We start from the raw sequence: 57671 nt of genomic DNA on the forward strand, positions 1-57671 counted from the left end.
CATGGAGCTGAGTGCATCCATTTTTTGGGCGCGAGAAATTCTGGGGATAGACTCAACCGCTAGGGCGTTAACATTTTTCTCTGCCAGCTTTTGCAGGAGTTCAGTATTTTGTGCGGGTTTTAAAAAGGTAATTAGCGTTGCGCCACTGGGAATCAATGCTAACTCTTCATCCGATGGCGGCTGTACTTTTAGTACGACATCCGCCCCCGTGAGACAGGTCGTTATATTCTCGCGAATTTCAGCTCCGGCTTGCTGATAGAGTTCATCGCTGAAGCTAGCCTTAGTACCGGCTCCCTTCTCCAAAACAATAGAAAAGCCCAAATCAAGTAAACGCTTGACGCTATCTGGAGTCGCCGCAACACGCGCCTCTCCTTCCGCAGTTTCTCTCGGTATGGCTATTATCACCGCCGTGCCCCTCATCGTTAATATTATGAATTTACAACTACATCTACCTCAAAAAGGATTCGATTGCCCAATATATAAACAGCCCGAGTGTAAACGCCGAAAACGTGGATTGAAAGGGAAGTTACTTAATAGCCACAATTGGTGAAATTTATAAGGCTATAAATAAGATTTATTAGCCTTAGGAGAAGCTGTTCAAATGGAGGGGTACTAACTTTCAAGTATTAGCGTCTCTAGGCCGCACTGACTTTTCTACTTTAGCTGGCCACCTAACCCTGGGGAAGATAGGTCAATCTACGGGATATCGCTACGGATACTATATCCTTGCGCCCGGACAAACCGTGAACGTAACTGTAATCCGGTTAACCGCCTAAACACTACCCCTACTCTAAAAGGCTTTATCTGCGTATTTTGGACCCCTGAGGTCATGGGAACGCCGACATAACGATTGATATCTATTTCAAGCCACTACGCTTTTATCCGGATATACACTCTATTCAATTTTTCAACCAACATTCATACAACGCCAACCCCTTATCAATCAGCATTTCTTTAAACCACTCTTTCAGAAGATCTGCATCTTAAAAAATCTAAAAGTGGTAGGACTAGCTTGCTGTAAATATTGATTTAGCGTGCATCTATTATTGCCACCAGCCGCTCAATACACAGCAGCCAAAAGCCTTACAAGAACCAGTCTCTTGTACTAAAAAAGCAATAGACGCAAAATAGCGCACTCAGAAATAACAGGAAGTTCTTTATCACACCTCATGGAAATAGAAAAATTTATTTTATTTTGCTTTTCCTGCACTTTTGGCACAAGTATTGATTGGCACTAGATGAACAGTATTTAAAACTGGAAACGAGTGCCTTCTTAAGCCGTGACAAATACACCCCCCGCAATCATGTTGGTTGACGACAACCACGAACGCGCCCATCTGGTTTGCGAACGTTTGCGCGCTGCCGGATACACCGTTGTCGCACAAATTAACAGCGCCGAGGGACTTCTTTTTCAAGTGGAAAAGTATCGCCCCGATGTCGTTCTGATCGATATCGAATCTCCCGACAGGGATATCCTGGAAAGCCTCGCCATCGTCAACCGGGAGGCTCCAACACCAGTGGCCATGTTCTCCAGTCGCAGTAATGCTGACTTTATAGGTCGCGCACTGGATTCCGGGGTCAGCGCCTACATGGCAGAGGGCATTACTCCAGACCGGGTAACCCCAGCCATAGAAATTGCCATGGCACAATTTCGAAACTTTCAACAACTGCGCCAATCCCTTGAAAGAACCAAGCAACAACTTACCGAACGCAAAATGATTGAGCGAGCCAAAGGCTTGCTGATGGCCAAGAGAAATCTCACGGAAGAACAAGCCCATAAAACCCTGCGCAACCTTGCCATGAGTAGCAATGCCACTATGCGTACAGTGGCTGAACAGCTTATTCACTATTTCCAAAGCGAGCATTGAATTACTGATGTCACCCTTACTGTGTCCGGAAAAAAAATTGATCAAGCTTTTGTATTTGCGCCTAACAGACAGTGCCCCACTTATCGTTGCCAAGGAAAAAGGGTACTTTCACCAAGTTGGTCTCGAAGTGCAGCTGCAGAGGGAAACTTCATGGGCAACCCTGCGCGACAAATTGATTGGCGGCAAAGCAGACGCAGCGGCCATGCTGGCTCCAATGCCGCTGACCTTGCAACAAGCCCTACCGAACTGCCAGGAACAACTTATCAGCGGCCTGATACTTAGCTGCAATGGCAATGCCATTACTCTGTCAACGGATCTCCACCAACGTTTGCTGCATTATGGTGCAGGCGAGAGACAAAGCGATATTGCCAAGTCACTCAAAGTCTATTTAAGAGAAAACCCGAAATCGGCGCCGGTGAGGCTGGCTACGGTCTACCCCTTCTCCAGTCATGCCCTGCAGCTGCGTCACTGGTTGCGCTCTGCAGACATCAATCCCGATCAGGAAATACAACTTGTCATACTGCCCCCCGAGCAGATGCTGGAGAACCTCTACAGCGGAATGATTGATGGTTACTGCGTTGGCGAACCGTGGAATACACTCGCTGCACATAAGGGTAGCGGCGTTGTGATTACAGCCTGCAATACCCTTTTACCGGCGATGCCGGAAAAAGTTCTGGCAGTCACTGAGCGTTGGCATACAGCCAATCCAGTCAGCCACTTGGCCTTACGCAGTGCATTATTACAGGCCTGTACCTGGTTGGCGGCACGGGAGAACCGCCATGAAGCTGCAGGATTATTGGCACAACAGCAATATCTGGATTTGCCAGAATTCCTTTTACAGCGCTCACTAAATGATCAGATGCTATACCGTCAAAATGCCGAAATCATTGCCAATCCTGGCTGGCACCTGTTTGCCCATAGTGATAATGACAACGGGCGCCCCTGTGAGGAAAAAGCTAAACAGCTGATTGAAATGTGCAGTAGCTTTAGCGAAACGACTCCAGCCAACGGCCGAAATTTTAGATCCGATCTCTACCGCCAGACAGTAGACTTTCTCAGCGTAAATAAATAATGGCACATTAATTGAATGGAAATATTGCGATGATGCAATGGCCTGCTACCAGGCACATTAGTACAGTCAATCGATCTTTCACCGACGATACCGGGCAACGAAGTCCATTGATTGCGGCCGCACAGCCGCGGCAGTGGGCTTTTTTTGTGCCTGCCGGGATTACAAATAAAGGAAATGCGCATGTCCAGTGAATCACTCAATCTGTTTTCATTTCGAGGAAGGATAAAAATCCTTCACCTAACCTGGGTAGCTTTCTTCATTACATTTTTCGCCTGGTTCAACCACGCACCATTGTTAATGGCCATATCGAAGAGCCTCTCCCTCACCTCTGATCAGGTGAAAACCCTGCTTATTTTGAATGTGGCCCTAACCATTCCCGCGCGCATTGTGATCGGGATGCTCACGGACAAATATGGACCCAGGCTTACCTACTCCCTGCTGCTCGCCATCGGCAGCATACCCTGTTTTATTTTTGCCCTGGCAGACAACTTTATGCAGGCCGCCGTCGGCCGCTTCCTACTCGGCTTTATTGGTGCGGGCTTTGTTGTAGGTATTCGCATGGTTTCAGAATGGTTCCCCGCACGCCAACTGGGGACCGCCGAAGGTATTTATGGCGGCTGGGGAAATTTTGGCTCCGCCGCTGCCGCTATGTCTTTGCCCACCATTGCACTGTTTTTTGGCGGTGACGACGGCTGGCGCTACGCAATTGGCATCACCGGAGTGATCGCACTGGTATACAGTGTGATTTACTACCTGTCTGTAACCGATACCCCCAAGGGCTCCACTTATTTCAAGCCCAAAAAGATTGGCGCGATGGAGGTGACCAGCACTGGAGATTTTATTTTATTGCTGATTATGAAGGTGCCCATGTATGCGGCTCTGGCACTGTTGACCTGGAAACTGTCAAGTGGTGTTGCCATGATTTCCAGTCTCAGCGCCACATTGATTTACTGTGGGCTCGGCTTACTTTACCTGCTGGATGCTCGCAAAACTTATAGTATTAATCGCGATATCTTTAGCAATCCGCCAGCACCTGTGCATCGCTATAAGTTCAAACAGGTAGCCGTACTCAATCTTCTGTATTTTGCTACCTTCGGCTCTGAACTCGCCGTAGTCTCCATGCTCCCACTGTTTTTCTCAGAAACCTTTACCTTGGATCCTGTAAAAGCCGGACTGCTCGCCTCGGCCTATGCGTTTATGAACTTGATGTCCCGCCCAGCGGGTGGCCTGATCAGTGATCGCTGGGGACGCAAACCCACCCTGTTGGTCTTAACGGCAGGCCTGGCTCTGGGTTATTTCACTATGAGCCTGATCGATGCCGAATGGCCTCTCTACTTGGCGGTAGCCGCCGCTATGGCCTGCTCCTTCTTTGTGCAGGCCGGTGAAGGGGCTGTATTTGCTGTGGTTCCTCTGATCAAGCGCCGCCTCACCGGACAAATCGCGGGTATGACTGGTGCTTATGGCAATGTCGGTGCGGTTTTTTATCTCACCATCTTGAGCCTGGTCTCCTATCAGATATTTTTTCTGGTCATCTGCGTCACTGCACTGCTTGGCTTTGGCGCACTGTTGCTGCTGGAAGAACCCGAAGGTCAAATGGCCGAAGTCCATCCCGATGGCAGCGTATCTATGATTGATGTCGCCTGATAAAGAGCTGGACACCGTAATTCCGGTGAGTGCATACAAACTCTCAGGGATTAACGCAAACCCGCAGAGTGATAAAATCGATGCTCTGCAGGTTTTCATCGCCACTTGTGCCGGCCACCGCCGGCACAATGACGATGCCTGTGCAGTGCGCTTGCCCGAGGGAAGCACGTTACAGCGCCATGGTAGCCTCACCGCACTAGCCGATGGTGTCGCCAGTGCCGAAGCTGGGGGCGAAGCCGCTCGCGCAGCAATCAACGGTTTTTTCTGCGACTATTACAGCACCCCGGAGACCTGGTCCACCCGGCACGCGGTCGCGCGGGTACTGCACTCGCTCAACAATTGGCTATATCGACAGAGTGGCGGCAGTGTCGAAATTCAGCGGGGTTGGCTGACCACCTTTTCAGCCATTATTTTTAAGGGTGCCAGTGCCCACTTGGTTCATATTGGGGATTCACGGATTTACCGCTTGCGCGCGGGCAAGTTGGAGTGTCTCAGTCGTGATCACAGCCACCGTCTGGCCCCAGGGCGTACCTTTCTCAGTCGCGCGTTGGGTATGGATGCCCACATTGATGTGGACTACCGCTGTGAGGCATTGGAGCCTGGCGATATTTATTTGCTCACGAGTGACGGTATCCACGACTTTTTGCCGGACACTTCCATTCAAGAGCGGCTGCTCGAATTTGGCGAAAGCACGCCGCAACAACTAATTGACACAGCCCTGCGAGCCGGCTCCAGCGACAATCTGAGTGCGGTGGTTACCAGGGTCAATGCCATCGGATCGCCCCGGTGCGACGAATTGGCAATGCACAACCGCGAACTCCCTTTCGCACCCGATTTGCGCCCTGGCCAGAAGCTCGATGGTTTTCTTATTTTGCAGGAGCTTTACGCCAGTAATCGCAGCCACCTGTATCTGGCTCGGGACCAAAAAACCGGCGAGCTGCGCGCAATCAAAACGCCCTCGGTGAATTACTGCGATGATCCTCACTATATCGAGCGGTTTATCGCCGAAGAGTGGACCGGCAGGCGGGTTAACCACCCGGGTATTATCAAGCTATACCCTCCCAAGGTCGGGCGAAGTAGCCTGTATCATGTTCTCGAATACGTTGAAGGGCAGACTCTACGGCAGTGGATGCAACTCAATCCTCAAGCACAGATTCCCCAGGTGCGAACTTTACTGGCCCAGCTCATTAGCGCCCTGCGTAGTCTGCAGCGTTTAGAGATTATCCACGGCGATCTCAAGCCGGAAAACATTATGATGCGCAGGGATGGCCGCTTAGTGGTTGTTGACCTCGGCGGTGTCGATTGCCCCGGCCTGAGGGAGCAGTTGTTGTTCTCTGACCCTAGTGTTCCAGGTAGTAAAAACTATGCGGCTCCGGAGTTCTTTTTTGGCGACAGCCCCAGCCACCGGTCGGATATTTTTTCGGTGGGCGTTATCGCCTATGAGTTACTGACCGGAAGCTACCCCTATCCGGAACGACTCGGCAGCCTACACTACCACTTAAAAAGTTACCAACACCTGCGCTTTATGAAAGCAGGTTCTCACAGAGAGGATATTCCCTTCTGGATTGACGGCGCCTTGCAAAAAGCTTGCGCCCCCAACCCTAAACAGCGCTACAGTAGCCTGTCGGAATTTATCCGGGATTTAGAAGTCCCCAATTCAGACTTCAAATCGCCAAAGGGCCGCCCTTTACTGGAAAAAAACCCTCTTTTATTCTGGCAGCTGCTGGCCTTAGTCCTGCTGTTTTCCCACTTGCTGTATTTTTTCTAGAGACCTCAATGGCAGCAACCTCTCTGGTTACCCCATTCACTCATCTTTTCTCAACTGATAATCCACAGAATTTTATTAAGCACTGAGAAAGCGCATAATTTTTATTTTCCGCACCAAAATATCCCAGAAATTGTGGACAATAGAAGTAGATAGGCGCCATTCCGAGGTAATTTTTTTGGCATGAAGATTGAATGCTCTTAATTACCAACAAAATTCTCCCCCAAGGCAACGGCGCCTGTACTCTTCGGCAGAAGAGGAGGCGCCCCTGCCATATCCTGTGGCCCTCCTCCTGCCGGAAAAAATGATTTTAGACGGCAGGAATATCAATGACGGACACTACAAAAAAGCAAAAGCTGGTTGTGATTGGTAACGGCATGGTCGGTCACCACTTTCTTGAACAGCTGGTAGAGAATAAAGGAACCAGCCGTTTTGAGGTAACCGTCTACTGTGCAGAATCCAGACCCGCTTATGACCGAGTGCACTTGTCCGAGTACTTTTCTGGACGCACAGCAGACGATTTGGCGATGGGCCATATTGAGCAGTATCGAAGCTGGGGTTTTGAACTGCGGCTCAATGACCGAGTTGTGTCTATCGACCGAGATGCGCAAACCGTTACGACCGAAAGCGGTGCCGTAGGGCTCTACGATCAGCTAATACTCGCCACCGGCTCCTACCCTTTTGTCCCCCCTATTCCCGGCCATCAGCACGAACTCTGCTTTGTCTATCGCACCCTCGAAGACTTGGATGCGATTCGCGCGGCAGCCTCCACGGCGAAAAGTGGTGTCGTTATTGGTGGAGGCTTGCTTGGTCTCGAAGCCGCGAATGCCCTGAGAGCCCTTGGCCTCGAGGCCCATGTGGTGGAGTTTGCTCCCGGATTAATGTCGGCGCAACTGGATGAAGGTGGCTCGAATCTTCTGCGCAAAAAAATTGAAACTCTGGGTGTTACTGTGCATACCAGCACGGCCACTGAATTGATCGCTGAGGCTGATGGGCGCTTGCGTATGCAATTTAAAGGCGGGGCCGAACTTTGCACCGATATGATTGTTTTTTCTGCGGGCATTCGTCCCCAAGACCAACTGGCCAAGTCCTCCGGTCTGCAGGTTGGCGAGCGCGGAGGCATCATAATCGACAACAGCTGCCGCACAACGGATCCCAATATTTTTGCCATCGGTGAGTGCGCCCTTTATGAAGGGCGGATCTTTGGTCTGGTGGCTCCGGGCTATAGCATGGCTCGCACTGCAGTCGCACAGCTCACGGGTGCCGAGGTATTTTTTACTGGTGCTGACATGAGCACTAAATTAAAACTGCTCGGTGTCCAGGTTGGCTCAATCGGCGATGCACACGGGCGCAGTGAAGGCTCTGCCGCAATCACTTTTGTCGACGAGCAGGGCGGTATTTACAAGCGTATGATCACCGATGCGAACGGCAAAAAACTGCTGGGCGCGGTACTGGTGGGCGATACAGGGGACTACGACACCCTACTGCAATACCACCTCAATGATCTCGATCTACCCGAACACCCGGAACAACTCATTCTTCCCTCAAACGACGATGCGGCATCACCGCTCGGCGCCTCAGCTTTACCAGCCGCAGCCACCGTATGTTCCTGTTACAACGTCAGTAAGGGTCGAATTATCGAAGTTGTCCAGAACGGTTGCCATACCCTGGCAGAGGTCAAAGATGTGACCAAGGCCTCCACCGGCTGTGGGGGCTGCGCCGCACTGCTAAAAAATATTGTCGATGATGAACTGGCGGCACTGGGGATGGAGGTGAACAACCACCTATGTGCGCATTTCCCCTTTAATCGACAGGAGTTATTTCACATTATTCAGGTCGAGGAAATCAAAACCTTCAGCGACCTCCTCCAGAAACACGGCAGCGGTCAGGGCTGTGAGGTGTGTAAACCCACCGCAGCTTCCATCTTCGCCTCCTTGTGGAATGAACATATTCTGGAGCAGTCCCACGTTGGTCTACAGGATACCAATGACACTTTTATGGCAAATATGCAGAAAAATGGCAGCTACTCGGTCGTGCCGCGTATTCCCGGTGGCGAGATCACCCCTGAAAAACTGATCGTAATCGGTGACGTAGCCAAACGCTACGACCTCTACACCAAAATTACTGGCGGTCAACGGATCGATTTATTTGGTGCTCGCCTGGAACAATTACCGGAAATCTGGCGCGAACTCATTGATGCCGGCTTTGAAACCGGCCATGCCTATGGAAAATCTCTGCGTACCGTCAAATCCTGTGTCGGCAGCACTTGGTGTCGTTTCGGAGTACAAGACAGCGTCGCCATGGCACTACACGTCGAGAACCGCTACAAGGGTTTACGCTCTCCACACAAAATAAAAATGGCCGTTTCCGGATGTACCCGCGAGTGCGCCGAAGCGCAGAGCAAAGACGTGGGCATTATCGCCACAGAAAAGGGTTGGAATTTGTTTGTCGGCGGCAATGGCGGCATGCGGCCACGCCATGCCGATTTATTTGCTACCGACCTGGATGATGAAACCCTGATTCGTTATATCGATCGTTTCCTGATGTTCTATGTGCGCACCGCAGATAAATTACAACGCACCTCAGTCTGGTTGGAAAGTTTGGAGGGCGGACTTGATTATCTGCGCGACGTTATTGTTGATGATAAGCTGAGCATTTGTACGGAATTGGAAACACAGATGGAACGTGTGGTCGATAGCTATCAATGTGAATGGAAGTCAGCCATCAACGATCCGGAAAAACTAAAACGTTTCCGCCAATTTGTTAACAGTAGCGAAAGCGATGACAAAATTATTTTTGTTAAGGAGCGCGGCCAGCCTCGTCCGGCCACGGTTGAGGAAATAGTAGAAACAGCAGAATCCGCATAGAAGTGTGCAGTGATCTACCTGCACCTCTAATTTATGAAAATTTAATTTCAATTACTTTTTTATCATAATCCTGAAAGGAAACTGTTATGTATCAAGCCGCATTCCATCAAAATCCTGTTAATCCCGTTGCCATAACCCACCCCCAATGGCTACCAATCTGTCGACGTACAGATTTGGTCAGCAACTCCGGGGTGTGTGCCCTTTGGGGCGATACCTCCTCAAGCGAGTCCGGTTATTCCGGTAAACCTGTGGACAAAAAGGGTATCGCCCTATTTTTTTTACCGGGCCAGAACCGACAGCTGTATGCCGTTGACAACTGGGACCCGATCGCACAAGCTGGAGTGATTTCGCGGGGAATTATCGCGGAGTTGGACGGTGAATTAACAATTGCCTCACCACTTTATAAACATCATTTTCGCCTTATCGATGGTGTTTGTATGGAAGATAACAATATCCAGCTCGATACTTACCCATTAGCTTTTAACGGGAATACCGTTTATATCGGTTGCAGTAAGATAGAATAATGGCAGTAAAGGAATACCTGAACGCGCAGCGCTCCTGCACCACCTGCCCCTATTGTGGCGTGGGTTGCGGAGTCACTATTAACAGGGAAGAGCGCGTAAACACCTCGGCAATTTCAGTTAGCGGTGATAGCCAGCATCCATCTAATTTTGGCCACCTCTGTGTCAAAGGATCTTCACTGGGAGAGACCCTCGGTGATAACGGGCGCTTGCTCCGCCCACAACTACACGGCGAGGCCAGTGACTGGGATACTGCCATGTCTTTTGTGGCTGGTGAGTTTGCCCGCAATATACGCGAACACGGCCCTGACTCTGTTGCATTCTACCTATCCGGGCAACTGCTCACAGAAGATTATTATGTTGCCAATAAATTAATGAAGGGATTTATTGGCAGCGCCAATATTGATACCAACTCGCGCCTTTGTATGTCCTCGGCAGTGGCCGGATACAAGCGCGCCTTTGGCGCGGATGCTGTACCCTGTTGCTACGGCGACCTGGAGCAAGCAGACCTCATTGTCTTAATTGGCTCCAATGCCGCCTGGACACACCCAATTCTGTTCCAGCGCATGCAGGCAGGCAAAGCAAAGCTAGTAGTGGTCGACCCCCGAGCCAGTGCTACCAGCGAGATGGCCGACTTGCACTTAGCAATTAACCCCGGCAGTGACGCCGCACTGTTTAATGGATTGTTGAATTTTCTCGCCGAACACAACCGTCTCAATCATCACTACATCCAGCAACATAGCCAAGGCTTTGAGCAGACTCTGGCCGCGGCACAACACTGGTCCCTACAACAAACCGCCTTGAGTTGCGGAGTGCCCGCAGAACAGTTATTGGCTTTTTTCCGTTTATTTTCCGAGACGGAAAAAACCATCAGCTTTTACTCCCAGGGAATTAACCAATCCAGTAGTGGCACAGACAAAAATAATGCAATTATCAACTGTCATCTGGCTACGGGACGTATAGGCAAGACTGGGGCTGGTCCTTTTTCTATTACCGGTCAACCCAACGCCATGGGCGGTCGCGAGGTCGGTGGCCTGGCCAATATGCTCGCCGCACATATGGAATTTAAAAGTGACGCTATTAACCGGGTGCGCCGTTTCTGGAATGCCCCCAATATGGCCCTCACCCCTGGATTAAAAGCGGTGGATATGTTCCGCGCAGTGGAGAGCGGTCAGATTAAGGCCATTTGGATTATGGCCACCAATCCCGCGGTAAGTATGCCCGAGGCGGAACGTGTAACCGAGGCACTGCGCAAGTGTCCCCTGGTCATTGTCTCTGACTGTGTTGCCGATACCGATACCGCACGCTGTGCCGATGTGCTACTGCCAGCCACTGGCTGGGGGGAGAAAAACGGTACTGTCACCAATGCCGAGCGACGTATCTCCCGCCAACGATCTTTTCTCGATCCCGCGGGCGAAGCCCGTCACGACTGGCAAGCACTATGTGATCTGGCCAGCCGCCTGGGGTTTGCCCAACACTTCGACTTTACCCACCCTGCGGATATCTTTCGCGAGCATGCCCAATTGTCCGGGTTTGAAAACAGCGGGGCGCGCGCCTTTGATATCTCACTATTTAGCGACATCCAACGCAGCGAATACGATGCCCTGCAGCCGGTACAGTGGCCGGTCAATCGCGAAAATCCCCAAGGCAGCGCGCGATTATTTGCCGATGGCAAATTTTTTACCGAAAGTGGCCGCGCTAATTTCGTAGCGATCACCCCTCGGATGCCCCAACAGCAAATAGACAGCAACCACCCTCTGTGGTTAAACAGCGGGCGTATGCGCGATCAGTGGCACACCATGACCCGCACCGGCCGTGCGCGCAAGTTGCTGGATCACAGTGAAATGGCCGAAATCCAAATCAATCCCGGAGATGCGCGCAAGTATGGGATAGACGAGGGCGCACTGGTAGAGCTGTACAATGCCCAGGGCACAATGTGCGGACGAGCAATACTCAACAGCGGTCAAAAGCCCGGTGAGTTATTCGCCCCGATCCACTGGAGCCAGACCCTGGCTCAAGCGTCAAAAGTCAGCGCCCTCACTCGTGCGGATGTGGATCCCATATCCGGGCAACCGGAGTTCAAGCAGGTGCCGGTACAACTGCGACCCCTAGCTTGTTCGAATTACGCCACCCTAATTTGTCCGGAGCCGGTAGGGGAAAATCTATGGCGCTGGTTGCAAACCCATGGAGACAAAACCCTGTTGCACTGGTACCGAGTGCCCTGTCAAAACGGCTATCGCTTTGAGTTGGCACTGAGTGCCCCGCTGAATGGGCGCCAACTGGGCAAGCAATTATTACAGAATCACCCTAACGTACAATGGCAGCACATAGAAACGCTGAATAATCAACGATGGCTGGCCCACAGCGAGCAAATAGAGCTGCTTATTTTTGCCAGTAATGATTGGCAGATTCTCCCCGACCGACGCACTCTGGAGCGCTATCTGCAATTGGGACGGCCAAAAAACCCTGCGCAGCTTCTCCAGGCTATTTCCCCCGGGGAGCGCACCGTATGCACCTGTATGCAGGTAACTCGTCCACAAATTGAAGAAGCCATTGCTCAGGGTAATAACTCTGTGGAGGCACTGGGAGATTCCCTCGGTTGTGGTACTCGTTGCGGTTCCTGTAAACCGGAAATCTCTGCGCTATTGCGCACCACACTGAAAAAAAATGCACAGGGTCAGGGGGTGGCTGCGGCACTGGAAACAGAGATCGTCCAGTCCGAACAAGACCTACGTGAGGCAAGAGAAAAGATTTATAGTGTCCAGGCCTGATTCCAGCCTTTCTGTCGAATTTACTGGACGTGGAGCCCGGTTTTCCCGATCGGCGCTCCGCGGAAAAGATATAAATCCGATCCCTAAGACGTCCTTCTCCCTCCGGGTGTCCGCTGACATCGGCACCATTCTCTAAACGGCTTCCCAAAGGGCCTTTGCCGTCAGGCCGATATAAGCGGGACAAATCCCAATCACCATCGCCCGTAAAATACTGGCGCAAATACGCGAATTTGTGGGTAATTCAGTGCATTTGTCGGCCTATCCTTAGCCCACATGAGCCCGCTCAATTGTTTGCCGAATGAATAACCGATCGCAACTTTCCACCGATCCGGGGATAAGCCGTGTTTAATATTCAATATATCGACCACGTGGTGCTGCGCGTGCAATCCCTCTCCGCCATGCGCAATTTCTATGAGGACATTCTCGGTTGCACAATGGAGCGGGAAAACCCGGAGTTCGGCCTCTATCAATTGCGTGCCGGCCAGTGTCTGATTGACCTGGTTCCTGTAGACCAAGCCGCGGGCCGTGAAGGGGGTGCCGCACCGGGGCGGGAAGGGCGCAACCTGCATCACTTCTGCCTGCGCATAGACCCTTTCGAACCCGAAAAAATTACCGCCTTTCTGCGAGGGAAAAATATCCAGGTCTCGGCACTACAACAACGCTATGGCGCTGAGGGCATGGGGCCGTCCATTTATATTTCCGATCCCGAACAAAATCTGGTGGAACTCAAAGGGCCGCCAAGTAACCCAGCCTCAGTTCATCAATCATTCGCCCGAGAGACCTAAAATGAAATCCGAAGTGATCGATTACACGGTAGATGGTCAGTCCTATTCAGGCTATATCGTTTGGGATGACGCCATCAAAGAAAAACGCCCCGGAGTCATCCTGGTCCACGAGTGGTGGGGCCACAATGCCTTTGTGCGAGAGCAGGCAGAACAGGTCGCCCGACAGGGCTACTGCGCGTTTGCCGTGGATATTTTTGGCAGCGGAAAACAGACGGACGATCCCGCCGAGGCGCAACAGTATCGCGATGAGGCGCTAAAAAACCCTGTAGCTCTGGAAGCTTGCTTTCGCACCGCACTTACCCTGCTACAGCAACACGATCACGTGGAACCAACCCAGATCGCCGCGCAGGGCTACTGTTTCGGCGGCGGCGTGGCTTTAAGCATGGCGCGCCTCGGTTTGGCGTTGCGCGGTGTTGTCAGTTTCCATGGCGCCCTGGCCAGTAAAATCAGCGCAGAAAAGGGTAAAATAACAGCGGAGCTACTGGTTTATACCGGCGGGGCTGACAGTATGATCCCGCCACCGCAGGTTGCGGCCTTCGTACAAGAAATGCAGGAAGCGGAAGCCAAATTCACCCTGGTCAGTTTCCCCGGTGTACTGCACGGTTTTACCAATCCTGTCGCCACCGAGCGCGGAGAGAAGTTTGGACTGCCCCTGGCCTATAACCGGGAAGCCGCACAAGATGCATGGCAGGGCACACTGGATTTTTACCAAAGGATATTCCAATGAGTATTCTCGGGAAAAGACATTATCCAAGTAAGAACTTGTTGCCGAGCAAAATACTACCCCGCTATATGTCGCTCTCCAGGTAGTGCGCCCCACCGCCCTGCTCCGCTGCCCGGTCGCCGGGATTACGCAGCGGGCAGCTTTGCATAGAGAGGCAACCGCACCCAATGCAACCCTCCAGGCGATCGCGTAACTGGGTCAGCTGGCGAATGCGCTGATCCAGGTCCTCGCGCCAACCAGCGGAGAGTTTGGCCCAGTCTTTAGCGGTGGGGGTACGTCCATCCGGTAGGGTTGCAAGGGCCTGGCGAATTTCAGCGAGGGGAATACCAGTACTCTGCGCCACCTTGATAATCGCCACCCGTCGCAACACATCGCGCGAATAGCGCCGCTGGTTACCGCTGGTACGCCAGCTGCTGATCAGGCCTTTACTCTCATAAAAATGCAGCGCACTCACCGCTACATCACTGCGCTCGGCTACCTCGCCCACCGTCATTTCACCGCGGCCTTTCCTATCAAAACTGGCAACGGTTTTCTTTTTGTTGGTACCGCTCATGAAATCCCTCCCGCAGTATTGACCTCAACTTTACTTGAGGTTCTACACTGCCCGGCATTCCAATGCAAGTCCGGGGAGAGCTCCGATGGTCAGTAACAGCAAGCAGATTTACCCAGTGCCCACAGAAAAACCCGTAACAAACACAACCACATTATTGGTCACAGCCCAAAGCCTGAGTATCAAATTCGCTGTGCACGAAGGGCTGTGGGCCTCGGCGGCTAGTGCCCCTGCCAAAGCGAGCATAGAGAAAAAAGGAGGGCACCGATGAGCTCCATCGGCGCGGTATCGCCCGGTGTAGCGGAGCCCATGATCCCCACGCAGAGACGCTTGACTCTCCTGTGTCTGGCGGCACTCACGATCATGTCTGGAGCCACAGTAGCCCCCTCCCTACCCGCACTTGAGGCACACTTTGCCCAGCATGAAAACATCGCTCTGCTGAGCCGCCTGATACTGAGCCTGCCCGCTTTGATGATCGCCCTCTGCGCGCCACTAGCCGGATTGATTTCCGACCGCTATGGACGGCGCCGACTGCTGATAATGGCTGTCAGTATTTACACCCTGGCCGGCGCTTCGACGCTGCTACAGGACAGCCTGGAAGGGCTGCTGGCCAGCCGCATACTGCTAGGTATCGCCGTAGCGGGCACCATGACTTCGGTCTCCGCCCTGGTGGGCGACTACTTCAGTCCCGCGCAAAGGCAGGTCTATATGAGTCAACAGGGCGCCTTTATCAGCCTCGGCGGCGTTGTCTGTCTTATGGCCGGAGGACTGCTGGCAGATATACACTGGCGCGCGCCCTTCGCTATTTACGCGGTGGCCATACTGCTGATCCCGGCGGTTTTGCGCTACCTGCCGGAACCCAGCCGTAACACCGCCCATCAAATGCGCAGTGGAGCCAAAAAGGAAACTCCCTATTGGCCGGCATTTGCGTTGCTACTCGGCGCGGCCATGTTCAATAGCCTGGCTTTTTTCCTAATTCCCACCCAGCTCCCTTTCCTATTGCAAGAGCTTGGTATCGACACCCCCAGCCTCGCGGGAATCGCCATTGCCACCAGTAACTTAGTGGGTGCCCTCGCCTCGCTGACACTCTATCCCCGCGCTCGTGATCACTTAGGCAAAACCGGGGTATTCGCCCTGGGGTTTGCCGTCATGGCTTTCGGCATGGGACTTATAGCCGGGGCAGAATCTTTGTATGCAGTAATGATTGCCACGGCGATTTACGGCGCGGGTATGGGAACACTGATTCCACATATATTCGCCACCGGCCTGGAATCGGCCGCGCCAACCCTGCGTGGACGCATATCTGGAGCGCTCGCCGCCAGTGTTTTTATCGGGCAATTTCTCTCCCCGCTGGTCAGCCAACCCTGGATCGACCGCTTCGGTCTCGCCAGTGGATTTTCCGCAGCCAGTTGTGCGTTAATCGTTTTCGCTGGCCTGGCGCTCACTCTACATTGGCTGAAACCCAAACCCTCCATGGAAATGAATTTGCAGTAGGATGTACACACGCCCGAAAACATTGTGACCAGGTCGCACTAAAGACTTTGGCAAGGAGAAAAAGTGGAACCCATAATTTCCATCAAGGGCCTCGGCAAAACTTACGCCGGGGGTTTTACCGCCCTGCAGAATATAGATTTAGAAATTCAGCGCGGTGAGATTTTCGCCCTGCTCGGCCCCAACGGCGCCGGCAAGACAACGCTGATCAGTATCGTGTGTGGCATCGTTAACCCAAGCCAGGGTAACGTTACCGTCAGTGGCTTTGATATTCAGCGGGATTACCGCAGTGCCCGACGTGCAATTGGTTTGGTGCCCCAGGAAATTTCTACAGACTCCTTTGAAAGTGTGTGGGGAGCAGTCAAGTTCAGCCGCGGCCTGTTTGGCAAGCCGCCCAACCCCGCCTACCTAGAAAAAATTCTGCGCCAACTTTCCCTGTGGGAGAAAAAAGACAACAAGATCATCACCCTATCGGGCGGTATGAAGCGTCGTCTGATGATCGCCAAAGCCCTCTCCCATGAACCCAGTGTACTCTTCCTGGATGAACCCACCGCAGGGGTCGATGTGGAGCTGCGCCAGGATATGTGGGAGATGGTGCGCGGCCTGCGGGATTCCGGGGTCACCGTAATCCTTACTACCCACTATATTGAGGAGGCCGAGGAAATGGCCGACCGCGTCGGGGTTATCAATCGTGGAGAGCTGGTACTGGTCGAGGATAAAAAAAACCTGATGCAGAAAATGGGGGAAAAGGAACTCAGCCTACAACTGCCGGAACCGCTGCAAAAAATTCCCGATAGCCTCGCCGATCTGCCACTGCGCCTGAACGGAGATGGCAGCCAGCTGATTTACCGCTTCGATATCAAGAGTGAAAACACCGGTATCGCCGAATTTCTGCGCCGCTTAAATTCGGCCAATATAGAGTTTCGCGATTTGCATACCAGGGAGAGCTCCCTCGAAGAAATTTTTGTTAACTTGGTGCACGGCGCACGCCGTGAGCATGAGAAACAGCTCAGTGGGGAGACTCAGGAATGAATCTGCATGGTATTGGAGCAATCTACAAGTTTGAAATGGCCCGCACCTGGCGCACGCTGATGCAAAGTATCGCCTCACCGGTGCTCTCTACTTCGTTGTACTTTATTGTGTTTGGCGCCGCCATCGGCTCGCGAATGGGAGAGGTCGAAGGGGTCAGCTACGGGGCTTTTATTATCCCCGGCCTAATTATGTTGGCTCTACTGGGAGAAAGCATTTCCAACGCTTCTTTCGGTATATTTTTCCCAAAATTTTCTGGAACCATTTACGAAGTGCTGTCGGCACCGGTATCGGCGTTTGAAATTGTTGCCGGCTATGTGGGCGCCGCCGCGACCAAGTCAATTCTGCTGGGTTTACTGATCCTGGTCACCGCACGGTTTTTTGTGGACTATGAAATCATGCACCCATTCTGGATGATCACATTCCTGGTGCTGACCGCCGTTACCTTTAGTCTGTTCGGATTTATCATCGGCATCTGGGCAGATGACTTCCAAAAACTGCAAGTCATCCCGCTGATGATCGTCACCCCACTGACGTTTCTCGGCGGCGCTTTCTACTCCATCAGCATGCTGCCGGAGTTCTGGCAAAAAGTGACCCTGTTTAACCCGGTGGTTTACCTGATCAGCGGGTTTCGCTGGGCTTTTTACGGTGTGTCCGATGTCAACCTGGGGCTCAGTGTCGGCATGACGTTACTCTTCCTTGTACTGTGCCTAACCACCATATGGTGGATTTTCCGCACCGGTTACCGGATTAAAACCTGAGTATTGAGCTGCGCGTATAACGGCGAATCACGAGGGGGGAAGTGTCTGTGGCGCGGTGCGCTTTCGCGCTGCCGGACAACCCCACCGTGTGAGCCTCTGCTCCTGCAGCTGGTGCAGGAAACGCACCGGCAGCTTGATCGGCGTGCCGGTATATTTCGACAGGCAAATGGTGAAGTTGCCCTGCAGTGCGCTAAAAACCCACCGACTGGAATCCGACGCCGGCCGCTGGATCGAATGCGGGTTCTGCACGCATTGCGGCGGTGCCCTCACCTGGACCTTACCGTTTATGCCCGTTGATGCCGGACAACCCGGTGCAATAGCCCCCTCAGCGGTACCCTCGCATAAATAAGGCCACCGCCCGGTGCACCCGCTCATGCCGCTCAGCTTCCGCCTGTACCTCGCAGCAACCGATCAGAACACGCATATGGCGGCAGCCCAGTAGTAGGCCCATAAAATGCTCGGCGGCTTCCGCCGGATCGTCCACCCGCAACTTGCCCATTTCGGTAGCGCGCTGTAGCAACTGCTCAATTTCCCGCAGGATACGTTGAGGACCCGCATCGAAAAATAACTGGGCCAGTTTCGAATTCTGCGACTCCTGTGAAGCCAGGGCACACAAGAGCCGCAACAGTCGAATGCTATCTTCGTTATCGACCATACCCAGAAAGGCCTGGCCAATGCGCTCCAGTACCTCCGCGACCGCGTCGCCCTCTTTCAGGTCAAAAATAGGCAGGGGCATCATCATTTCGCAACGGGACGTGATCGCCGCGCTAAATAGCGTCTCTTTGTCGGAGAAATGGCTGTACACCGTGAGCTTCGACACACCCGCCGCAGAGGCCACCGCATCCACACTGGTGGCGGCAAAACCCCGCGTCAGGAAAAGCTCTTTGGCGGCATCGAGAATGGCCTGGCGCTTGGCCGGGTCCTTGGGACGGCCGCGTTGGGCGGCTGCCTGAGATTGTTCAGACATAGCACTCCATATACTGGACTCTCCAGTTCAATAAACTTACTATACTCACCAGTATAACATTACCGGCCACTCGGCCATGACCTGTCCACTGCTGGACTTACCTTGTCACCTCGCCGTCGAGGAAGGGAGCCCTTATGTACCGATCGCTACTCTTCGCCGCATTATCGTTCAGCCTGCTGTTGTCCGCTTGTGCGCCATCAGAGCCCACTGAACAATCGGGAAAACCTCGCCCTGCGGTCATGGTCCAACCGCAAGTGGCCAGCGCCCAACTGGATGCCTATCCCGGTGAGGTGCGCGCCCGCTTCGAACCGGCTCTGGCCTTTCGCATCAGTGGCAAGATCCAGCGGCGTCTGGTCAATGTAGGCGATCGCGTCGAACAGGGGCAGCCACTGGCTGAGCTGGATACCGAGGACCTGCTTCTGCAACTGGATTCCGCCCGCGCCCGCCTCACCTCGGCGGAAGCCGACCAGCGCCTGGCGAGCAGTGAACTGAGGCGCCACCGCAAACTACTGGAACGCCAACTGGTGAGTCACTCCCAATTCGATGCGGTGGAAACCCGCTTTGAGGCCAGCGAGGCGCGTTTGCAGCAAGCGCAGGCACAACTCGACGTGGCCCGCAACCAGGCCGCCTACGCCGAGTTGAAAGCCCCGGAGAGCGGGGTCATCGCCCGCCGTATGGCCGAGGCCGGCCAGGTCGTGGCCGCGGGCCAGGGTATTTTCGAACTGGCCACCGACGGTGAGCGCGAAGTACGTATCGACCTGCCCGAGCAGGCCATCAGCCACTTCCGCGTGGGCCAGCCCCTCACTGTGGAACTCTGGTCACAACCGGGCAAGTCCTTCCCCGCCCAGGTGCGCGAACTCTCTCCCGCTGCAGATCCGGTATCGCGCACCTTTGAAGCACGCGTGGCCTTTACCCAGCAAACCACCGGTATTGAAATAGGCCAGAGCGCCAGGGTTTTCGCGCCTAAAGCGACAACCACCGACATCCTGCAAGTGCCTATGTCGGCAGTGAGCGCCGATGAGGGCAAGGCCTTCGTATGGGTGCTGGAGCGCGAACACCAGACCCTGCACAAGACCGAAGTCACCGTGGGTCCCTATGGTCAGGAATTTGTACCGGTGTTCTCCGGCCTGAGCGCGGGCGATTGGATCGTCGCCGCCGGCACCCACCTGTTATTGGAGGGGCAGCAGGTGCGCCCTGTCGACCGCTTGAACCGCCCGATTGATCCAAACCGGGCCCTTGCCCAGCAGGATTGAGTGGCGATTAGCCCTCAAAAAGAACCTGACCGAGCGCCCCACAAAGGGGTGCTCCAACGAATTTGCCAAGGTGTGAACCGTACAATGCGGTCGCAGATCGAAATAGAGATATTGCCATGGGCTTTAACCTTTCTGAGTGGGCACTAAAAAACCGCCCACTGGTGCTCTACACCATGATCGTGCTGGCGCTGCTCGGCGCCGCCTCCTACACGCAACTGGGGCAGAGCGAAGACCCGCCCTTCACCTTCAAAGTGATGGTGATTAATACCTTGTGGCCAGGTGCCAGTGCCGAGGAAGTATCCCGCCAAATTACCGAGCGTGTGGAAAAAAAACTGCTGGAAACCGGTGACTACCAGCGTATCTCCTCTTTCTCCCGTCCCGGCCAATCCCAAGTGCTATTTGTCGCCCGCGACGATATGCACTCACGGGATATTCCCGACCTCTGGTACCAGGTGCGTAAAAAGGTCAACGATATTCGCCACACCCTGCCCCAGGATATCCAGGGTCCATTTTTTAACGACGAATTCGGCACGACCTTCGGCAATATCTATGCACTGACCGGCAGTGGTTTCGATTACGCCCTGATGAAGGATTATGCCGAGCGCCTGCAGCTATCACTACAGCGCGTAAAGAATGTGGGCAAGGTGGAACTCCTGGGCTTGCAGGACGAAAAAATCTGGGTGGAGATTTCCAACACCAAGCTCGCCTCTTTGGGTATTCCCCTCAGCGCGGTACAGAGCGCCCTGCAATCCCAAAATCAGGTGGCCGATGCCGGCTTTATCGATACGGTGAGCGACCGCGTACGTATCCGTGTCAGCGGCCAGTTTCACTCGGTCGATGAAATTCGTCGCTTTCCCATTAGCGCCGGCGGCCGCACCCAGAGGCTTGGGGATATTGCCGAGGTGTACCGCGGCTTTAGCGACCCCGCTCAACCGCGCATGCGCTTTATGGGGGAAGATGCCATCGGCCTGGCCGTCTCCATGAAAGAAGGCGGCGATATCCTCAAGCTGGGAAAGCAACTCGACACGGCCTTTATCGAACTGCAGGAAGACCTGCCTATCGGCATGCAGCTGCACAAAGTGTCCGATCAACCCGCGGCGGTAAAACGCGGTGTGGGAGAGTTCCTGCAGGTATTGGTGGAGGCACTGGGCATTGTACTGCTGGTGAGCTTCTTCTCCCTCGGCAGTCGCCCCGGCCTGATTGTGGCGCTGTCGATTCCGCTGGTGCTGGCCATGACTTTTGCACTGATGAATTACTTCGATATCGGCCTGCACAAAATTTCCCTGGGTGCCCTGGTGCTCGCCCTCGGCCTGATGGTGGACGACGCCATTATCGCCGTGGAAATGATGGCGATAAAAATGGAGCAGGGATTTAGTCGCCTGAAGGCGGCCGGTTTCGCCTGGACCAGTACCGCCTTCCCCATGCTCACCGGTACGCTAATTACCGCCGCCGGTTTTCTACCCATCGCCACCGCCCAGTCTGGCACCGGTGAATATACGCGTTCCATTTTCCAGGTCGTCACCCTTTCTCTTATGGTCTCCTGGATTGCCGCGGTGGTCTTTGTGCCCTATCTGGGGCACTACCTATTACCCAACCTCGCGCGCCGCAACCACAGCGGCGAAGTCCAGGACCCCTATCAAAAACCCTTTTATCAGCATTTCCGCCGCCTGATCACCTGGTGTCTGCACCACCGCAAAACGGTGATTGTGGCAACGCTGGCGATTTTTATTGGCGCCCTGGCCCTGTTCCGCCTGGTGCCACAACAGTTCTTCCCCTCTTCCGGCCGCCTGGAACTGCTGGTGGACTTAAAGCTGGCCGAAGGCGCCTCACTGAAATCCACCGAGTACCAGGCCAAACGCCTGGAGGCGCTACTGGATAAGAACGAACAGGTGGAAAACTATGTGGTTTATGTGGGCACTGGCTCACCGCGCTTCTACCTGCCACTGGACCAGCAACTGCCGGCCGCCAGTTTTGCCCAGTTTGTGGTAATGACCCGCAGTGTAGAAGAGCGCGAACAGGTACGTCGCTGGTTGATCGAAACCATGCAGGGGGAATTCCCCACTCTGCGCAGCCGTGTGTCCCGCCTGGAAAATGGTCCACCAGTTGGCTACCCCGTACAGTTTCGCCTCTCCGGCGAACACATTGGTGAAGTGCGTCACTTAGCCCGCCAGGTGGCCGCGCACGTGCGGGAGAACGCCAAGGTTACCAATGTGCACCTGGATTGGGAGGAGCCCAGCAAGACCGTCAACTTAAATATCGACCAGGACCGCGCCCGCACCATGGGCGTGAACAGTGCCTCGCTATCCCGCGCCTTGCAGAGCTCCCTCACCGGTATCACCGTGAGCCAATACCGCGAGGACAACGAACTGATTGATGTGCGTGTGCGCGGCGACGAGCAAGAGCGCTACGCCCTGGGTCAGCTTGGCAACTTGGCCGTACAGACCGACAGCGGTCGCAGTGTGCCGCTCAATCAAATTGCCACCCTCGAATACGGCTTCGAGGAGGGCATCATCTGGCACCGCGATCGATTACCCACAGTAACCGTGCGCGCCGATATCTACGGTAAGGAACTGCCCGCTAGCGTAGTGAACGAAGTCTGGCCGCGCCTGCAGGGTATTCGCGACCAACTGCCACCGGGTTACCTGCTGGAAGTGGGCGGCAGCGTGGAAGAATCCGAGCGCGGGCAGCAATCGGTGAATGCGGGCATGCCATTGTTTGTTTTGGTGGTGTTCACCCTGTTAATGCTGCAGCTGCGCAGTATGTCGCTGTCCACCATGGTGTTCCTCACGGCGCCTCTGGGGCTGATCGGAGTCACACTGTTTCTGTTGCTGTTTGGCAAACCCTTCGGCTTCGTCGCCATGCTCGGCACCATCGCCCTGGCCGGCATGATTATGCGCAACTCGGTGATCCTGATAGATCAGATCCAACAGGATATCAGCCAGGGGCTGAGTGCCTGGGAGGCGATCATTGAGTCCACTGTGCGACGCTTCCGCCCCATCGTGTTGACCGCTCTCACCGCCGTACTGGCAATGATCCCTCTGTCGCGCAGTGATTTCTTCGGCCCCATGGCCGTCGCCATTATGGGTGGGCTGATTGTGGCCACCGGGTTGACCCTGATCTTCCTACCAGCGCTATACGCCGCCTGGTTCCGCGTGCGCGAAGAAGACAAAGAAAACACCGTGGATAGCTCATCAAACTTGGGCAGTGCTGAACCACAGGCATCCGTATAGAAAAGATCGCCCGCCTAAGTTCTGGTAAAACCAAACCGAAAAGGCCCGGATATCTCTATCCGGGCCTTTTTTATTGAGATAGACAAAAAAAGCTATCAATAAACGTCCATCAGGATTTCTTCGGTTTTGCTGCCAGGGAATCGTAAACAATGCCCGTCCAGATATCCGGGGTCATAAAGCCCTGGCCAAACTTGCCATCGAAATCCTTGGTAGGCTTGGCAGCAACCACCTGATCGCGGCTTTTTCCACTATCGACCAACCTCTGGATACGATCGCGCAGGGTCGCCAGCATATCCCGCTGCACTTTTAACTCGGCGGGATTACTCAAGGGGCCATGCCCGGGAATAATTTTGGTGTTTTTTCCAGACAGCGCCAGGGCAGTATCCATCGCTTCAATCATGCCATCGACAGAGCCGCCGGAAGATACGTCGATAAATGGATAGGTACCATTAAAATAGATATCCCCCATATGAATCACATCGGCTTCGGTAAAATGCACAATGGAATCACCATCGGTGTGGGCAGGACCCACATATTGTACCCGTACCTTATCGCCGTTCCAGTGAAAGGTGGTGGCGTCGGTGAAGGTTATTACCGGTAACGCCGCCGCCGGCGAAGGCTCAACCTTACGTTTGAAGGCCGCAATAAACTGTTCGCTACTGACCCTTTTGCGCACATTTTCATGAGCCACAATCAGGGCACCACTTTTGCCCAGGTTTTCATTGCCGCCGGTGTGATCACCGTGCCAATGCGTATTAATAACAAATCGTAATGGCTGATCCGCCAAGCCCGCTATCGTCTTCTGTATTTTCGCGGTGAGTGGAGCATACTGGTCGTCCACCATAAAAGTGCCGTCCTCGCCCACCAGTACGGCGATATTGCCACCGGCCCCCTTGAGCATATAGACATTGCCCGCCACGGGTTCACTGCTAATCTCCACCTTGGCAAAGCGATCCTCCGCCAACGCTGGAACGCTCACAAGCGACACCAGCAGCGCCGCAATACCTGCTATCTGTTTCATTAAAAAGTCCTTGTTGTTATTTTCAAAGGCTATGGACCAACCGCTTTGGGGACGCCACCGGCTGTCGGCCGGAAAGCAAGGCCATCAAGATATCCGGTCGATCGGTGACAATACCATCCACACCCAGATCGATGTAGTGCTGCAAATCGGCCCAACCATTCACCGTCCACACAGAGACGTGTAGGTTCCGCTTGCGCGCCGCACGTAAGGTACCCCTGGTGACGACATCGAGGCCAAAATATTGCATGGGTAGCTGCATCGTCTGATAGTTCGGTGCCAACAAGTTTTCTGCGCGCAATAGCTGCGCAAAAAATAAAAGCGCCGCCTCCCAACTTGTAGACCCCGTGGCCGTACCGGGGCTCAGACATCGAAACTCGCGAATTACACCCACGTGAAAAGAGGAAACAATAACCTGGCTTTTCTTACCTGTGCGCTCGAGTAAATCATTTAATACTTGTGCCGCCCGATATTGCCCACTTTTCAAGTCCAGTATCAGCGGTGTAGAACCCACCACCTTTAGAGCCTCTTCCAGCGTCACAATTCTCAGTGGAGCTTCCCGATAAGGATAAGTCAGTCCATCACGACTCCAGTGATAAGCAACATTCAGTTTGCGCAGTTGCGCTAGGGTCATTTCCTCTATAGAACCACTACCATCGGTTGTGTCGTTCAAGTCGGGATCGTGCTGCAGAATCAGGTGTCCGTCGGCACTGAGCCAGAGATCTACCTCGACAGCATCCACGCCTAGTGCCACCATTTTTTGTAAGTAAATGAGGGTATTGCCCGGAAAAAGTCCATTGCCACAGTCATTGCCATGGGCAATTACCATTGGCCCCTTGAGCGCAGGCAACTTAAGTGCAGAGCTAGGCGCGACACCGGAGCGCGCATAAATGAAAAGCACAAGTACTATGACACAGAAAAGAAGTAGCGTTGACATGTATTGCTGCCATCCAAACCCGATATTCGTAAGAAAGGCTTAACCCTATTTATCCTCACAGAATCCCCATCTAAGAGGCACTCAAACACTCGTTGATGGCTCTGTCGAAAGGCCCTCACCCATCGCATTCATAGCCCCCTGGCCACTTACCGTTGTATCGGGCTCCGCCGTCAAAAAGCCAGTCTTCCGAGAGTGTAGATATACACGCTGTAGCCAAAGAGGAAGAAAAATGATCAGGTCATATAAACGGTTCAGTAAAATGCCACAATGTAGTGCGGTAACAGCCAAAAAGCGCAAGTACACAGAGACCAAGTTAAGGGAAAATAACAGTAAAAAACCAAACACGGTACGTGCGGAAGCCACAAATTGCTCCAAGGGAATCGCTGTGAAGGCCAGAGCCAGCGGGAGAATAAACCCCAACCCCAGCTGGGCCAGACCCAGGGTCCAATAAGCATCCATACCCGCAACGACAGGCCCGCTAATCGCCACCACACCCGTCATCGATTGATCTTGTTGCAATAATAATTCACGCGAGAAGGATAAACCTGCTTCAATCCCGGCAAAGCACAAGAGCAGAAGTAGTGCGGCCCACATCAAGCGCCGACGAGCGATGTCGGCCAAGGCACCGATAGAAGGAAACAGGCGAGTAATACGCAAACTTTCGATGACGACAATACCAGTGACAAGCTGTAAAAAAATCAACACAAGAGCGGTAATGTCCGCCGTGGCATAGGTGCCCAGGAAGTGGCCGTCGCCAACAATCTCTGTAATCGGACGAGCAATTAACTGGTGATTCACCCACACTCCAGCCAGTGCCACAAACAATACCAACGAGGACACCAGAAAACGATTCAAAGAGGAGATGGACAGAAGACGGAGGCTGCGATCACTCTCTTGCAAAATCTCTTCATATCGCGCCATATGCCCATCGAGCACTTTGCCGCGATAAATCAAAGATTCTACATTCCGATTGATACGCCCCAGGGTTTTCAGCATGGTGCGCCATCCAGGCATCATGCGTTTTAAAAGTTGGTGGCGCTCTCGTATGGCTTCCCGGTAGGATTCCAGAGCCCGCGACTCCGCCTTGCGCATGGACTGATTGATGGTCTCCAGCACATCGGCCACAACAGTATCATCCTGAGTAGGGATTTCCGCCACCGAGCGAATGGCCCTAGCCCAATTGGAGGGCTCCGGGGGAATCTCTGCGCTGCGCACATAATCCTCATCCAGCACGGTCATTTGTTCACAAAGACGGCGGTGTAATGTGGGATATTGCGCTAGATCCCGTTTTAGCGTTCCCTCTATACGCTCGAATTCGCGCTCAATCTGCCACTCAGCCATCTCCCGCCCCATAGCAAGTAGTACTTCCCGATTGCGCTCTCTCACCCGCTGCCCTGCCAACCCTATAGAGGTTGCGGCAAACAATAGCGAGCGGTGGCCAAAACGGGCCAGAGAGTAGATGGCTCTATGCGATGGTCCTCTACCAAGAAATAATGCTAGAACCGTCAAGCCTCCCCATAGCCAGAGTGGCAAAGTCTCTATTAGCTGATTCATGACATTTGATTCCCTTATAACACTGAGCGATACGCCATCCTACCAGCTGAAACACTGGCAATCGCCCAAAATGTCACACTTTATATTGCTTTATCGCGACAGCCCCGATGACCGAAGTTAGGCCGTTACGTTCGGCGAGGGGAATATGCCAGGTCATTTCATTTATCCCGCAATGGAAATGGATATTGTTCAACCCCGTCAATTTTCGCCTCCAAACCGAACGGTTTTTCAAACTACATACGAACACACTGAGAACCTGAATATTTCCCGCCAAAAACAAAATACCCAGAACTCTCAGAGAGACATAATCCGACACTAAAACCAATAGCCATAAAAATGGCAAAAAATAGGCTGCATACGCCAAATAACAAAAATAAAGATTCAGAAATTATCAGATTCTCGGCTACTTCAACCAACAAACTGGCAAGACGACATTACCTACAGGCGTTAATTTTTCATGAAAAATAAGGCACTGATTTTTCCAGACAACCCCATCGCCACTACTACACTCCAAACTAAATTCTCATCGAGTGAGTCATTTCCCCTAAAACAAAGAGGTAACTTGCGCAGCAAAGAAAACTGTTAAAGATCATCAGACATCAACCAGGAAACTTATACGACAGGAGTCGACAACGGATCTTGCACTCAACACTGAGGGTGATCCTTTTGTTTCAAGGAGAGGTACGAGGTATATGCCGGTTCTTTTTTTTAGCAACTCCGGCCTTCAGGGCGATCTTTTATTTTCACTGTTTTCGCAGTCCATTTCGATACCATGGGAAAAGGCCTGTATAGGAAAGCAAAGGCACTGCTTACAACATTACGAAGCAATTATCATCGATTGCTGGCAAATAGGCATCAACAATTGCTATAAGGATTTTTTATCGGACTTGAAAAAAATACGACACCCAAAAAACATCCTCATTAATTTCCCTGCCGATCTGCCAAACCACACCTTAGAGAAACTGCGCCAAACTGGCTGCTACTTATTATGCGACAGCAACGTAAGTCAGGAAAAGTTGATCCAGAGACTCAATACAGCTATTCATAGCTGTGACAGCAACCACTCGGATAACACTCAAACCCCGCTACCGCTCACTCGAAGAGAGCAGGAAATTCTAGGACAGTTAACCACTGGTGAACCCAATAGTGTGATCGCAACCAGACTACATTTGAGCGAGCATACCGTTAAAAATCACATGTATAACATATTCCGAAAAATCGGCGTAAAGAATCGCTTGCAAGCCAGCAACTGGGCAAAACTCAATCTCCAGGAAGAGAAAATATGAGGTTAACCCCGCTGATTCTGGTTCTTTGTGCAACAGTAACTTTCGCACAAGATAATACCAGAGTTCCTGAGGCAGATACCGACTCCGGTAGGCTGGAGGATGAAATCAGCGGGTTTAATATTGACAGAACAATAACCCGGACAGGGCATGATTTTGCTCGTTATCTCGGTGAATACAGGAACCTGAATTATCCAGATGCTACCTATAACCTGACAGTTTATGAACGCCCCTCAGCTCGCTGGGGAAACCTGATATGGGTTACCTATAACGACAAAATTGTATTTCGGCGCTTTATCAGCCCAAGCACCAATGACATTCACCGATTAGCAGATGAAGCTGCTCAGTATATTCATCAAGCGGTATTACAAGACCGTGTGAGTAGCGCTTTCACAGATAACTTTGATTTGGGAAAGGACGAATTCTAATGAACAAGAAGTATTGCTTTTATCCCCCTTGTCTGGTGGCTATCTTTTTTGCAAGTGGTACAGCGGTGGCAACCGAATTAATTTACGAACCGGTAAATCCAAATTTTGGCGGCAATCCACTGAATGGTACTTACTTACTGCAAAATGCGCAGTCGCAAGACAGCAACGAAGACCCCGACAAGTATGACAGCATGTACGAGCAACCCAGTGCTTTGGATCGTTTTTCCGACTCCCTGGAAACACGTCTGCTCAATCAGCTACTCACCGACGTGGGCGATGGCAACAGTGGCGAATTAATTACTGATGACTTTGTTGTACAGATCGTTGACAACGACGGCGTACTTACCGTGTTAATCACCGATCGGAACACTGGCGACAAAAGCGAAATCGTTGTAAGTGGACTCAACCCCACAAATTAGATAAGAATCAACTCTGAAGGATAACTGGCAATGCGCAATGCAATAAAAAAAGCCGTAGCCTTGCCCGCACTGGCGTTCACACTCACATTTAGCGGATGCTCTGCAGTCAAAAGCATTGGCGATGCCCTTTTTGGTCCTGGGCGCACCGATGCCATGCTGACCCCGCGTATGAATACCTATCGGGATTTGGTAAACCTACCAGAGCCCAAAGGGAAAATCCTAGCAGCGGTATACAGCTTTCGAGACCAAACCGGCCAATACAAGCCAGCCCCCAACAGTAGTTTCTCCACCGCGGTTACTCAAGGTGGTGCAGCCATGCTAATGGATGTGCTGAATGAATCTGGTTGGTTTATTGCATTGGAACGCGAGGGATTACAGAATCTACTCACTGAGCGTAAGATCATACGTGCCGGGCTCAGTAAACCGGGCGCTCCGGTAAATAATAATATTCCCCTGCCAACATTAATTGCGGCTAATGTACTCCTTGAGGGAGGTATCGTTGCTTACGACCAAAATATCCAAACTGGCGGTGCCGGTGCTCGCTATTTTGGTATCGGGGCTGATGAACAGTATCGGGTGGATCAAGTCACCGTCAACCTACGTGCGATTGATATACGGTCTGGCAGAATATTACACTCAGTATTAACATCAAAGACAGTCTACTCCAAAGCAATAAGCGCCGATGTATTCCGCTATGTAAAATTCCGACGTTTACTGGAAATAGAAGCGGGGACAACATTTAACGAGCCCGCCCAACTTGCTATGCTATCAGCAATGGAATCTGCGGTGATTCACCTAATCAGCGAAGGCATTGTACATAATTCCTGGGCACTATCGAATCCCGATGATATTAACAACCCTATACTGCAATACTATTTAAACGACAGCACAGTAATTATGTAACCGTGGTAATTGGTATATACAGTTTAAAAGGCAGAGGTACCCATGCCAGGCAGTCACAAATATCGTTTCTTACTCGCAACGGCCATCTTTGGCATGTGCACTGATGTTTGCACAGCCTCCGATCTGGACAGCAACAGTGAGCTGGCTCTAAACAGCGAATTGAGTTCAGCAAACCTATTGTCCGTATCCAACCTCACGGTGATCAATCAGGAAGGTGGAATTAATACGGTCAGCGTGCGCCAAAGTGGTCGAACAAATTACACATCCGCCCACCAGGATGGCAACAGAAACAATCTCTCAGTAACCCAGGCAGGTGAAGATAATGTCGTACTTTCACGCCAGGTTGGCGAGCAGAATCTCAGCGGATTAATTCAGGTTGGATATGAAAACTGGATCAATATTGGACAATACGGCGTAGGTAATTCAGCCAGTGTTTCCCAGTTCGGCATGCAAAATAGCGCACACGTGGAAGAAGTTGGCATGTTACATAAAGTTAATATTTATCAGAGTGGCAATGGCCTGAATGCCTCAGTAATAGTAACTGGCACAGCCACTGTAACCTATATCCGCCAATTTGATTAATTAAACGCTTCGATCAAGACTGTAAAAATGGCACATATCTAAAAACCCAGGGCTGTACAACCAGGGCAGCTTTAGAAGCTCTCTTCCTCCAAGCCATCCGCACTAGCCTGAACACCTGAGAAGTCACTCTCCCTGTCAGAATTTATAAAATGGTGATCCAGGAAAAGCTCTGCCCCGTAAAAATAAGGCAGATACGCAACATAAATGAAGGCAAGACCTCTAGAAATTAATTTCACGAGAAAGTACATCAAGAACAAAGGAACTATATTCCTATTTTTTAGTGACTTCTATCCTATGGCGAATCGCTGCATTACCAACAAAACTAATAACATATCTGATCAAATGTTGTTTTACACCTCTTGGACATTTCGTCATGCAGACATTAGGTTGTTTAGGGATCAATCTCTCAAAGCCAGATAGGCTCCTTTCTCAGGGAAAGTTTCTCCGTACAGCACACGGAAGAAACCAACTCTCCTCTAAAGGCAACCGAGCAGTTAAGCCGTCCAAGCGAAAAGATTAGTGTATTGAAGTAATAATCGCTGATTATTTTATTCGATCTGAATTCAACGATACAGCCATTCCTCAAGTTAAGGGTTTCTGTATTGTGAATCCATGACATCTGGAAGATGTCATTAATTTCAGCACAGAGTGTGCTGAATCTAAAACGTCCAGAGTAAAGGAGTATCGCATGAAGGCGTTAACACCAATCGCAGCCGCAATCCTTATTGCCTCAAGTGGCAGTGTATTAGCCGCAAATAATACCACCTTGCAAAGCCAGCTTGGCGCTGGGAACATGGCCACTTCCACCCAGGTAGGGCCCGGCAACGTAAACAACCTCGTGATTCAAACTCAAGTGGGTAATTTCAACGACTCCAATGCATTACAGACTTTCGGTAGTGATACAAATATTGTTCTGCACACTCAAACCGGAAATCAAAATAATGCAACATCTTCTCAATTTGGCGGAAGCCTAAATACCGCCTCAGTTTTTCAAGTTGGCAATGGTAATACAGGTATTACTACCCAATCAGCACCAGCATTCGCATCCGCAGCTTTCATTAATCAGGGTGGCGACGTTAACGTTGGCTTCATAACACAAGCAGCCTCAGCTTTTGATGTAGCAGCCGTAAATCAGTTAGGTACTGCAAACTTTTCTACAATCACTCAAACTTTAAGCGTTGGCAACAGCGCTACTTCTAATCAAGCTGGCAATGCAAATATTTCCAATATAGCTCAAATTTTAGCTCTCGGAAATACTGCTGTCGCCAACCAAGCTGGCACCCTCAACCTTTCAAGTCATATCCAAACAGGTGTATTAAATAATTCAAACTCCTCCCAACTAGGTACTTTGAACTTTACATCTGCATTGCAGGCTGGCCTGGGTAATGACTCACAGACTCTTCAATCTGGTTTTGGCAACCTTTCCGCACATACGCAAGTCGGCTCATTCAATGACGCGCTCACCGCTCAAGCTGGATTAGTTAACGTATCTTCAATTACTCAGACCGGATTAGGGCATGATGCAGCAACCACCCAAGTGGGCCTTGCTAATACACATACCACCCTTCAGTTTGGTTCAAATGAAACGGCTGTAGCAAGTCAAGTTGGCGTAGCTAATGTAGGCTTCATTTTGCAATAGCTCTTACAGTAGCTCCTTAGAGAAACAGATTCTTACGGCGGCCATCATTTGGCCGCCTTTTTTATATCCAGTAAACCTGCCAGGCACGAAGAATCTCTCATGACGTTATAAATGCCTGCTTTCCAAGAAAATTGTCGACCTCCAAAAAATAGAACCAAACACGCCGGTCTATAACTCACAGTTATTTAATCACAAGTCATTTGGCACTCAAGTGTTTACATAAAGGAAATACATACTTTCTTCTTAGATTAACGAAACTTATCTCCCATGGCCTTCCAGTGCTTTACCCACAAAACTCTACTCAGCATCAAGCTGATATTCACGAGGTTAAAATGCTTTACCCCAATATTCGAAGAGGCCTGAGTCTCTGTTGATATTTTGGAGAAACTCCCTCAAAGAACTTTCCCTATAGCAGGAAAAGAAATTCTTACACAAGCTCTAGATGCTACCTTGCAATTTTTTCGAAAAAACTTTTTAGCAAAATCTGATTTCTTCAAGGAGTACCCAATGAACAAATATACCCCGATAGCTGCAGGTGTTTTTCTGGCTATTGCAACAAGTGGCGCTATGGCCAACACCATACTTGTCAATCAAAATGGTGTTGGCAATATGATCGCACCAGTCCAAGATGCCACGGTTGTCAACGGAACCATTATCATCAACCAGGTTGGCGATTTTAATAAATCCACCCCAGAACAGACTGGCACTACTAACAACAGCCTGATAGGCCATAGTCAGATCGGCGACTTAAATATGGCAGAATCCTTGCAGGATGATACCTCTGGTTCATTTGCCACTATTAATCAAGTGGGCGACGGTCACGACGCCACCACTCAACAGTTCTCCGCCCACAGCTCAACAGCCAATGTCCTTCAAAGTGGTTCACCACAATTAGCAACAATTACGCAATTTAATGTTCATACAAATATCGCCACTGTAAATCAAGATGGATCCTCTAATGATGCTAATGTGAACCAGTCTTTTGGGACACTTAACGGGACTCTTGTCAACCAGTCTTCAAGCTACGTTCTCGGCAACTCAATCACGACGATGCAGTCAGGTGGTTCCTTCAACTTGATCGAAGCCTATCAGAAAGGTCGAGAAAACAGTGCATTGGTATCGCAGGTTGCTGGATCAGGAAATATTTCTGTTACATCACAGGATGGAAAGTGGAACAACTTAAACGTCGCTCAGTCAGGTGATGGTAACTACAGTAGAGTCTTTCAGTATTGGGAGAGCAATACAGCTATACACAACCAGAGTGGCGATGATAACTGGGCCAAAACCATACAAAAATCTCGCAACAATATTGCGTGGGTATCTCAGCCAGGCGATATGAATGAGTCCTCCATAATTCAATCTGGTGGCAACGTGAATCAATATTATATCACCCAAAGCGGAAATTCTAACGAATTTACTGCGACGCAAACTGGTAATTCAAACTTTATCTCAGTGGTACAGGCAGGTAACGGTAATATGCAGGTTGTCAATCAGATTGGTGATAATAACATGTATATCTTCCCGTAGAAATATTCATCATCTAAACCGCTAGCAAAGCTGACCTCATACGGGTCAGCTTTGCCGTAAGCAATCCTCTACTCCGTTGATTTTTTTTTATTTATAACATACCTTCCACGAAAACCTGAGAAAAAATACTCCCGTGATGAAACGCACAAATACCTCGACCCACAGAATTCAACGAGATTAAATCAACTACGAAAACAGGAAATCAAAAGAATTAATGCCTTATTAAGGTATTCAATGTCATTACACATTTTTACGGAATAATTCAACTAAAGTTATACCTATAGACTAAAACATCCCTTCCGGGGCATGACATCAAGTTTGAGTGCTTACTGAGTCATGATGGACACAGCAGTAAACAGGAGTTAAACGTGAGGAAGATTACCATTCTGTCACTGGCAATTATGGTTTCTAGCAGCGGACTCACATACGCGGCAGGTAACACATCGACGGCTGGACAAAGTGGCAATAACAATCATGTCATAGTCGACCAAACTGACAGCAACGCTATCGACAATGATGTGGAGGTCTACCAAGATGGTAACCTCAACAATATAGAGACTACCCAAGTCAATGAGACTGACAGCTTGATTCACCAGACTCAGGTAGGGAAATTAAACGATGCTTACAGTCTCCAAATGGGCGGCATTGGTAATCGTGTTCTGATCTATCAAACAGGTATGGACAATCGCTCTAACGCTTATCAGGTTTCAATACAAAATAGTGAAGCTCATATCCGCCAGAATGGCTCAGGTAACCAAGCCGAAATTCAACAGCATCTAGGCAGCGATAATCTCTCCGTTATTGAGCAAATTGGCAGTATTCATGGCGCCCTGGTTGGCCAATATGCCAGCTTTAATTCAGAGGCGTATATATACCAAGATGGTTCTTATCATGAAGCAACCATTGGCCAGGAAGGTACAGGGCACTATGCCAGGATATCGCAAACCGGCATGCACCATTCTGCCAATATCTCTCAAGCCGACATGTACAATGAAGCCGACATCACGCAAAGTGGTGAAGGCAACCTGAGCACTATTATTCAGGTATCATGGTATAACAGCGCCTTTGTCACCCAGGATGGATTTATGAACCAAGCCATTGTTATGCAATCTGGGGGTGGCGCTATGGGTGGTGGGCATATGGTAATTGTGAATCAATCTGGCAGCATGAATACAACTAACGTCACTCAAAGTGGGTTTGCTGGCTCTGCAAATATTACCCAAACAGGACATGGGAATACGGCCATAGTACACCAGTAAATACCTTCTTCTCCTAATGACCACAGCGGCCAAAAATTAACAAAGATCTTTGGCCGCTGTGATCATACATCCTATTCACCAACCGAAGTTCTTTATCCGTGAGCTTTTTTACATATTTTATTGAAAAAAACTCTCATAAATTATCCATTTTCCTCTCATGGTGGCAGTAATTTTTTTCATCAAGAATAAATAAGTACTCCCACTCAGCAGTTGTGGAGAAAACGATGAAGGCCTCTTGGAAGCTACATTTAGCCAACGTCATATTAACCAGCTGCCCTTTCTCAGCTCAAGGTAATGACCAAACTGTTCGCCAAGTTCAAATTGGGATCGGGAACAACGCTACCGCTATTTAAAATTTTCCACTCACCCGGAGAATTCTAATTACCCAAGAACAGATTGATTTTTTTAATGATGCAACCACAAACCAAGTAGGAAAAATTAACAGCACCGTCGCACAGTATCAGACGGGCCAACAGCTTTCATCTGAAATCAGTCAAGTTTTCGGGAGTGGCAATGTGGGGCAAAGTGTGCAGATTGGTGCGAATATCAAATCAGAAATATTTCAAATTAATCAAATGCAAGGCTTCTCACTGCACACTCAAGATGGACAAAGCCACTTTGCCTTAACATTGCAACGCCTGGGTCCAATAATAGTATTCAAATTCAACAAGCCGATCGTTTAAATATTGCGACCGCTCATCAGATCATAAATTTTGGCGGCGATATTAATAGTACACAGGCCGGTATATTCAATAGCGTGAATAGTCGCCAGCAAGGGGTTTCCCACGAAGTCACTGTCGTTCAGACTGGAGGGTTCAATAAGGCTGATACGACCCAGCTAGGTAGCGGCCAATGTGCCACAGCGCTACAAACCGGTGTGGATAACCTGATCAACCTCACCCAGACGGGAAAAAACAACAGCGGTAATCTCACTCAATTGGGAGTCAGCAATGGGGCTTTTTTACTTCAGTCCGGCAGTTTTCTCACCGCGAGCGTTGGGCAGCTCGGTGGTTTTAACCATATATCCATCTCACAATTTGGTCACAATCAGGATAGCCACGTCATTCAGATTGGCATCAATAACCGTAGCCGTGTACATTAGTAGAGTTCAGGATTGAACCCGTAGTATTTCATCGGGACATAAGAGGTGACATTATTTCTGACACTGCGCGTTAATTTAGGTGCCTTACACCTGGACACAACTAGAACTTTTTTCCTGTTCAAATAGTACTTCTTTCCTATAGCCCTTAAACGAGATAGGAACAAAACTTAAAAAGGCGGAACAAACATTTGCGCTCCTTAGCAGTATCAGGGATGCCAACCAGAATGCAGCAACTTTCTCCTCTCCTGAATTTTCTCCATCGAGTCCGTCTCTTTATGCCGGCTCTTTCCCTATGTATTTACAACGCCATTGTACTTTGGCTCTATAAGGTCAGGCCCTAACGCCGTACTGCAAAATTAGGCACGGCACGCTGTTCCTTCTATCAGCACACCGGCTCAGTGCTCCAATCGTGACGCTCTTTTTTAAGCAGTAATGGAGATACTCATGAAAACTGTAACCTCAATAGCAGCCGCTATCGCTTTCGTGGTTAGCGGTAGCGCTTTAGCCGACAACAATATTACTTACCAGAATCAAAACGGCATGGGTAACTTCGGCTTTGTTGATCAAACTGGTCCCCACAACTACGACAACCTAGTAAATCAAGAGCAACATGGAGAATACAACACAGCTGTGAGCCTACAGGCCTATGAGCACCACAGTACTGTTTTGCAATACCAGGATGGTCATAGCAACTATGCAAATGCATTTCAGACTGATGGATCTGAAAACGTGGCTATGAGTGAGCAGATAGGCATGAACCACAGCTCCTTGACACTCCAGCTTGGAGAGGAGGGTAGCTTTTCCTTCCATGCACAAGAGGGTAAGGAAAATACCGCCTGGACCTACCAACAGTCTGGCAATACCAACCAAGCCACCATCTTACAAAGTAGTGACTACAGTAAGGCGACAGTAACCCAAGTCGCTAGCGATAACAGCGAAGCGATGGTTTCACAGGACGGGGAAATGAATAGCGGTGATATACACCAAACCGGTGGATTTCATCGAGCCCATATGATCCAGGGGGATGGCGGTAATAACGACGGTGACATCCGCCAACATGGGTTCGGCCATGACGCCAGAATGTATCAGGAAGGCTGGTATAACGAGGCGGATATTTCTCAGGCGGGCAGCCATCACTCTGCGACAACCAAGCAAAGTGGTCAAGGTAACGATGTTTATCTCGGACAGGTTGGCAACAAGCATCTTGCGGAAGCGACCCAAATTGGCTCCCACAACTACAGCTTGGTTTCCCAGGTTGGCCACTATGGAACCGCCAAAGTTCACCAATATGGCGACAGCAACCAAAGCTATATTTCCCAGTAAAACGACGCCACAAAAAAGGGCGGCCTCTGGCCGCCCTTTTTTTAGAAGCCCCTGTTACAGGTGCTCTACAGTTTCAATTTCATATTCCACCGCACCCGATGGGGTATGCACCACAACGATCTCCCCCACTTCCTTACCAATCAGAGCGCGGGCAATGGGGGAATTCACCGAAATTTTTTGCTTTTTCACATCGGCTTCATCGTCACCTACAATTTTGTAAGTCACTTCTACATCATCATCCAAGTGGATAATGGTTACTGTAGTACCGAAGATCACCTTGTCACTGGGCTCAATCGACTTTACGTCAATAACCAGCGAGTGGGACAGCTTCGCTTCGATCTCTTGAATTCGACCTTCAATAAAGCCCTGCTTTTCACGCGCCGCATGGTATTCGGCGTTTTCCTTCAAATCACCGTGTTCGCGAGCCTCAGCAATCGCTTCCACCACGGCTGGGCGCTCGACTTTTTTCAGATTATCCAACTCTGAACGCAGTGCTTCCGCGCCTTCTACGGTCATTGGTACCCGATTCACTATGGGACCTCCATTATTGTTACTACGCAACCGGACCCTGTGTCACCACAAGGCCCGATCCGAACTGACGAATTGTTTTAGCTGTTTAGGACAGTTTTATCACACGCTGATGCAGATCCTGCAGACGACGCACCTGCAGCGGCTCTTCCTGGCGCATCGCCATTGCCATGGCCTGTGCCGCCGCCAGGGTGGTGGTGTAGCACACCTGGTGGTTCTCGGCGCTGCGGCGGATATCCGCAGAGTCGCGAATCGCCTGGCGCCCTTCGGTGGTGTTCACCACCAGCGCAATCTCGTCATTTTTGATCATATCGACGATATGCGGGCGACCTTCACTCATCTTGTTGACGGTTGTAACGGGAATATCATTTTCTTGCAAGACCTTGGCGGTACCACGGCTGGCAATCACCTCGAAGCCCAGCTCGACCAGATCGCGGGCAACACCCACGGCATCTGCCTTATCGAAGTCACGCACAGAGATAAATGCGCGACCGGATTCCGGCAGGCGATCGCCGGCGGCAACCAGGCCCTTGTCGAAGGCTTCTGCGAAGGTCGCACCAACGCCCATTACTTCGCCAGTAGACTTCATCTCGGGGCCGAGAATCGGGTCCACTTTGGGGAACTTGTTGAAGGGGAATACAGACTCTTTGACGGAGTAGTAGTCCGGTACGATCTCTTCGGTAAAGCCCTGCGCCTGCAAGCTGATACCGGCCTGGCAACGCGCCGCCACTTTCGCCAAGGAGGAACCGATACACTTAGAGACAAACGGCACGGTGCGGGAGGCACGCGGGTTCACCTCGATCACATAGATCTCGCCGTCCTGATAGGCCAGCTGGGTGTTCATCAGACCAATTACGCCCAATTCGCGCGCCATGGCTTTTACTTCTTCGCGCATGCGGTCCTGCACGTCCGCCGGCAGGCTGTAAGGCGGCAGGGAGCAGGCGGAGTCGCCTGAATGCACGCCACACTGTTCGATATGCTGCATGATGGCGCCGATTACAACGTCTTTGCCATCGGATACCGCGTCGATGTCCACCTCGATGGCCGCGTTGAGGAAGTGGTCCAGCAGCACCGGGGCCTCATCGGAAACCTGCACCGCTTCTTTCATGTAAGTGAGCAGCTCGTCTTCCTTGTAGACGATCTCCATGGCACGGCCGCCCAATACGTAGGAGGGGCGCACGACCAGCGGGTAGCCCACATCTTTGGCTGCCTGGATGGCTTCGGACACAGAGCGCACGATGGCATTCTTCGGCTGTTTGAGGCCGAGACGCATAATCATCTGCTGAAAGCGTTCGCGATCTTCAGCGCGATCGATCTGCTCTGGAGTGGTACCGATAATCGGAACCCCTTCGTTAGCCAGGTGACGCGCCAGGTTCAGCGGCGTCTGGCCACCGAACTGTACGATGACACCTTCCGGCTTCTCTTTGGCAACAATTTCCAGCACGTCTTCCAGGGTGACCGGCTCGAAGTAGAGGCGATCGGAAGTGTCGTAATCGGTGGAAACGGTCTCCGGGTTACAGTTGACCATAATGGTCTCGTAGCCGTCTTCGCGCATCGCCAGGGCGGCGTGTACACAGCAGTAGTCGAACTCGATGCCCTGACCGATACGGTTGGGGCCACCGCCGAGCACCATGATTTTCTTGTTATCGGACGGCTCTGCCTCACACTCTTCGTCGTAAGTGGAGTACATATAAGCCGTCGAGGTACTGAATTCAGCGGCACAGGTATCCACACGCTTGAAGGACGGGAAGATACCCAGCTTATGGCGGAATTCGCGCACCGTTTTCTGGCTCACGCCCAGCAGGTCTGCCAGGCGACGGTCTGAGAAACCCTTACGCTTCAGGAAGCGCATATGCTCTGCCGTCAGCGCCGAGGTGGGCAGGGACTTGAGCGGCTCTTCGATTTTGATCAGTTCTTCGATCTGCACCAGGAACCAGGGATCGATACCGGAAAGCTCGAAGATTTCATCGATACTCATACCCATGCGGAAGGCATCGCCCACATACCAGATACGCTCGGCACCCGGTATGGAGAGCTCACTGCGCAAACGGTTCTCGGCACCGTCTTTGCTCGGATCGATCTTGCTTTCCAGGCCGAAGCTGCCCACTTCCAGACCGCGCAGCGCTTTCTGCAGGGACTCTTGGAAAGTGCGGCCGATGGCCATCACCTCGCCAACCGATTTCATCTGAGTAGTCAGGCGCGCATCCGCTTCACCGAACTTCTCAAAGGTAAAGCGCGGAATCTTGGTGACAACGTAGTCGATGGACGGCTCGAAAGACGCCGGGGTAGCGCCGCCGGTGATATCGTTCTGCAGCTCATCCAGGGTGTAGCCCACCGCCAGCTTGGCCGCGACCTTGGCAATCGGGAAGCCGGTGGCTTTCGAGGCCAGTGCGGAGGAGCGAGATACACGGGGGTTCATCTCAATCACAACCACGCGGCCAGTTTTCGGGCAGACGCCGAACTGTACGTTGGAACCGCCGGTCTCAACGCCGATCTCGCGCAATACCGCGATAGACGCGTTGCGCATCAGCTGGTATTCCTTATCGGTCAGCGTCTGCGCCGGCGCTACCGTGATGGAATCACCGGTATGCACACCCATCGGGTCAAAGTTCTCGATGGCGCACACGATAATGCAGTTGTCGTTCTTATCGCGAACCACTTCCATCTCGTACTCTTTCCAGCCGAGCAGGGATTCGTCGATCAGCAGTTCGTTGGTGGGGGAGAGATCGAGACCACGCTTACAGATCTCTTCAAACTCCGGCCAGTTGTAGGCCACACCGCCACCGGAGCCGCCCATGGTGAAAGACGGGCGGATAATGACCGGGAAACCGAACACTTCCGGTACCTTCTTCGCCTCTTCCATGGAGTGCACGATCTTGGCGCGCGGAGTCTCCAGGCCGATGGCCTTCATGGCCTTATCAAACAGGTCGCGGTCTTCCGCTTTCTCGATAGCGTCTTTGTCCGCACCGATCAGCTCGACATCGAATTTCTTCAGGACACCGTGTTTGTCCAGGTCGAGGGCGCAGTTCAGTGCTGTCTGGCCACCCATCGTGGGCAGGATGGCGTCGGGACGCTCCTGTTCGATGATCTTGGCGACAGTGCGCCACTCCACCGGCTCGATGTAGGTGGCATCGGCCATGGACGGATCGGTCATGATGGTGGCCGGGTTGGAGTTCACCAGGATGACCCGGTAGCCCTCTTCGCGCAGCGCCTTACAGGCCTGGGCGCCGGAGTAGTCAAATTCGCACGCCTGGCCGATAACGATGGGGCCGGCGCCGATAATCAGTATGCTTTGGATATCTGTGCGTTTTGGCATCTTTCTTCCGTTCTACTACCGGCCCAGGCCGGCTGCGCTTAATTTCATACGTGTCTTGTTAAAACCGCCGCAAAAGCGGCGGTTGTTCGCCCTACCCTGGGCAGCTACACCCTTAGGCGCGCTCTTTCATCAAATCGATAAAGTGGTCGAACAGCGGCGCCACATCGTGTGGGCCCGGGCTCGCTTCCGGGTGGCCCTGAAAGCTGAAGGCCGGCTTGTCTGTCAGGCGGATACCCTGCAAGGTGCCGTCGAACAGGGACTTGTGGGTAACTTCCACATTGCCCGGCAAGCTATCGGCGTCCACTTCGAAGCCGTGGTTCTGCGCAGTGATCATCACCTTGGTGCTGTTCAGGTCCTGTACCGGGTGGTTACCACCGTGGTGACCGAACTTCATCTTGGCGGTTTTGCCACCCACTGCCAGACCCAGCAGCTGGTGTCCCAAGCAGATGCCGTAGGTGGGGATACCGGCGTCGAGGATTTCGCGGATAGCGGCAATCGCGTATTCGCAGGGCTCGGGGTCGCCGGGTCCGTTGGACAGGAAGACACCGTTGGGATTCATCGCCAGTACTTCCGAGGCTGGGGTCTCCGCCGGTACCACCGTGATATCACAGCCGCGATCCACCAGCATACGCAGGATATTACGCTTCACACCAAAGTCGTAAGCCACCACTTTGAAGGGCTGCTCCGGCGCGGCTTTGTGGCCTTCACCAAGGGTCCAGGTGCCTTCGATAAAGGGGTAGGCTTCCTTGGTGCTAACCACCTTGGCCAGGTCCATGCCTTTCAGGCCGGCGAAACCCTTGGCCTTGGCCAGGGCTTCCTCGCGGTCGATATTGTCGCCAGCGACAATACAACCGCTCTGGGCGCCCTTGTCGCGCAGCAGACGAGTCAGGCGACGGGTATCGATATCCGCGATGCCGACGATATTGCGCTCGCGCAGGTAGTCCTCTAGGGACTGCTCACTGCGAAAACTACTGGCCAGCAGCGGCAGATCGCGAATCACTAGGCCGGCGGCCCAGATCTCGGCGCACTCTTCGTCTTCCTGGTTGGTACCCGTGTTGCCGATATGTGGATAAGTCAGAGTCACAATCTGGCGGGCGTAGGAGGGATCGGTAAGGATCTCCTGATAGCCGGTCATTGAGGTGTTGAACACCACCTCGCCAACAGAACTGCCGTGGGCGCCGATGGCGCGTCCTTCAAAGACGCTACCATCTGCGAGCACCAGCAGCGCGGGAGTTGTACTCTGCATAAAGTTGTGGGGCATGAAAGCCTCCGACGTAGGGACAGCTTTAGTCAAATTGAACTCCAATCTTCAGAACTGCTTCCGGGCGGGGTTTGCGGGCTTAGGAGCATACAGGCTCCTGACTGGCGCGCGCATAAAAAAGCGAGATGAAACATCGCAGCTTCATCTCGCTTTAAAAATTTTTTCACGCGCGGCTCTCACAAGTTGAGCCGATGCTTGCCACCGGCTTTTCGGTGGGCTCGCGCTGTGCGATTCAGCTTCGCGGCACCGGCCCAAATCGGGCGCAGATTCTACGCGAATTTACCCATGGACGCTAGTGCAAAAATGCAGCAAAAGCGATCCAAATCCTCTCCTCACTCCATCTTGCGGCCGAGGCGGAACAAACTGTTACCCATCTTCAACTCCGCTTTCTCCAGCATGGTTTTGTTCATGCGCAAAGCCACCTCACCATTGGTGTCGGCAAACTCGATCATCCCCCCGGTTACCGCAAAGCGCTCGGCATCGCTCACCGTAAGGACAGGAAAGAATTCCACGGTCACCAGCGTCTTCAGCAGGTTGGCGCGATCCATTGAACCGAGAACCACAATCTGGCACTTGCGCGCGCGCAGTATGTCTTTGAGATCGATCCTCTCCAGCGCCACCCGACGCCCATCGATACGCTGGTTCTTGAAACGCTCCGCCAGGGTCTCTCCCAGAGAATCGCCACCCAGCAGACACACTTTGAACGGTGCGCTGTGATTGTCGAAGGCATTGACCGGCCACTGCAGGTTGTAGGCGAAATGCACGATGTAATCCACCATCACTCGCCGCCCCAAGGGGGTGTCCGAAAGATTGACCGCAGCCAGGGCCACAGGCGCAATCAATACACTCAACAGCAGTGAAAAGAAGAGGGAAAGGCGGGGGAGCGAAAGTCTGTGGCTAGGTGTCTTCACGGTCGTATAAGCCCTGCGGTTCACACTGCCTGTACCGTAGGAGCGGCCCCGGCACAGGGTGTCTATCGGCGGATACCTACGGCACTCAAACGCTACCGAGGCTCGATAAGCGCGCCAGCGGAAAGCCCGGCCACCCCTGAAGGTTAGTCCACCGGGCCCGGCACCGCCGACGCCCCGCCATACGGCTTACTGCTTAGGCGAATCGCTTTCCGAGTCGCTGCGCGGCGCATGTACCGACGCCGCCGAACGCCACTTCAAGGCCTTTTCAATCGACATAATCATGGCGCCTGCCACATCTTTGCGGGTGGCACTCTCGATCCCCTCAAGACCAGGTGAAGAGTTCACCTCAAGCAGCAGCGGGCCCTTGCGCGAGCGGATAATATCCACCCCAGCCACCTTCAAGCCCAGCGCTTTCGCCGCCTTCACCGCAATGCGCTTTTCATCCGCGGTTACCTTAACCACCGAAGCGGTACCACCCTGGTGGATATTGGCACGAAACTCGCCCGGTGCAGCCTCCCGCTGAATCGAGGCGACTACACGCCCATCGATTACAAACAGGCGCAGATCCTTGCCCTGAGCCTCGCGAATAAATTCCTGCACCAACAGGTTCGCTTTCAGTGACTTAAAGGCATTGATCACCGACTCTCCCGCCTTGCGGGTTTCCGCCAGTACCACGCCGCGCCCCTGGGTGCCCTCAAGCAGCTTCACCACCAAAGGCGCACCGCCGACCATTTCAATCAGCTCATTGGTGTCCACCGGCGAATTGGCAAAACCCGAGGTGGGGATGTTCAAACCATTCCGCTGCAACAATTGCAGAGAAAACAGCTTGTCCCGCGATTGGCTGATCGCCGCAGAACCATTCAAGGCAAACACCTCCAGGCTCTCGAAGTGGCGAGTCAGCGCGCAACCGTAAAAAGTCTGGCTGGGACGAATTCTCGGAATAATGGCATCCAGGTTATTCAGGACACGGCCGTCGCGGTAGTGCACCTCGGGCTCATCCGCATCCAGCTTCATATAACACTGGCGCACATCCAAAAAGGTCATGCGGTGGCCGCGTTCGGCGCCCGCCTCCATGATGCGGCGATTGCTGTAAAGATCCGGATTGGAGGCCAACAAGCCGATGCGCAGTCCGGTGCCTGCGATATGGTGCTCGTCCCGATAAAATTCATCGAGCTGACTTTTTGGCATCTCGCCCAGACAAAAACCTTCGGAGGGGTCGACCATCATGCGTCCGAGCATCGCCTCGCGCCCGAGCAACATTCGGTAGCCCATGCTGTCGCGGTTGGTCAGGGTCAACTCGATATCCCAGACACTGCCGCCGATCGAGAGCGCGGTGCGAATGACCGGACGCCTCTCCGATTCCCCCGAGGAACTGCGTACCAGGCGCTTATCGAGTATGCGGGCTTCACAGCGCACGGTGGGACGGCGCTGGTGTTGCAGCGGGTGCGCCTCGAAGCTCACCCAGGGCTCACCGTCGCGTTTAAACGTCTGAATATTATATGCGTGCAGGCATGATGTTTTAGCCCCGGAATCTACCCGAGCCTTGATCGCGGGGATTCCCAAACCGGGAAAAGCACACCACTCTTCACTGCCGACAATCAGCTTTTTTTCCAAACACAAATCCTCAACATTTTTTAATTTATCGGGAGAGAGAGAACTCCCCGAATCCTTTTCCTACCCTTCAGAAAACCGTTGCTGCGGGCAAATTAATTCAGTCCCAGCACGTCGCGCATATCATAGTATCCCGGTGCCCGTGCCGAGCCCTCTTCACCCGCCAACCATAGCGCTGCTCGCACTGCCCCGCGAGCAAAAGAAAGGCGGCTGCTGGCGCGATGACTTATTTCAACCCGCTCTCCCTCGGCCAAAAACATCACCGTGTGCTCTCCGACGACATCACCGCCACGCACGGTGGCGAAGCCGATGGTGTCACGCTCGCGCGCACCCGTCTGGCCCTCGCGCCCATAAATAGCCACTTTATCCAGATCGCGCCCAAGTGTTTCCGCGACGACCTCGCCCATGCTTAGCGCGGTACCCGATGGGGCATCCACTTTATGGCGATGATGGGCCTCCACAACTTCTATATCCGCGTCTTCGCCCATTACCCGCGCAGCGGTTTCCAGCAATTTAAAGCACAGGTTTACGCCCGTGGAAAAATTACTAGCCAGGCAAAGTGGTATTTTGTCACTGTGACTGAGCACTGCAGTTTTTTGTCCGGCATCAAATCCAGTGGTACCAATCACTATGGGGCGATTCTGGGCTGCGCAGTAAGCCGCGTTTTCTACCGTGGCCTGGGGTGCACTGAAGTCGATCAGTACATCGAATTCTGATTTTTCCAAACGGTCTACAATCGCGATGCCATTGCGACCAAGGCCGGCAACCTCACCGGCATCGGCGCCCACCAGGCTGGAACCGGGGCGCACTATGGCTGCGGAGAGTTCCGCCTCTTTAGCGAGCATTAACGCCTCCGCCAGGGCCCGCCCCATACGTCCGCCAAATCCAGTGATCGCTATTTTTACTGCCATTGCAACGCTCCTGCTTTACGCCCATAAGGAGCGGAATATTACCCCGCACGGCCAGAAAGCAGCTACAAAAAGAGCCGATTAAAAGTGATCATTTTCTTCACCGGTCAATCTGACCCCCACACTTTTATGGGCACAAGAGAAATTACGAAGCACATCTTTATTACCAAGTAACCAGCACGCCTTAAAAACGGTGACAAGTACCGGTGCTAGGCTTATTTCAGTGGGGTAAATGGAGCGCCATCATGCGACTTATGATTCGATCAAACCACCTGCCGAATGTACTGGTGGTGGTAATTTCCCTGACTCTGGCTTTTGGTAGTACGCCAGTGTCCGCCCAGCAACAGGGAAGCAATGCCGATTTTTGGGAGAGATATGACGATATCAACGATTGGGTGACGCTGCGTCTGCAGCTCACTCCTGGCCAGAAGAAAGCCGTGTTGCCCATTATGCAAAAAAGCATCGCGGAAAAAAAAGCCGTGCTAGAGCACTATGGCTTTTTGAGCGGCGATAAAATTCGCCTGACACCCAAACAACGCGGCGAAATAGGCGCACAGTTAGCCGCTATCAGCGCTCAAACACTAAAAGAATTAAAGGGAATACTAAATAAACAGCAATTAAAGGAGGTGAGCAGAATTCAGCAAGAATTCCTGCAGGGACTCGCCGCGCGCCTGAGAGCCCGCTCTGCCCAAGAGGGCTGACCCGGTATCGACACCGGGCCAACATTCACTATCTCAGGTAGCCCCAGAATAGAAGCCACCTGTTGATTAGTAGCCGCTAGGTTACAGCTTCATATCGCCAAAAAAGCTCTTCACGCCCTCGAACCAACCGGTCTGGCGTGGTGCATTCTTCTTCTCACTGAGCGTATCGGCAAACGCCTGTAGCAGTTCTTTTTGCTTACTGGAAAGGCTCACCGGGGTTTCCACCACAACACGGCAAAGCAGGTCGCCAGTGGCACCACCGCGTACCGGAGTGACGCCCTTACCGCGCAAGCGGAACAGCTTGCCTGTCTGACTCTCGGCCGGGATCTTCAGCTTCACCTTGCCTTCTAGGGTTGGCACTTCCAGTTCACCGCCGAGGGCGGCGGCGGAAAAGCTGATCGGCACTTCGCAATAGAGGTTCTTGCCATCGCGCTGAAACAGGTCGTGCTCTTTTACCACCACCTGCACGTAAAGGTCTCCCGCGGGGCCGCCATCGGGGCCCGCTTCACCCTCACCAGTCAAGCGAATACGATCGCCGGTATCCACACCGGGAGGCACTTTAACCGACAGAGTCTTGGTTTCCTCTACCCGGCCGCGACCATGGCAACTGCCACAGGGGTCGGAGATGATAGAGCCGCGACCACGGCAGTTGGGGCAGGTTTGCTGAACAGAGAAGAAACCCTGCTGCATGCGTACCTGGCCCGCCCCGCCACAGGTACCACAGGTCTGCGGCGAAGAGCCGGCCTTGGCACCGGAACCGTGGCAGCTGTCACAAGAGACCAGCGTGGGTACCCGGATCTTGACGGTAGTGCCGCGCACCGCATCTTCCAGATCCAGCTCCAGGTCATAGCGCAGGTCGGAACCGCGCGCCGGGCCACCGCGACGGCCACCACCGCCGCCTCCACCGAAAATATCGCCGAACACATCGCCGAAGATATCGGAGAAGCCACCAAAACCGCCGGCTCCGCCACCGCCCATCTGGCCTTCCACACCGGCGTGACCAAACTGGTCATAAGCCGCGCGCTTCTGCGAGTCGGACAGTACCTCGTAGGCTTCGTTGGCCTCTTTGAATTTATTTTCCGCTTCCGCATCATCGGGGTTGCGGTCCGGGTGAAACTTCATGGCCACCCGGCGGTAAGCTTTCTTCAGCTCTGCATCTGAAGCGCCACGCTCGACGCCCAGGACTTCGTAATAATCGCGTTTCGACATAAAACTATGTTCTCTGGTCCGGCATCAAGAACGGCCAAACTCTCTTTCTACTTTTCAGTTCCTAACCAAACCCCGCAAATTACCATTGCGGAGCCCTGCCAAACCGCTCAAACGCAGCCATATTGGCAGGTACCTGAAACAACACAGGGCGCGGGCCTCTGAAAGTAAGGCGCCGCGCCCCTGAAGTGCTCCGGTGGCCACTGTAAAAGCTGCCACCGGAAATGCAAGCGAACGCTTACTTACCTTCTTTTTTGTCGTCCTTAACTTCTTCGAACTCCGCGTCTACCGCATCGTCGCCCGCGGAGGACTGCTGTTCACCCTGGGCACCAGCACCGGCAGCCTCTTCGGCACCAGCGGCCTGGGCCTGCTCGGCGTACATTTTCTGTGCAACCGGGCCAGAAGCTTCGGTCAGCTTGGTGGTCGCCGCTTCCATGGCCGCCTTGTCGTTGCCTTTGACCGCCTCTTCCGCTTCGGTGATTGCCGCTTCAATCGCGGATTTCTCGTCAGCGGTGGCCTTGTCGCCAGCTTCTTCCAGAGTCTTCTTGGTGGCAGAGATCAGACCGTCGAGGGTATTGCGAGTCTGCACCAGCTCCTCGAACTGCTTGTCCGCTTCGGCATTGGCCTCAGCGTCCTGCACCATCTTATCGATCTCGTCCTCGGACAGACCGGAAGAGGCCTTGATCACGATGGACTGCTCTTTGCCTGTCGCCTTATCTTTCGCGTGTACGTGCAGGATGCCGTTGGCATCGATATCGAAGGTCACTTCGATCTGCGGAACACCGCGGGGGGATGGCGGAATGTCGGCCAGGTCAAAACGACCCAGAGATTTATTCTGGGAAGCCTGTTTGCGCTCGCCCTGCACCACGTGAATGGTGACCGCAGTCTGGTTGTCATCCGCAGTGGAGAACACCTGGGACTTCTTGGTGGGAATCGTGGTGTTCTTGTCGATCAGCGGAGTCGCAACACCACCCATGGTTTCGATACCCAGGGTCAGCGGGGTTACGTCCAGCAGCAGTACGTCTTTTACATCACCAGACAGCACGGCGCCCTGAATGGCAGCGCCCATGGCAACGGCTTCGTCCGGGTTTACGTCTTTGCGCGGCTCTTTACCGAAGAATTCGGTCACTTTTTGCTGAACCAGTGGCATACGGGTCTGACCACCCACCAGGATCACTTCGTCTACGCCAGAGGCGGACAGATCGGCGTCCTGCAGGGCAATTTTTACCGGCTCCAGGGAGCGGGCGACCAGTTCTTCCACCAGGCTTTCCAGCTTGGCGCGTGTCAGCTTAACAACCAAGTGCTTGGGACCGGTGGCATCGGCGGTGATATACGGCAGGTTCACTTCGGTCTGCTGGCTGGAGGACAGCTCGATCTTGGCTTTTTCTGCCGCTTCCTTCAGACGCTGCATGGCCAGGGGATCGCCTTTCAGATCAATACCCTGATCTTTCTTGAATTCCTCTGCGAGGTATTCGATCAGACGCATGTCAAAGTCTTCACCACCGAGGAAGGTGTCACCGTTGGTGGACAGTACTTCGAATTGCTTCTCGCCATCGACGTCGGCGATTTCGATGATGGAGATATCGAAGGTACCACCACCCAGGTCGTATACCGCTACGGTGCGATCGCCACCCTGCTTGTCGAGGCCATAGGCCAGAGCGGCGGCAGTGGGCTCATTGATAATGCGCTTCACATCCAGACCCGCGATACGGCCGGCGTCTTTGGTCGCCTGACGCTGGGAGTCGTTAAAGTAAGCCGGTACGGTAATTACCGCAGCATCGACTTTCTCACCGAGAAAATCTTCCGCGGTCTTTTTCATTTTCTTCAGGACTTCAGCGGATACCTGCGGCGGCGCTTTTTTATCGCCCTTCACTTCTACCCAGGCATCACCGTTGTCAGCTTCAGTAATGGTATAAGGCACCATTTTGATATCTTTCTGAACAACGTCATCCTTGAATTTACGGCCAATCAGGCGTTTTACCGCAAACAGAGTATTCTGGGGATTGGTCACCGCCTGACGCTTGGCGGACTGGCCCACCAGGATTTCGTTGTCGTCAGTGAAGGCAACAATAGAAGGTGTAGTACGATCGCCTTCGGCGTTCTCGATTACACGCGCTTTGTCACCATCCAGGACCGCCACACAACTGTTGGTGGTACCCAGGTCGATGCCGATAATTTTTCCCATCTGTAAAATCCTCATTTGGTGCGCGCGGCCAGCTCTTCTCTGTTTACTGCGCGCGAATAATTCCTGATGTCAGCTATATTGGTGCCGGCCGATGAAATTCAAGGCCGCTTTGCACACCTGCCGTTACGGCGCTTTGCTGACCACCACCATGGCCGGACGCACCAGGCGACCGTTAAGGCGATACCCTTTTTGAAACACTTCCATCACCGTATTCGGTTCCACCTCCCCACTGGGCACCTGGGTCATAGCCTGGTGTAGCTCGGGGTCGAAGGGCTCACCGGCCGGATCGACAATTTCCACGGAATTTTTCGTCAGAGTATCGACGAAAGATTTGTGGGTTAGCTCGATACCTTCCACCAATGCTTTGTTGCCTTCATCTGCGGGATCGATGGTGGCGAGGGCGCGCTCCAGGTTGTCTACAACCGGCAACAAATCCTGCAGCAGTTTCTCTACCGCAAACTTGCGCGCGCGCTCCACATCCTGCTGCGCACGGCGACGGGCGTTTTGCTCCTCGGCCTGGGCACGCAGGGCGATATCCTTCTGCACCGTCAACTGCTCCTGCAGTTTGATGATTTCATCGTGCAGGGTATCGGCACTCTCCGCCTCTTCGTGCAGGGCTTCTTCAGCCTGCTCGCGCTCGGCTGCGGAGGGATCTTCAATCTCCGCGGAAACCGCCTCGTCCGTCGCTGTCAGGTGTTCATCAGCCAGTGATTCCGGCTGCACCCCCTCTTTGATCTGATCTTCTTCGCTGCGCTCTCTGGCCACTGCTTTCTCCGTCGCGTCGACTCTGTCAGTAATGAGTTGGGCCCGCCCCGCGGGCTCTGGGGCTATATGGGGCCATCTCCGCACAGTTCAAGTGGTTTTTAGCGTCCGCGCATTCCGGCAGGGTAATGTGGCCCCGGCCCTATAGCTAACCGGGAACAGATACTGTATAAATAACCACTACCAAAGGCCGAGGTGCCTGTCGACAAAACAAGGACATAAAAGCGATAACTATGTTGCTGCATCTGTCTATCAGCCAATTCACCCTGGTGGACCAACTGGAGTTGGAGTTCGGCCCCGGAACTAGCACCCTCACCGGCGAAACCGGCGCGGGCAAGTCCATCACCCTCGATGCACTGGGGCTCGCTTTGGGCGGCCGCGGCAGCGCCGAACTGGTGCGCGCTGGCGCCCAACGCGCCGATATCAGTGCCACTTTCGATATCTCCGATCACCCCAGCGCCACCGCATGGCTTGAATCTCAGGAATTAGATATCGGCCAGGAAGTCATTCTTCGCCGCACTATCGGCTCTGATGGGCGCTCGCGCGCTTACATCAACGGCCAGCCGGTGACCCTACTGCAGCTGCGCGCCCTGGGCGAACAGCTGATCGATATCCACAGCCAGCACGAACACCAATCGCTGCTGAAAAAGGAAACCCACCGCCGCCTATTGGACGAGTTCGCCCAGGCTCAGGATCTGGCCGCCGAGACCCGCAGCCGCTTTAAAACCTGGCAGGACCAGTACCGCCGCTACCGCACGTTGGCCAGCAGTGCCGAAGAGGCCGAGGCGCGCCGCCACCTGCTGCAGTACCAGCTGCGTGAGCTGGAACAGCTGGAGATGAGCGAGGGAGAGATTGAAACGCTGGAGAGCGAGCAGCGCCAGCTGGCCAATGCCGGAGATATCCTCAGTGGCAGCTACCAGCTGGCCGCCCTGCTATCCGGCGGAGAGGGGGATATCGCCGAGCAGCTGCACCGGGCACTGCAACTGCTTTCCGCCATGCCAGAACAAGCACCCGCATTGGTGGAAGTGACGCAAATGCTCGACAGCGCGCGCATCCAGATCGATGAAGCCGCCAGTAGCCTGTCGCGTCATATTGACCGCTTCGAGATGGACCCGGAGCGCCTGTCCGAAGTGGAAGACCGCCTCAGCGCCATCTACCAGGCCGCGCGCAAGCACCGTGTAAAGCCCTCTGAGTTACCCGCTTTGCAGCGGCAGTTGCAGGAGGAACTCGACGACATCGGCACGGAAGATGCCTTAGAACGCCTCGCCAGCACCTGCACAAAACTGGAACAGCAATTCCGCACTACCGCCGGCAAACTGAGCCAGCTCAGGCTGCGGGCCGCAGAATCCTTAGCCGAGGCGGTCAACCAACAATTGGGGGATTTGGCTATGCCCCATGCCAGGGTGGCGCTGGCCCTGCAGGCGCTGGATAAACCCTGCAGTCACGGTCTGGAAGAAGCCGAAATTCTAATTTCAACCAACCCCGGCCAACCGCCGCGCCCGCTGGGCAAAATTGCCTCCGGTGGTGAGCTGTCGCGGGTGAGCCTCGCCATCCAGGTCGTGACGGCACAGACCTCCCGCACCCCCACCCTGGTATTCGATGAGGTGGATGTGGGAATTGGCGGCGCCACCGGCGATGTCGTCGGCCGTTTACTGCGCCAACTGGGCGAGACCCGCAACGGCCGCTGCGGCCAGGTCATCTGTGTCACCCACCTGGCACAAGTGGCCGCCCGCGCTCACCGGCAATATCTGGTGGAAAAGCACAGCGACGGGGAGCAAGCATGGGTCGCCTTACGCGAGCTAAAAAACGGCGAGCGACGCGAGGAGATCGCACGCATGCTCGGCGGGCAACCCAGCCCTCAATCCCTGGCCCATGCGGAAGAGATGCTCGGCAGAGTACCCTGAGCTCCTCTTATAACCTTGGGCGCTTCCTCTTTTCAGAGACGCCCCCAAGTACACTCTTATCCACAAGTCTTAACTGACCAATAGGACACTCGCACGCCTCCTCTGGGGGTGGTGTGCAATCTTATCCCGCAGATCAATAAATAACCGCCAGCAATCGGGCAAAATAGCCGTCCTGCCGGTGATATATACCGTTTTAGGACGAATAGACCAAATATGACTGGGTGTGGCGGCTGAAGTCACCATATACTGGGCCGCTTGTTTAACTTTGTTTGAGTAGTATCGGCCGAGTTTATGCAGAGAACGATTTTTAATACCCCGGTTGTCACGCCGCTACTGCGCCAGGTAGCCAAGCTGTTGTTGAAGTTGCACGGGTGGCGCGCCAAAGGTGACCAACAGTCACTGAAGCTGAAGAAATACGTATTAATAGGGGCCCCTCACACCACGAACTGGGACGGCTATTACTTTATTCTCGCCGCGCTCAAGCTAAAGATGACGCCGCAGTGGATGGGCAAAGACAAGCTGTTCAAGTTTCCCCTCGGCGGCCCCATGCGCTGGTTTGGTGGGATCGCTGTAGACCGCGGCAAGTCCAACAACCTGGTAGACGCCACTGTTCGCCAGTTTAAGTTGCGCAAAGAACTGGTTATCGCTATTCCGCCTGAAGGGACCCGCGCTATGGCTGAGCGCTGGAAATCCGGTTTCTACCATATCGCGCGCAGTGCCAAAGTGCCGCTGGTATTGGGCTCCATCAACTTTTCTAAAAAAGAGGTGGTTATCGGCCCTATCGCTCAACTGAGTGAGAACCTGGAAGCGGAATTAAATAAGCTGAGGGAGTTCTACGCGGATAAAATCGGCAAGTTCCCAGAACTCTATACGCCGCCCTGCCAGCCTCGATAGAAAGCCGTTATGGAATGGGTGCGGCGGACGCCGCACCCGAATGGACTACTTCTCTTTCGCCTTCACATACAACACCAAGCTGTGGCCGGTGAGCTCATAACCGTGCTCCTCGGCAATTTGGCGCTGCAATTCCTCGATTTCCTCGTTGTGAAACTCAATCACCTTGCCGGTATCGGTGCATACCATGTGATCGTGGTGATCGCCGCGATCCAGCTCGAATACAGAGTGGCCGCCGTCGAAGTTGTGACGCACAACCAGGCCCGCGCTCTCAAACTGGGTGAGTACCCGGTAGACCGTAGCCAGACCAACATCCTCCCCCGCTTCCAGCAGTAGCTTATAGACATCTTCAGCACTCAGATGTTGTTCACTGGTGCTTTCAAGCAACTGCAGAATCTTAACCCGCGGCAGGGTGACCTTCAGACCGGCCTTGCGCAATTCCTGGTTTTCGTTCGACATGAATAGATATTTCCCGACAGGATTTTATGAATTGTCTTTACTTGTATCAGCCCGCTAGAGAGGTCTATACCCAAATGAGACCACAGGTTCCCGCCTGTCAGCGAGCCGACTCTTCGGGTATTATCCCATGCCCTACGGAGTCAGCGGAACCCCGGGCGCCCCGACTGGGGCAAATCGCGGAGGTGAGGGAACTTTCTTCTTGCGCAGGGGCCTACTTCGGTTAGCCGTAAAATATCGGTGCGAGAGGTACCGTATGAAAGAACATAATGGAGCAATGAATGCCGCCTAGCCTGAAATTTATCGCCATCGCCAGCCTGTGCGCCCTCCTTGGTGCCTGCACACTGGTTAAGTTTCCCGGTGTGCACCGCATTGAGGTACAGCAGGGCAATATCATTACCCAGGAAATGATCGACCAGCTGAAGCCCGGTATGACCCGCCGTCAGGTGCAGTTTGTTTTGGGTACGCCGCTGCTGGAAGATACCTATAACCCCAACCGCTGGGACTATATCAACCGCGTGCGCAACAAAAAGGGCAAGATCACTCAGAAACGCTTCAGCGTTTACTTTGATGAAGATTCCCTGGTATCCACCAGCGGCGACTGGCAACCGGCAAACTGGCCCTAAACTGAGGAATCCTCGGCACCTTTCTTCTCCGCCAGGCGTTTGGCTTTCTCGGCGCGCTGTTTGCGCGCCTCTTTCGGATCGGCAATCAGCGGGCGGTACACCTCTACCCGGTCGCCAGGCTGCAACGCATAGCTCTCCGCCGGTGGTAAACCCTTACTACCCAATACCTGGCCAAAAATCCCCAGCTTGGCACTATCTGGGTCTACTTCTGGATATTCTTCGGGAATACCGGAGCGTATCAAGGCCTCCCGCGCAGTGGTGCCCTCTTTTACCAGTAGTCGCATGAGCCGCTGTTCGTGCGGTAGCGCATACACTACCTCCACCGAGATCGTTTTCTCTTCCGTCATTGGGGCTTCCCGTATATTTCCTCTGCGCGCGCGCACATCACCGCCACCATCTGATTGGCCAGATCACTGAAGATCTTACCGGCCGCAGCGGCGATTAAACGACTTTTCATGGAGAACGCCAGAGAGAAGGTCACCTTGCAGGCGCTCTCCGCAAGAGGGGTGAACATCCAGTGTCCAGTAAAATTCTCGAAAGGCCCATCCACCAAAGTCAGCGTCATACTGGTCGGACGCATCAGTTGATTGCGCGTGGTAAAACTCTGGCGAATACCCGCGCGCGATAAATCCAGACGTGCCTCCAGGATTTGCTCGTCGCGGTGCAGAATCTCGGCTCCGCGACAGCCGGGTAAAAATTGCGGATAACTGGCCACATCATTGACCAGATCAAACATTTGTTCCGCGCTGTACATCACCAGCGCGCTGCGCTCTATTTCAGTCATTCCTGTTGTCTAATCCAGTCCGCTAGGCAAAATCGCCTGGTATTGTCGTTCGGCCGCTAATTTTGCCAGTCGGCGCTACTCAAGCAAGACAATTCCTGTAACAATCGCATTTTTTGCCCACGGGACAAACCCGGCCCCGTTGGAATAACAAAAATGACAAGCTGTATCTGATAAAAAATAATAGCGAGAGTACTATGACCGCAGTGAGAGAGCATTTTGGGTCGAGGCTGGGCTTTATCCTAGCCGCAGCTGGTTCCGCAGTTGGAATAGGCAATCTTGTGGCATTCCCGGTAGCGGCCACCAAGAGCGGAGGCGGTGCTTTTTTACTGGTCTATGCGCTCTTCGTTTTCCTGATCTGCCTTCCTGTGATGATGGCCGAGTTGGCGCTGGGGCGCCGCTCCGATAAAGACCCGGTTGGCGCCTACCGTCAACTCTCTAATGGCTCACACCTGTGGCGTATCCCCGGCTGGCTGGCTTTGATCACACCATTTATGATCGCAGTATTTTATTTGGTGGTCACCGTGTGGGTACTAGGGTACTTCATAGAAACGGTCACCGGTAACCTCAACCTGCTCGCCACGCAAGATTTCTTTATCCACTTTATTAACACGCCCAAGGTATTTATTTACCTGGTGGCGCTGATGCTAATTATCAACGCTATTCTCTCCATGGGTGTCAAGGATGGTATTGAGCGCGCAGCAAAAACCCTAATGCCCATGTTGTTTGTCATGCTGCTTGGGCTGGTGATTTTTGTCCTGACTCTGGACAACGCGCTCCTCGGGGTTAAGTACTACCTGATACCAGACTTCAGCAAAATCGACGGTACGATAATCAGTAAGGCAATGGCCCAGGCCTTTTTCTCGCTATCCCTGGGCATGGGTATCATGATCACCTACGGCTCCTATATGAAGAAGCGGGATTCCATCCCAGGCTCCTCGCGTGCCGTGGCCATCACCGATACGCTGGTGGCCTTCACCGCAGGCCTGCTGATACTGCCGAGTATTTTCCACTTTAACCCGCAGATTGATCCCTCCGAGCTGAGCGAATCCTCCGCCGGCATGATCTTCCTGTTCCTGCCGAAGATCTTCCTCGCCCTGCAGGACAGCATCGGTTATATGGGGGCAAGTGCAGTCGCCGCCATCTTCTTCTTCCTGGTACTGGTCGCAGCCATTACCTCGCTGGTATCCATTATCGAAGTGCCTATCGCCACCCTGCGCGACGAGCGCAATATGACGCGTAAAAAAGCCATTTACGTGGTTGCCGGAGTACAGTTTGTACTGGCCATCGCTTGCGCCGTTTCCTTTGGCATGGTCAACTGGTTCACTGAATTTGTTCAGTTGGCCGGCGTCAATAAGTCCTTCTTCGATTTGGTAGAGATCATTTTCTACGACACCATTCTGCCGTTGAACGGCCTGCTGGTGTGCCTGTTTGTGATCTACAAGTGGAAAAAAGCCAACTTTGACAAAGAGCTACAGGAAGGCGATGCCGCCTTTGCCGGCTCTTTCTCACAAAAATACGTGAACTTCTCCCTGGGCACTTTTATCCCGTTGATACTGCTATTGATCTTTATCAACACCGTGGCCCTGAAGTTTTTTGGACACAGTTTTATCTAGTCATCAGAAGTTTTCATGGCCAAGAAAAAGAAAGCGCAAACATCTAACACCATCGCCCTCAACAAGAAGGCCCGTCACGACTACTTCATTGAGGAGAAGTTTGAGGCGGGCGTCGAAATGCAGGGCTGGGAAGTGAAAAGCTGTCGCGAGGGCAAAGCCCAGCTGACCGACAGCTATGTCATTTTCAAAAATGGTGAAGCCTGGCTGCTGGGGTCGCGTATCCAACCGCTTGCCAGTGCCTCCACCCACTATGTGACCGAGCCAGACCGTACCCGCCGCTTACTGCTCACCAAACGCGAGCTGTCCAAGCTGATTGCCGCTGTGGAGCAGAAGGGACACACGGTGGTGGCCACCGCACTGTATTGGAAGGGGCACCTGGTTAAGTGTGAAGTTTGCCTGGCCAAGGGCAAGGCTTCGCACGACAAGCGCGAAACGGAAAAACAGCGCGACTGGAACCGCGAGAAGCAGCGCCTAATGCGCGCAACGCACAAGTAGTGCACGGCGAACAATTAGAAGAATAATTACGGGATTTACCATGAGTGCACCTCGAGGACAGTTCAGCTCGAATATTGGCTTTTTGATGGCCGCCGCCGGGTCCGCCGTGGGCCTCGGCAATATCTGGGGTTTCCCCACCAAGGCCGCCAGCAACGGCGGCGCCGCCTTTGTTGTCGCCTATCTGGTTTTGGCCTTCGCCCTCGCCTACCCGGCCCTGATGGCCGAGCTCACCATCGGCCGC

General features: G+C 52.9%; 50 protein-coding genes and 1 pseudogene (2 of these 51 only partly in view). 32 read left to right on the forward strand and 19 right to left on the reverse strand.

Annotated features, from left to right (window positions below; genetic code table 11):
• Nucleotides 1-405 carry the 5' end (the start) of a Re/Si-specific NAD(P)(+) transhydrogenase subunit alpha gene (locus ACCI51_RS00700; RefSeq protein WP_455363769.1) on the reverse strand. It extends 1146 nt beyond the left edge of the window, so the window shows 405 of its 1551 coding nt (coding positions 1-405); it begins with the start codon at nucleotides 403-405; its stop codon lies beyond the left edge, outside the window.
• Nucleotides 406-1280: 875 nt separating this feature from the next.
• Between ACCI51_RS00700 and ACCI51_RS00705 the strand changes: the two genes are divergently transcribed.
• The 9 genes from ACCI51_RS00705 (at nucleotide 1281) to ACCI51_RS00745 (ending at nucleotide 14020) form a co-directional block, all read left to right on the forward strand.
• Nucleotides 1281-1868, forward strand: a complete 588-nt coding sequence (locus tag ACCI51_RS00705) for an ANTAR domain-containing response regulator (RefSeq protein WP_371842235.1) — start codon at nucleotides 1281-1283, stop codon at nucleotides 1866-1868.
• 37 nt (nucleotides 1869-1905) lie between these two features.
• Nucleotides 1906-2940, forward strand: a complete 1035-nt coding sequence (locus tag ACCI51_RS00710; RefSeq protein ID WP_371842236.1) for a CmpA/NrtA family ABC transporter substrate-binding protein — start codon at nucleotides 1906-1908, stop codon at nucleotides 2938-2940.
• A 180-nt stretch (nucleotides 2941-3120) separates the two neighbouring features.
• Nucleotides 3121-4584, forward strand: a complete 1464-nt coding sequence (locus ACCI51_RS00715) for a NarK family nitrate/nitrite MFS transporter (protein WP_371842237.1) — start codon at nucleotides 3121-3123, stop codon at nucleotides 4582-4584.
• Nucleotides 4574-6352 carry a protein kinase domain-containing protein gene (locus tag ACCI51_RS00720; RefSeq protein WP_371842238.1) on the forward strand — a complete coding sequence of 593 codons (1779 nt, stop codon included), beginning with the start codon at nucleotides 4574-4576 and terminating at the stop codon, nucleotides 6350-6352. Before ACCI51_RS00715 ends, ACCI51_RS00720 begins: the two co-directional genes overlap by 11 nt.
• 326 nt (nucleotides 6353-6678) lie before the next feature.
• Nucleotides 6679-9216: a nitrite reductase large subunit NirB gene (nirB, locus tag ACCI51_RS00725; protein ID WP_371842239.1), complete on the forward strand. Its 2538-nt coding sequence runs from the start codon at nucleotides 6679-6681 to the stop codon at nucleotides 9214-9216.
• A gap of 86 nt (nucleotides 9217-9302) precedes the next feature.
• On the forward strand, nucleotides 9303-9740 hold the full coding sequence (nirD, locus tag ACCI51_RS00730; protein WP_371842240.1) for a nitrite reductase small subunit NirD: 438 nt from the start codon (nucleotides 9303-9305) through the stop codon (nucleotides 9738-9740).
• Entirely contained in the window at nucleotides 9740-12508 is a 2769-nt protein-coding gene (locus ACCI51_RS00735) for a nitrate reductase (RefSeq protein ID WP_371842241.1), read from the forward strand. The genes nirD and ACCI51_RS00735 overlap by 1 nt, the downstream gene beginning before the upstream one ends.
• Before the next feature lie 341 nt (nucleotides 12509-12849).
• Complete coding sequence (locus ACCI51_RS00740; protein ID WP_371842242.1) at nucleotides 12850-13293, forward strand: VOC family protein; 444 nt, start codon at nucleotides 12850-12852, stop codon at nucleotides 13291-13293.
• A gap of 1 nt (nucleotide 13294) precedes the next feature.
• Nucleotides 13295-14020, forward strand: a complete 726-nt coding sequence (locus ACCI51_RS00745) for a dienelactone hydrolase family protein (RefSeq protein ID WP_299579381.1) — start codon at nucleotides 13295-13297, stop codon at nucleotides 14018-14020.
• Between the two features lie 61 nt (nucleotides 14021-14081).
• Here ACCI51_RS00745 and soxR read toward each other — a convergent pair whose 3' ends face one another.
• A complete protein-coding gene (gene soxR, locus ACCI51_RS00750; RefSeq protein WP_299579384.1) occupies nucleotides 14082-14570 on the reverse strand; it encodes a redox-sensitive transcriptional activator SoxR in 489 nt (162 codons plus the stop codon).
• 264 nt (nucleotides 14571-14834) lie between these two features.
• On the opposite strand from soxR, the gene ACCI51_RS00755 reads away from it, so the two are divergent.
• The 4 genes from ACCI51_RS00755 to ACCI51_RS00770 all read left to right on the forward strand — a co-directional run bounded on the left by ACCI51_RS00755 (nucleotide 14835) and on the right by ACCI51_RS00770 (nucleotide 18197).
• On the forward strand, nucleotides 14835-16061 hold the full coding sequence (locus ACCI51_RS00755) for an MFS transporter (RefSeq protein WP_371842243.1): 1227 nt from the start codon (nucleotides 14835-14837) through the stop codon (nucleotides 16059-16061).
• A 63-nt stretch (nucleotides 16062-16124) separates the two neighbouring features.
• Nucleotides 16125-17090, forward strand: coding sequence for an ABC transporter ATP-binding protein (locus ACCI51_RS00760; protein ID WP_371842244.1), 966 nt, complete (start codon nucleotides 16125-16127; stop codon nucleotides 17088-17090).
• Nucleotides 17087-17848: an ABC transporter permease gene (locus tag ACCI51_RS00765; RefSeq protein WP_371842245.1), complete on the forward strand. Its 762-nt coding sequence runs from the start codon at nucleotides 17087-17089 to the stop codon at nucleotides 17846-17848. The genes ACCI51_RS00760 and ACCI51_RS00765 overlap by 4 nt, the downstream gene beginning before the upstream one ends.
• 16 nt (nucleotides 17849-17864) lie before the next feature.
• Nucleotides 17865-18197 (forward strand): GFA family protein, encoded by a 333-nt coding sequence (locus ACCI51_RS00770; protein WP_455363770.1) that lies wholly within the window; start codon nucleotides 17865-17867, stop codon nucleotides 18195-18197.
• Here ACCI51_RS00770 and ACCI51_RS00775 read toward each other — a convergent pair.
• Entirely contained in the window at nucleotides 18174-18815 is a 642-nt protein-coding gene (locus ACCI51_RS00775; protein ID WP_371842248.1) for a TetR/AcrR family transcriptional regulator, read from the reverse strand. The genes ACCI51_RS00770 and ACCI51_RS00775 overlap by 24 nt on opposite strands.
• Nucleotides 18816-18949: 134 nt before the next feature.
• Here ACCI51_RS00775 and ACCI51_RS00780 point away from each other — a divergent pair, with 134 nt between their 5' ends.
• Nucleotides 18950-20068 (forward strand): efflux RND transporter periplasmic adaptor subunit, encoded by a 1119-nt coding sequence (locus tag ACCI51_RS00780; protein WP_371842249.1) that lies wholly within the window; start codon nucleotides 18950-18952, stop codon nucleotides 20066-20068.
• 116 nt (nucleotides 20069-20184) lie between these two features.
• Nucleotides 20185-23298, forward strand: coding sequence for an efflux RND transporter permease subunit (locus tag ACCI51_RS00785; protein WP_371842250.1), 3114 nt, complete (start codon nucleotides 20185-20187; stop codon nucleotides 23296-23298).
• A gap of 109 nt (nucleotides 23299-23407) precedes the next feature.
• Here ACCI51_RS00785 and ACCI51_RS00790 read toward each other — a convergent pair whose 3' ends face one another.
• The 3 genes from ACCI51_RS00790 to ACCI51_RS00800 all read right to left on the reverse strand — a co-directional run bounded on the left by ACCI51_RS00790 (nucleotide 23408) and on the right by ACCI51_RS00800 (nucleotide 26807).
• A complete protein-coding gene (locus ACCI51_RS00790) occupies nucleotides 23408-24319 on the reverse strand; it encodes an MBL fold metallo-hydrolase (protein ID WP_371842251.1) in 912 nt (303 codons plus the stop codon).
• Nucleotides 24320-24341: 22 nt separating this feature from the next.
• Nucleotides 24342-25253, reverse strand: a complete 912-nt coding sequence (locus ACCI51_RS00795) for a glycerophosphodiester phosphodiesterase (RefSeq protein WP_371842252.1) — start codon at nucleotides 25251-25253, stop codon at nucleotides 24342-24344.
• Nucleotides 25254-25334: 81 nt separating this feature from the next.
• Entirely contained in the window at nucleotides 25335-26807 is a 1473-nt protein-coding gene (locus ACCI51_RS00800) for a hypothetical protein (RefSeq protein ID WP_371842253.1), read from the reverse strand.
• Between the two features lie 692 nt (nucleotides 26808-27499).
• On the opposite strand from ACCI51_RS00800, the gene ACCI51_RS00805 reads away from it, so the two are divergent.
• The 10 genes from ACCI51_RS00805 to ACCI51_RS00850 all read left to right on the forward strand — a co-directional run bounded on the left by ACCI51_RS00805 (nucleotide 27500) and on the right by ACCI51_RS00850 (nucleotide 37272).
• Entirely contained in the window at nucleotides 27500-28093 is a 594-nt protein-coding gene (locus ACCI51_RS00805) for a helix-turn-helix transcriptional regulator (RefSeq protein WP_299579413.1), read from the forward strand.
• Nucleotides 28090-28518: a CsgE family curli-type amyloid fiber assembly protein gene (locus ACCI51_RS00810; RefSeq protein WP_299579415.1), complete on the forward strand. Its 429-nt coding sequence runs from the start codon at nucleotides 28090-28092 to the stop codon at nucleotides 28516-28518. Before ACCI51_RS00805 ends, ACCI51_RS00810 begins: the two co-directional genes overlap by 4 nt.
• A complete protein-coding gene (locus tag ACCI51_RS00815) occupies nucleotides 28518-28937 on the forward strand; it encodes a curli assembly protein CsgF (RefSeq protein WP_371842254.1) in 420 nt (139 codons plus the stop codon). The genes ACCI51_RS00810 and ACCI51_RS00815 overlap by 1 nt, the downstream gene beginning before the upstream one ends.
• Nucleotides 28938-28967: 30 nt before the next feature.
• Nucleotides 28968-29840: a CsgG/HfaB family protein gene (locus ACCI51_RS00820; protein ID WP_299579421.1), complete on the forward strand. Its 873-nt coding sequence runs from the start codon at nucleotides 28968-28970 to the stop codon at nucleotides 29838-29840.
• Nucleotides 29841-29882: 42 nt separating this feature from the next.
• Nucleotides 29883-30422, forward strand: a complete 540-nt coding sequence (locus ACCI51_RS00825; RefSeq protein ID WP_371842255.1) for a hypothetical protein — start codon at nucleotides 29883-29885, stop codon at nucleotides 30420-30422.
• A gap of 688 nt (nucleotides 30423-31110) precedes the next feature.
• Nucleotides 31111-32061, forward strand: a complete 951-nt coding sequence (locus ACCI51_RS00830) for a hypothetical protein (RefSeq protein ID WP_371842256.1) — start codon at nucleotides 31111-31113, stop codon at nucleotides 32059-32061.
• Between the two features lie 507 nt (nucleotides 32062-32568).
• Complete coding sequence (locus tag ACCI51_RS00835) at nucleotides 32569-33588, forward strand: hypothetical protein (protein WP_371842257.1); 1020 nt, start codon at nucleotides 32569-32571, stop codon at nucleotides 33586-33588.
• A gap of 368 nt (nucleotides 33589-33956) precedes the next feature.
• Entirely contained in the window at nucleotides 33957-34847 is an 891-nt protein-coding gene (locus ACCI51_RS00840; protein WP_371842258.1) for a hypothetical protein, read from the forward strand.
• 757 nt (nucleotides 34848-35604) lie between these two features.
• On the forward strand, nucleotides 35605-35949 hold the full coding sequence (locus tag ACCI51_RS00845) for a hypothetical protein (protein ID WP_371842259.1): 345 nt from the start codon (nucleotides 35605-35607) through the stop codon (nucleotides 35947-35949).
• A 444-nt stretch (nucleotides 35950-36393) separates the two neighbouring features.
• A complete protein-coding gene (locus tag ACCI51_RS00850; protein ID WP_371842260.1) occupies nucleotides 36394-37272 on the forward strand; it encodes a hypothetical protein in 879 nt (292 codons plus the stop codon).
• A 54-nt stretch (nucleotides 37273-37326) separates the two neighbouring features.
• Here ACCI51_RS00850 and greA read toward each other — a convergent pair whose 3' ends face one another.
• The 7 genes and pseudogenes from greA to dapB all read right to left on the reverse strand — a co-directional run bounded on the left by greA (nucleotide 37327) and on the right by dapB (nucleotide 45810).
• Nucleotides 37327-37803 carry a transcription elongation factor GreA gene (gene greA, locus ACCI51_RS00855; protein WP_299579443.1) on the reverse strand — a complete coding sequence of 159 codons (477 nt, stop codon included), beginning with the start codon at nucleotides 37801-37803 and terminating at the stop codon, nucleotides 37327-37329.
• An 85-nt stretch (nucleotides 37804-37888) separates the two neighbouring features.
• Complete coding sequence (carB, locus tag ACCI51_RS00860) at nucleotides 37889-41116, reverse strand: carbamoyl-phosphate synthase large subunit (RefSeq protein ID WP_299579446.1); 3228 nt, start codon at nucleotides 41114-41116, stop codon at nucleotides 37889-37891.
• 112 nt (nucleotides 41117-41228) lie between these two features.
• Nucleotides 41229-42377 (reverse strand): glutamine-hydrolyzing carbamoyl-phosphate synthase small subunit, encoded by a 1149-nt coding sequence (gene carA / locus ACCI51_RS00865; protein WP_371842261.1) that lies wholly within the window; start codon nucleotides 42375-42377, stop codon nucleotides 41229-41231.
• A gap of 332 nt (nucleotides 42378-42709) precedes the next feature.
• A complete protein-coding gene (locus ACCI51_RS00870; protein WP_371842262.1) occupies nucleotides 42710-43288 on the reverse strand; it encodes a YfiR family protein in 579 nt (192 codons plus the stop codon).
• A 186-nt stretch (nucleotides 43289-43474) separates the two neighbouring features.
• Nucleotides 43475-44416 carry a 30S ribosomal protein S6--L-glutamate ligase gene (gene rimK / locus ACCI51_RS00875; protein ID WP_371842436.1) on the reverse strand — a complete coding sequence of 314 codons (942 nt, stop codon included), beginning with the start codon at nucleotides 44414-44416 and terminating at the stop codon, nucleotides 43475-43477.
• A 132-nt stretch (nucleotides 44417-44548) separates the two neighbouring features.
• Nucleotides 44549-44908: pseudogene (locus ACCI51_RS00880) on the reverse strand (ATP-dependent zinc protease family protein); the annotation flags it as partial.
• An 86-nt stretch (nucleotides 44909-44994) separates the two neighbouring features.
• The gene (dapB, locus tag ACCI51_RS00885; protein WP_371842263.1) at nucleotides 44995-45810 is read right to left on the reverse strand and encodes a 4-hydroxy-tetrahydrodipicolinate reductase; all 816 of its coding nucleotides are present in this window, start codon (nucleotides 45808-45810) and stop codon (nucleotides 44995-44997) included.
• Between the two features lie 242 nt (nucleotides 45811-46052).
• Here dapB and ACCI51_RS00890 point away from each other — a divergent pair, with 242 nt between their 5' ends.
• Nucleotides 46053-46508, forward strand: a complete 456-nt coding sequence (locus tag ACCI51_RS00890; protein ID WP_299579459.1) for a hypothetical protein — start codon at nucleotides 46053-46055, stop codon at nucleotides 46506-46508.
• 81 nt (nucleotides 46509-46589) lie between these two features.
• Here the strand turns inward: ACCI51_RS00890 and dnaJ are convergent, their stop codons facing one another.
• The 3 genes from dnaJ to grpE all read right to left on the reverse strand — a co-directional run bounded on the left by dnaJ (nucleotide 46590) and on the right by grpE (nucleotide 50664).
• Nucleotides 46590-47717: a molecular chaperone DnaJ gene (gene dnaJ, locus ACCI51_RS00895; RefSeq protein WP_371842264.1), complete on the reverse strand. Its 1128-nt coding sequence runs from the start codon at nucleotides 47715-47717 to the stop codon at nucleotides 46590-46592.
• 235 nt (nucleotides 47718-47952) lie between these two features.
• Nucleotides 47953-49899 (reverse strand): molecular chaperone DnaK, encoded by a 1947-nt coding sequence (gene dnaK, locus ACCI51_RS00900; RefSeq protein WP_299579465.1) that lies wholly within the window; start codon nucleotides 49897-49899, stop codon nucleotides 47953-47955.
• Between the two features lie 123 nt (nucleotides 49900-50022).
• Entirely contained in the window at nucleotides 50023-50664 is a 642-nt protein-coding gene (gene grpE / locus ACCI51_RS00905; RefSeq protein WP_299579468.1) for a nucleotide exchange factor GrpE, read from the reverse strand.
• A 230-nt stretch (nucleotides 50665-50894) separates the two neighbouring features.
• Between grpE and recN the strand changes: the two genes are divergently transcribed.
• Both recN and ACCI51_RS00915 read left to right on the forward strand, forming a co-directional pair.
• On the forward strand, nucleotides 50895-52565 hold the full coding sequence (recN, locus tag ACCI51_RS00910) for a DNA repair protein RecN (protein WP_299579471.1): 1671 nt from the start codon (nucleotides 50895-50897) through the stop codon (nucleotides 52563-52565).
• Between the two features lie 291 nt (nucleotides 52566-52856).
• Entirely contained in the window at nucleotides 52857-53459 is a 603-nt protein-coding gene (locus ACCI51_RS00915) for a 1-acyl-sn-glycerol-3-phosphate acyltransferase (protein WP_299579474.1), read from the forward strand.
• Nucleotides 53460-53504: 45 nt separating this feature from the next.
• Here ACCI51_RS00915 and fur read toward each other — a convergent pair whose 3' ends face one another.
• Nucleotides 53505-53915: a ferric iron uptake transcriptional regulator gene (gene fur, locus ACCI51_RS00920; RefSeq protein ID WP_020414626.1), complete on the reverse strand. Its 411-nt coding sequence runs from the start codon at nucleotides 53913-53915 to the stop codon at nucleotides 53505-53507.
• Nucleotides 53916-54193: 278 nt separating this feature from the next.
• Here fur and ACCI51_RS00925 point away from each other — a divergent pair, with 278 nt between their 5' ends.
• Nucleotides 54194-54538 carry an outer membrane protein assembly factor BamE gene (locus tag ACCI51_RS00925; RefSeq protein ID WP_299579477.1) on the forward strand — a complete coding sequence of 115 codons (345 nt, stop codon included), beginning with the start codon at nucleotides 54194-54196 and terminating at the stop codon, nucleotides 54536-54538.
• Here the strand turns inward: ACCI51_RS00925 and ACCI51_RS00930 are convergent.
• Both ACCI51_RS00930 and ACCI51_RS00935 read right to left on the reverse strand, forming a co-directional pair.
• Nucleotides 54535-54885, reverse strand: coding sequence for an RnfH family protein (locus tag ACCI51_RS00930; RefSeq protein WP_371842265.1), 351 nt, complete (start codon nucleotides 54883-54885; stop codon nucleotides 54535-54537). The two genes, ACCI51_RS00925 and ACCI51_RS00930, sit on opposite strands and share 4 nt — an antisense overlap.
• Nucleotides 54882-55322 (reverse strand): type II toxin-antitoxin system RatA family toxin, encoded by a 441-nt coding sequence (locus ACCI51_RS00935; protein ID WP_371842266.1) that lies wholly within the window; start codon nucleotides 55320-55322, stop codon nucleotides 54882-54884. Before ACCI51_RS00935 ends, ACCI51_RS00930 begins: the two co-directional genes overlap by 4 nt.
• Before the next feature lie 194 nt (nucleotides 55323-55516).
• Between ACCI51_RS00935 and ACCI51_RS00940 the strand changes: the two genes are divergently transcribed.
• The 3 genes in view from ACCI51_RS00940 to ACCI51_RS00950 are tightly spaced (at most 40 nt apart) and all read left to right on the forward strand, a layout consistent with a single transcriptional unit that may run on beyond the window.
• Nucleotides 55517-56935, forward strand: coding sequence for a sodium-dependent transporter (locus ACCI51_RS00940; protein ID WP_299579486.1), 1419 nt, complete (start codon nucleotides 55517-55519; stop codon nucleotides 56933-56935).
• Nucleotides 56936-56950: 15 nt separating this feature from the next.
• Nucleotides 56951-57430, forward strand: coding sequence for an SsrA-binding protein SmpB (gene smpB, locus ACCI51_RS00945; RefSeq protein WP_299579489.1), 480 nt, complete (start codon nucleotides 56951-56953; stop codon nucleotides 57428-57430).
• A 40-nt stretch (nucleotides 57431-57470) separates the two neighbouring features.
• Nucleotides 57471-57671, forward strand: the start of a protein-coding gene (locus tag ACCI51_RS00950; RefSeq protein WP_299579492.1) for a sodium-dependent transporter. Its footprint extends 1146 nt past the window's final position; only the first 201 of its 1347 coding nucleotides appear in the window; the start codon lies at nucleotides 57471-57473; the stop codon falls past the right edge of the window.

It is taken from the genome of Microbulbifer echini, assembly GCF_041447225.1.
GTDB lineage: Bacteria > Pseudomonadota > Gammaproteobacteria > Pseudomonadales > Cellvibrionaceae > Microbulbifer > Microbulbifer echini.

Excerpts from the sequence above, each read along its gene's own strand:
- ACCI51_RS00715 (WP_371842237.1), top strand. The coding sequence starts at position 3,121 with ATGTCCAGTGAATCACTCAATCTGTTTTCATTTCGAGGAAGGATAAAA.
- ACCI51_RS00720 (WP_371842238.1), top strand. The coding sequence starts at position 4,574 with ATGTCGCCTGATAAAGAGCTGGACACCGTAATTCCGGTGAGTGCATAC.
- nirB (WP_371842239.1), top strand. The coding sequence starts at position 6,679 with ATGACGGACACTACAAAAAAGCAAAAGCTGGTTGTGATTGGTAACGGC.
- nirD (WP_371842240.1), top strand. The coding sequence starts at position 9,303 with ATGTATCAAGCCGCATTCCATCAAAATCCTGTTAATCCCGTTGCCATA.
- ACCI51_RS00735 (WP_371842241.1), top strand. The coding sequence starts at position 9,740 with ATGGCAGTAAAGGAATACCTGAACGCGCAGCGCTCCTGCACCACCTGC.
- ACCI51_RS00745 (WP_299579381.1), top strand. The coding sequence starts at position 13,295 with ATGAAATCCGAAGTGATCGATTACACGGTAGATGGTCAGTCCTATTCA.
- soxR (WP_299579384.1), bottom strand. The coding sequence starts at position 14,570 with ATGAGCGGTACCAACAAAAAGAAAACCGTTGCCAGTTTTGATAGGAAA.
- ACCI51_RS00755 (WP_371842243.1), top strand. The coding sequence starts at position 14,835 with ATGAGCTCCATCGGCGCGGTATCGCCCGGTGTAGCGGAGCCCATGATC.
- ACCI51_RS00765 (WP_371842245.1), top strand. The coding sequence starts at position 17,087 with ATGAATCTGCATGGTATTGGAGCAATCTACAAGTTTGAAATGGCCCGC.
- ACCI51_RS00775 (WP_371842248.1), bottom strand. The coding sequence starts at position 18,815 with ATGTCTGAACAATCTCAGGCAGCCGCCCAACGCGGCCGTCCCAAGGAC.
- ACCI51_RS00780 (WP_371842249.1), top strand. The coding sequence starts at position 18,950 with ATGTACCGATCGCTACTCTTCGCCGCATTATCGTTCAGCCTGCTGTTG.
- ACCI51_RS00785 (WP_371842250.1), top strand. The coding sequence starts at position 20,185 with ATGGGCTTTAACCTTTCTGAGTGGGCACTAAAAAACCGCCCACTGGTG.
- ACCI51_RS00790 (WP_371842251.1), bottom strand. The coding sequence starts at position 24,319 with ATGAAACAGATAGCAGGTATTGCGGCGCTGCTGGTGTCGCTTGTGAGC.
- ACCI51_RS00795 (WP_371842252.1), bottom strand. The coding sequence starts at position 25,253 with ATGTCAACGCTACTTCTTTTCTGTGTCATAGTACTTGTGCTTTTCATT.
- ACCI51_RS00800 (WP_371842253.1), bottom strand. The coding sequence starts at position 26,807 with ATGAATCAGCTAATAGAGACTTTGCCACTCTGGCTATGGGGAGGCTTG.
- ACCI51_RS00805 (WP_299579413.1), top strand. The coding sequence starts at position 27,500 with ATGCCGGTTCTTTTTTTTAGCAACTCCGGCCTTCAGGGCGATCTTTTA.
- ACCI51_RS00810 (WP_299579415.1), top strand. The coding sequence starts at position 28,090 with ATGAGGTTAACCCCGCTGATTCTGGTTCTTTGTGCAACAGTAACTTTC.
- ACCI51_RS00815 (WP_371842254.1), top strand. The coding sequence starts at position 28,518 with ATGAACAAGAAGTATTGCTTTTATCCCCCTTGTCTGGTGGCTATCTTT.
- ACCI51_RS00820 (WP_299579421.1), top strand. The coding sequence starts at position 28,968 with ATGCGCAATGCAATAAAAAAAGCCGTAGCCTTGCCCGCACTGGCGTTC.
- ACCI51_RS00825 (WP_371842255.1), top strand. The coding sequence starts at position 29,883 with ATGCCAGGCAGTCACAAATATCGTTTCTTACTCGCAACGGCCATCTTT.
- ACCI51_RS00830 (WP_371842256.1), top strand. The coding sequence starts at position 31,111 with ATGAAGGCGTTAACACCAATCGCAGCCGCAATCCTTATTGCCTCAAGT.
- ACCI51_RS00835 (WP_371842257.1), top strand. The coding sequence starts at position 32,569 with ATGAACAAATATACCCCGATAGCTGCAGGTGTTTTTCTGGCTATTGCA.
- ACCI51_RS00850 (WP_371842260.1), top strand. The coding sequence starts at position 36,394 with ATGAAAACTGTAACCTCAATAGCAGCCGCTATCGCTTTCGTGGTTAGC.
- carB (WP_299579446.1), bottom strand. The coding sequence starts at position 41,116 with ATGCCAAAACGCACAGATATCCAAAGCATACTGATTATCGGCGCCGGC.
- carA (WP_371842261.1), bottom strand. The coding sequence starts at position 42,377 with ATGCCCCACAACTTTATGCAGAGTACAACTCCCGCGCTGCTGGTGCTC.
- dapB (WP_371842263.1), bottom strand. The coding sequence starts at position 45,810 with ATGGCAGTAAAAATAGCGATCACTGGATTTGGCGGACGTATGGGGCGG.
- ACCI51_RS00890 (WP_299579459.1), top strand. The coding sequence starts at position 46,053 with ATGCGACTTATGATTCGATCAAACCACCTGCCGAATGTACTGGTGGTG.
- dnaJ (WP_371842264.1), bottom strand. The coding sequence starts at position 47,717 with ATGTCGAAACGCGATTATTACGAAGTCCTGGGCGTCGAGCGTGGCGCT.
- dnaK (WP_299579465.1), bottom strand. The coding sequence starts at position 49,899 with ATGGGAAAAATTATCGGCATCGACCTGGGTACCACCAACAGTTGTGTG.
- recN (WP_299579471.1), top strand. The coding sequence starts at position 50,895 with ATGTTGCTGCATCTGTCTATCAGCCAATTCACCCTGGTGGACCAACTG.
- ACCI51_RS00915 (WP_299579474.1), top strand. The coding sequence starts at position 52,857 with ATGCAGAGAACGATTTTTAATACCCCGGTTGTCACGCCGCTACTGCGC.
- fur (WP_020414626.1), bottom strand. The coding sequence starts at position 53,915 with ATGTCGAACGAAAACCAGGAATTGCGCAAGGCCGGTCTGAAGGTCACC.
- ACCI51_RS00925 (WP_299579477.1), top strand. The coding sequence starts at position 54,194 with ATGCCGCCTAGCCTGAAATTTATCGCCATCGCCAGCCTGTGCGCCCTC.
- ACCI51_RS00930 (WP_371842265.1), bottom strand. The coding sequence starts at position 54,885 with ATGACGGAAGAGAAAACGATCTCGGTGGAGGTAGTGTATGCGCTACCG.
- ACCI51_RS00935 (WP_371842266.1), bottom strand. The coding sequence starts at position 55,322 with ATGACTGAAATAGAGCGCAGCGCGCTGGTGATGTACAGCGCGGAACAA.
- ACCI51_RS00940 (WP_299579486.1), top strand. The coding sequence starts at position 55,517 with ATGACCGCAGTGAGAGAGCATTTTGGGTCGAGGCTGGGCTTTATCCTA.
- smpB (WP_299579489.1), top strand. The coding sequence starts at position 56,951 with ATGGCCAAGAAAAAGAAAGCGCAAACATCTAACACCATCGCCCTCAAC.